This window comes from Bacillus sp. FSL L8-0199 (assembly GCF_038005705.1).
GTDB classification, from domain to species: domain Bacteria; phylum Bacillota; class Bacilli; order Bacillales; family Bacillaceae_G; genus Bacillus_A; species Bacillus_A cereus.
The window spans coordinates 1-54,040 of record NZ_JBBOTS010000005.1 but is presented as its reverse complement, the minus strand read 5'-3'; the positions used below and the strand labels follow the sequence as shown (position 1 = coordinate 54,040).

Sequence of the window (54,040 nt, the reverse complement as noted above, 5' to 3'; positions counted from 1 at the left end):
AATATATTTTACTTGGAAACGCACCTTGGTTAACAAGTTCAGGAAAAAAGAAGAAAAATAATAATCGTACAATGTATATGAATCTTTGGAAGACCAAAAGATTATATATGTTGCTTAGAAGAGAAATAAAATTACGTAATTTAGGTGATCACTTATGAGTCGAAGACAAGAAGAAAGTATTTTAAATGCAATTGTTCAGAGTGCAGCCGCTGCAAGTGGTGAGCCTGTAGAAAAAATACAAGATATATCTTCCCAAATGATTGCATACATCAACGCAGGAGCTCCATATGGCATGTCTCCTGAAGGATGTGCACGTTGGTATATAGAACAAGGCGGAAAACTTTAAAATGCAGGAGGATTTAAAATGAGCGAAATCAGAGTAACTATTAATAAAGGTGGTACTTTTACTGAAGTAAAGGATGATATTTTCGTAATATCTCATACCAATTCAAAGTCTGATAAGATTAATACTTTAATTGAGGGTAAGGCTTCAAAATCTGAACTTGAAGAAATTTTGATTGCATCTCAAATTGGTATCTTTTCTACTTTATTAAAACATCCTGAATGTAGTATTGATGATGTAAAGAAGATTCAGGAGAAAACTAATAGAGTAGTACTAGAAGAACTATTTAGAAAACATGAAGGAGATTCGAGTGGGGAAGATGGTGCAGTTAAAGAATAAACCTAAGGCTGCTCTTAGTCAGGTAGAATACTTAGAAAGTAAATATGCTGAAATCAATGAGCAGATTAGTGGGCTAGAAGAACAACAAAAAGAAACAGAACATGATCTGCATGAATTGTATTTCCAAAAAGGAAAGATTTTTGCAGATTTAGAATTAATGAAACGTGTTCCAGAGTATGAAGATTAATCCCCTCCGGGGACTGTTTATGAATATAAAATACATATATTAAAGGAGATTTACATAATGACAACTACTACAGCTAACGCAACTTTTTTCCGTGTTTTAATTAATCCTCAAGGAAATGAAGGCATATTCATTATTGAGTCAGAAATTCTTGGTTACAAAGATAATACTGTATATGCAAGGCTTTTATTTGATGTTTTAGAAGGTGAAGCAAAACAATATAAATTTAAACCAGAACATTCCAATATGCATGAGACACCTCAAGAAGCATTTAAATTTATCCTACATAATCACTTTGATAAATTGGTTAACAGTACAGTATGGTTATTTGCAAAATACTTTGGTGGCGGCGTAGGTGTAGACTTCAAAGAAATGATAGCTATGCTTAAAAATACACCAGAACTAAAACATTTTGATTTAGAAAAAAGGCTTCGTGAAATGCAATCTAAATCTACTGCATCACAAAAAAGCACACAACAAAAGCCTCAGCAAAAGACACGACAAAAGCCACAGCAATATAAGACATATACTGCTGCTGAATTATTAGATGATAGTGTTTTACCATTCGGAAAAATGGCATTTTGTGTTTCTGGACCACTAAAAGACTCTCATGTAACAAAAAGCAAACATGGTCATCTTGTGCAATGTAATAAATACTTGCGTCAGACGGATCCGTTACGCTTTGGAGCTAATGTACTTAATTCAGAATTCATTGTGTTAGCAGATAAGAAAGAATGGAAGGCAGTTTCAGTAGAAGATGCAATCACAGCTTTAAACGCAGGCTTACAAATTAAAATTAACTATATGAATACAGAGCGATGCATCCAGAAAAGTGATACACAAGAAAAAGTTAAATTCTCTACAAAAGGTTCTCAAGAAATGCTGGTTAGCACAAGAGAAGTTATGATCTCATTAGATGAAATTATAGCAGCTAATTTTTATGTTTTAAGTGAATAGGCAGGAGATTTTTACTCTTGCCTTTTTTATTTGTACGATTCCACTCCGTGGAAAGTAGGTGATATATAAGGAGGAACATTTTATGACAACAGCCACTATTGATTTAACAGCCATGCAAATGGATGCAGTAAATACTATTACTACATGGTACAAGAATAGCTCTGAACAATGCTTTTTTCTAGCAGGATATGCAGGTACTGGTAAGACTACATTAGTTGAATATGTTATTAGAAAGCTTGGTATTAAGCTAAATAAAGTTACTTTTGCTTGTTACACTGGGAAAGCTGCACTTGTATTAACACAAAAAGCAAAGGGAAAATATAAGGCTCACACTATACATAGAACAATTTATCACTTAGATGTTAATTCTAAAGGAAAAACTGAATTCATTTTAAAGAAAAAAGAAGAACTTCAACATATTAAGCTTATTGTTATTGATGAAGCATCTATGGTTGATGGAGAAATCATGAGAGATTTAAAATCTTTCGGAATAAAAATTTTATTTATTGGTGACCAAGGACAATTACCACCAGTATCTCAAAAAGGGAATGAAGAGTTCCTACAAATGTTTAATAATCCTGATTTTTCTTTAACTGAAATCCATCGTCAAGCAGAGGGTAACCCAATTATTCATTTATCAATGCTTGCCCGTAAAAGACAAAAGATTGATTATGGATGGTATGGTCAAAATAACGAAGTGCTTGTTATAAATCGTTATGACTGGAATCGTTTGAGAGAAAAATGTTATACCACTGCTGACCAAATTATATGTGGTTACAATAAAACTCGACATGCTCTAAACCAAGATATCCGTAGATTTATTGGCTTCAATGAAGATTTACCACAAGTAGGCGATAAGTTAATTTGTGTGAAAAACAACTGGAATAAGAATATTCAAGATGTTAGTTTGGTTAACGGCATGACAGGATATGTGAAAAGCATAAAACCATCTATAAAAGATAATCTATATCTTACTCGTGATAGCATTAATATTGAATTTAGACCTGATTTTACTAACCAAGCTTTTGATGATTTAAACTTAGTTAATGCTCACTTCCTAGGAGAAAAATATGAGTTAGCTCCACACGAATATAACGTATATGATTCATTTGACTTTGGTTATGCAATTACTTGTCATAAGAGCCAAGGTTCTCAATGGGAGAAGGTTGTAGTTATTAATGAAGTCTTAAATCATGAAGAGCATCATAGATGGCTTTATACTGCAATTACTCGCTCTAGTGATAGATTAGTACTGGTTATATAAAAGAGAAAAGAGGCGAAAGTTATGATGACTTCTGTTCAGCAACTTGTAAAAGAAATTAATCAAAAATTTTCAGATGACAGTAAGCGAATTAAAGAATATAAAAGGAGTATTCAGGAGCTTTTTTTATCATTTCCAATGAAGAATTTTAGAGATGAGACTGTATATGTGCTTCCATCTCTAAGAACACCCTATCTTGCTGATTATGGAGATAAACGTAGACACATTTGTTTCTATAAAGGGAAAGGCATTACAGAAAGAGAGCGATATGATGAATTAATAGAAACGCTTTATTATGAAAACAAAATAGAAGATTTCATTCATTTTGTATCTTCACATGTTATGCCTATGTACTTGCAGGGATCTTTTGAAGCAATAGCAAATGAAAATAAGTATTTTTATTATTAATATAGAGGTTTTGTAATATGGAAATGATCTCTTTTTATTTAAGTAGCTCAAGATATGCTCAATACATGTATGTAAGAAAACTATGGAATCAACACAAAATTAAAGTCACCCCTGATATTGCAGAATTCATAGAGAATACATGTGGTTTTTCAAGACATACTTTAAAAAAACTATCTACACAACTATCTACCGGTGAAGAAGAAATGTCACAAGACTTAGAAGGAGTTTGTGCTTTAGGCTTAGTATGGATTATTTATCTTATTGACTCTCAAAACTTCAACAAGATAAGTGCTATTTTTAAACAGATTGACCACTCTATTTCGGCGTATTCTTCTTGACTTTTTAATTATATTGTAATGCCTTGCAGACCTTATTTTAGTATGCTAAACTTAGGGAAAAGGTACAGGGGATCGTAAAGGAGTAATAGCATAATGAAGAATTTAGCAAAAAAACCGAGTATTTACTTGGCTTTAACTACTTTATCTTCTCTAGCTCTCGCAATCCATTTCTATTCTTTTAAATCAGATTCTGATAAAGTGAATCAATCTTATGAGGAACTGCATCAGAAGTATCTTGAAGTACTATTTAAGAATGAAGATTTGCGTGAATCTAATCAAACTCTTACCGAGTCTTTAGAGGAATCACAGCGAAATGTCGAAGAGATGAAGAAGTATCTTCAAGAATTGCAACGAAAATGAAATCCCTGATTTAAATTATTGTATAACTATAAACATGAGTATTTTAAATAAAAGGAGATGAGTTTCATGGCAGCACCTTGCTCTGATGAATTTAACTTTAATGAACAAGTATTAGGAAGTGCTGGTTTTTCTAGTAATAAAGAAACAGTTTTTAAAGAAACAAATAGTCCATTCTCAGTTGAAAGTGAAGTGCAAACTTCATTTTTACTTAGTAATGCTCTTCTTAATATTTTATTGCGTAAGAATATTATTTCTCAAAACGAAGTAACAGAACTTGTTTCCGAGCTATTTGAGGTTTATCAGCAAAAGAAAGGATTGAGGTAACAGTGGATATCCAAGCGTTAAAGAAATGCATTACGCACTTCTCTGGACAAATACATTTATCTGGAGTACATAAAGATGAAGTAAAGGTTGGCGGCAGAATTACTGATGTCTTTCATCCTCTAGAATTCATACCAGGAGGAGCATCTTTAGTCATTATCGATGACTTTGTAGGGACACTTCGTGTTTCAGTTCCAGAAGAGGTAACACAAGCACATCTGAATGACTTAATAGTTGGCAATTATGTATCTTTTGAAGGATTTGTTAACACTGTTTCAAGGTCTTCTGGAATAGAAGTATCTGTTGTTGCATATGCAGCCAACAATCTTCTAGAGGAATGCACTAAATGAGAAATGTATTAGTTTTCCCTGATGGGACTGAACAAGACTTTATGTATCCTCATAATAGAGATGTTCTGGTAGGAGAAAAGCTACAAGTACAAATGAAAGATGATGCACTTCACATTTTAGAAGTGTGGAATATTCAACATACAGATAAAGTTATTTACTATCACTTGAAATACTAAATCTTATCCACTCCGTGGAATGTTTTTGAATAAAATATAATTTATTATACTGGAGGAATTTAAAATGCAAAACGGATATAACAATTTCAATCAACAACCAAATAATTTTCAACCTCAAGGTGGCGGATTCCAACCACAACAAGGTAACTTCCAAGGGCAACCACAAGGAAATTTCCAAGGGCAACAGCAAGGTAATAATGGACATAAAAATAATGGCGCAGATAATCATGTTAAAATTCAAATTGTTGGTCGTTTAGTAAAAGACCCTGAATCTAAGCCTGTAAACAACTCAAAAGTAGCAAGTTCTAAAATTGTAGTAAATCACCGTGGTAGCGATAAGGCAGACTTTTGGTTTATTGAAGTTTGGGGAAATGAAAACTCTGATGGATATTACAAATTCTTATTAAACCATTGCCCTAAAGGACGTAAGGTATTTATTGAAGGTGTACCAGAATTACGTCAAACGAAAAATAACGATGGATCATACACTTACTACCCAACAATTAAAGTTACATCTCTTATTGGTTTAGATGGTGGTAGTTCAGATAATTCACAAGGTGGGCAACAGCAACAACAACAGCCTACAGGTCAATTCCAACAGCAACAACAAGGTGGTGGGTTCCAACAACAACCTCAACAGGGTGGATTCCAACAGCAACAAGGCGGATTCCAAGGTCAACAACAAAACTTTGGTGCGCCACAAGGTGGACAACAGCCACAACAAGGCGGATTCCCACCGAATATGCCTAATAATAATCAAGGATTCCAACCACAACAAGGCGCTCCAGTTAGTGTAGGCGCTCCGGTTGGTGTTGGTGCTCCAGCTGGTGCTCCAGGTGCTGGTGGATTTCCTCCAATCCCACAATAATGAATTAGGGGATAATTCCCCTTTTTCGTTATTTTATGATACTTCACATTTATTAATTGGTTGGAGTGATATGATTTGAAAATTCAAGACGAAAAAATCCAAGCAGAATTAGTGAAATCTAGGCATAGTATGTTATCCACTATTTTTGTTTCATTCTTTATATTCGCTACTATTTCTTCTATGGTAGGCGGTTGCACGTACTATAACGTCGAAACCTTAAAGCATCCAGTTAACCATGAAGTAAACCACAATGAATCTTATAAGCGTGGTGATAAATAATGTCCCGCAAAAGACTAAATCCAACAAATTCATTAGGGCAATTTATATATGGTATCTATGATTATCATCATGATCGTGGCATGCCTCAAAAGACAGCAAAGGCTCGTATGATTGATAATACTTTAGAAGCCTGTGTAAGTGTCATAAGAAAAGAGGAAGAAATTCCTGATCAAATGATAGTTCTTATGGCTCAATGGCTGTCCCGCACTCTAAATGACAGGGGTGTTCACATCACAAGAGGAGTAACAAATAAACAAACTGAAGACAAGGACGCCTTTAAGGCATTAACAGATTTAAAAGATTTAAAAACTTCATTAGATACATTTATTGAGAACTACAAAGGTTGGAGTGATCTACATGGCGAAAACAAAAACGAAGGATAAAGAAGAAGCATTACCCAAGTCCGAAAAACCAATGAGCAACCAAGCATTTATGTCTATGATGAACAAGAAGCTTGGTGATGAAATGTTATATGCATTTGATGGGGAATCAAGCATAAAAGTGCAACCTGTTAGCACAGGCGTACCGAGCTTAGATTACGCATTAGGAATTGGTGGCTTACCTTGGGGACGTATGATTGAAATGTATGGACCTGAATCTTCTGGTAAAACAACAATCGCATTAAAAACAATTGCAGAGTTTCAAAAGGGCGCTAAAATTATTCCACATGTGTTTTATGGAAAAAAAGTTATCTTTATTGATGCAGAGCATTCACTTGATCCATTCCATGCACACGCACTTGGTGTAGATATTTCTGCTGAAACAGGTATGATTATTATTCAACCAAACAATGGTGAGGAAGCATATGACTCAATGGTAAGTTTGATTCTTTCCGGTCAAGTTGGAATGATTGTAGGTGACTCGTTGCCATCGTTCATTCCAAAAGCTGTTATTAACGGTTCAGCTGAAGATAATCATATGATGATTGCAGCTCGCTTAAATTCACAAATGATACCTGTCATTACGCAACACGCTCAAAAACACAATGTACTGGTCATTATGATTAACCAAATTCGTGAAAAACCAACAATGTATGGTAATCCAGAAACAACACCTGGTGGCCGTACGCTGAAATTCTATGCATCTGTTCGTTTAGAAATTAGACGCAAAATAATTGAGAAAAACGGTTCGCAACTTGGTCAAACAATGACTGTTAAGGTCATTAAGAATAAAGTATCTCGTCCATATACAAAAGCAGTGTTTGACTACTACTGGGATACAGGTATTGATGTTGTAAAAGACATTATGAATGTAGCAATGGATATGGATATCATCAAACGCACTGGAGCCTGGTACTACTATGGTGAAGATTTTAAAAATCCACTTGTAGATGGAGCGGGTAGTCCGCTGAAATGGAATGGTAAGGAAACTGTAGAAGCAGTCTTGAAACAGTCACCAGCATTATTTGATTATACAAATGACATTGTACAAGGTCGTATTCCGAAGGATGCTCAGTTTATTGAGGAAGAGCATGACGAAAATGAAGTATTAGAAGAAGAAGAGGCATTTGAAGAAATAGGGCCATTAGTGAACGTGTAAGTATTGGTTAGAGGAGGAATAATATCATGAATACAATTGGAGTTGAATCACCCTTTGATACTGCTGATGTGTTTTCGGAATCAAAAACAAAATTAGAACCGGGTTATTATAATGAAATTTTGATGCCGGAACATATCTATAAGAAAATTACTCCATTTGATATCAAGACAAGTGTTCATAATTGTTTTGCATGTGATAACTGTAAGTTTGCAAAGCCACTTGAATTAAGCAACTTTGATGCAAGTATTATGATTATAGGTCAGGTGCCAAGTGACGTTGACATAAGAACTCCAGAAGGGAAAACTTTAATTGATACGCTAGCTTGGTCTGGCTATAACTTAAATGATATCTATTTGACTTCATTAGTTAAATGTGAAGATTCTACTCAACCAGAACAATGTCAACATCATCTAGTTAGTGAGCTTTTATGTGTTCAACCTAAGATGGTCATTGCATTAGGCTATGATGTAGGCAAATATTTTGACCCTACTATTAATCAGGCAGGTTATCAATCTGTCTTAATGGGTCGCTATAATATGATTACAACTTATAGAACATTATATACTATGAAAGATCAAAACTTATTTCAAGAACTTTGCGGACATATTTTACGAGCAAAACAGCAAATGGAGATCACGGTATAAAGGAGTTCGTAATATGGAAGCAACTAAAACTGAGTACACAATGAAACAGGCAGCGAAGATGTTAGGGGTACATCGGGATACAATCATGTATTGGGAAGAAAATAAATTAATTCCTATGGCACGGAGAGATCCAAGGAATAATTACCGCAAGTATTATGTTGAAGAAATTATAGAGATAGCCAAGGTTAGGGGAATAGGTGTTGTAGACACTGAAGTAATTGAGAGAGAAAAAGCTGATAAACGCAAACAGAGACAGATGCAATTATAGATTCTTATATTATACATTTTCTTATCAAAACTTCATTGACATATTTAGACAAGTATCGCTATACTAACTAAAGATATTGAAATATGTAGCAAAATATAGAGATATTTGGAGCATTTAACAATACCTTGCATCATTCCTCAAAAAACTAACCGCTGATAGGAGTAAAATTAGCGATATTATGTTATATTAATTATTGTTATGGACTTTATATGTAGTACATTACATATTAAAAGGATATACGAGAGGGAAAAAGGAGATGTTTTGAAGAATGATGAATCATGATGAGGTATTATCAATGCTAACCGAAAATGAAAAGAAGATTTTTAATTATATCAAAGAAACAGCTAGTGAGCAGGGTGGTTCAGTAAAAGCATCTATGAGCAAGATGGGTGAAGCAACAGGACTTAGTGAGGCTACTGCGCACAGGGCGGTTAAGAAATTGCGTAAGCTAGGTATTATCGGTATTGTTCCGTCCTTAGAAAAAGCTGAATCTAATGAAATTGTATACTATGGTTCTTCTGTTGATGAGTCACAACAAATTATGGATATCATGAAGCAAGCCGGCCAATTAACCTCTGGATTAAATAGGCTGGAATCCGTATTGAAAACAAAAGAAGAATCTCTTGAAAAAATTCAAAGAGAAAAAGCTGAACTAGAACAGCAGGTTCATGCATTACGACAAGAGTTAGCTACTGTTCGTGCGCAGCAATCTGGAATAGATTCAAACAAAATCATTTCGAGTCAGTCATTAGGTGATGGAACAACCGCTTATATAGTTAAAGACTAAGAAGGGGTTGTGAGTGTTTAATGAGCGCCAACATGAGAAATCAAACTGATACTATCGTGGAAAAAGTTTTTGATTTTTTTCAAAGTGACCAACCATCTAATGTAGAAGGAAATGAAATCATTGAAGTATTATCTCAGCAGATCTCAGCTAATCCTGAATCTGCTGGGGATATTATGGATGAGCTTGCAATGAAGTTCGCTAATAAGCTTGAACAAATATGTAATCAATATGAATAAACATGGTCCATATCTTCACAGATTAGAATATAGAAAGTGAGTTTGTTTAAATATGGGTATGTTAGAACGCTTATTGTACGAAGATTTATTAACTTGGGAAAATACAATTAGAGAGTATGAGGAAGCGAATGTGCTACTCAAAGTGCCAAATGAAAACTCTCCAACTACCTTGCATTCTTTTAATATAAACGTAAATGAACTGTATACAAAAGTTATACATGATTTCGCAAGGGCTCGTCGAAATAAGGATGCAATTCAAAGATTAATAAAAACGGTATTAGAAGATTACTATAAGGGATCTAATGAACAAGCCAGAAAAGCAGCAGGCATTCAGTTGGCAAGAGCGTTTCCAGCACCTGAAAACTTTCCTGTACAAACTGTAAACTTATTTGATTTAGAAGATGCATTTAATGGCATTTTTTATTCTCTTGAAGCGACTGTGAAATCTCTGCAAGCTAAAGCTGATGCGAAGATTACCAGTAATTCATTATTAAATATTGAAAAGAACTTGGTATGTTGATTAGATAGTTTAACTGGAGGTATCGTATCATGAAGGATAGTAACAATTCTCTCTCTTAAATATAAAAAATAAAACATCTTATTCATCATTTTATCTATCATTCATGAACGAGTAATAAAGTTAGCCTTTGAACGTGCAAACTATATATGGCAAATTGAATTTCGCATACAGTTTTCGATAGAATACTACATCATTTAGGTATTATGAATGGCATTACATTTAAACTTTAGATGATGGTGATAAGCTTCATAATTTAAAAACACCGTTACAGCAACATAGGGTAATCAATTTATTATAATTCAATCAAATATATCCTGAAAATAAATCGCTTTTAGGAAGCTATGAAGAAGTAAGGAGTTAGATTATGAGTATAGAGTGCATATATGAAGAAGAATGTTCCAATGTAGGGAAGTCTTGCTTCAAGTGTTTTAATTATCAAATGTTTCAGCCAATCAAAGAAAGAAAAGGGCTGAAACCAAAATCGGATAATAAGAAAGAAATAAAAGAAGGTATGGTTTTTGAGCAGCGTGGTACGAAAAAATATAACCATGCTGTAAAAGAAGCTAAGGATATTGCACGTCGTCAAATTGCTTCAGGAGCTCTTCATTTTGCATTAGGCGATATGATTACAGAAGAAGAATTGACCGCAGCATTAGCTGAATTTAAAGAACGTGGCTCTACTGATTCTAGAGGTGCTAAGCAAATTACAATAAAAAAAGAATGGCTGACTAAGTTAAAAGAGGAAGCTAGGCAAATGGGAAGAGAGTATTATTTTCTTCCCTTTACTTTTAAAGGTAGTACTGATGATTATGTAGCAATGGAATATGACACTTTATTGCGTTATATACAAACCATTCAAATGTTATTGGAGCAAAACCGTTTATTAACACAACGGATAAATGATAATTAAATAGGTGATGCGCAATGGAAACAAAAAGCAGACAACCAAGAAATCATAAAAAATTATGGACTCATGAAGAAGAGCAAGACTTATTAGATATGTATGGTATTTATTCGTTTTTATATTTAACTCGCTATTTTGGTAGAACCACTCTTGCAATTAAGGAGAAATTCAATGCCTTAACTGGAGTTCGGGATACGTCAACAACAGAGGGCTCAATCACAATAGCACAATTATCTGAAGCGATAGGTGTAACAGACCGTACGATTTTAAATTGGATAAAGCATTTAAAATTGCCAGCTACACAGATACATAAACAACGAAGTGATACTAGAAGACGAATTTATTATATTAATCCAGAGCTTTTTTGGGATTGGGCAAAGTTGCATAAGGATAGAATTCCGTTTTTTAAACTAAAAAGAGATTTACTTCATCCTGAGCCAAAATGGTTAGAAAATGAAATGCGCTCATTTAAACAAAACAATATTTCTATTAAAACTAATACTTCATGGAGCGAAGAGGAAGATGAACTCGCATGGTATTTATGGAAAAATGGTGTTAATTATCGTAAGATAGCTCAAAAACTAGGCCGCCCTGAAAAAGGTACTCAAAGAAGATTAACGATTATCAAAAAAAGGAAAGAGGGTATTAATCATGACAAAAATTTATGAAGCATTTGAAGAAGAAGCTAAAAGTTTAAATATAAGTGAATTAATGGGTGATATGAACAGCATGCTTGATTCTTATAATCAGGAGAAAGGGTATACTCCCACTGTCCATGATGAATTACGAGTACGCAATTTAATGCTTGCATATAAATATACAGAAAAAGAAATGGATCGATTAACATTATTAAAAGCAGCCGTTATGGCTGATTGGGATAAGCGCATTCAAGCAAAGAAAAAAGACATGGAAGGCATTAAAGGACTGGTTGATAATTATATCCGTAATGTCAATCAAGGTAAAAAGCTATCTCTTGATGTAGGAACTGTAACAATGAAAAAGCAAGGGCATAAAGTTAAGTTAAAAGGTGATGCTGAAGCGCAAGCACGTGAGTTCTTAAATCACCATAAATTACTTGAATCTTACTTAAAGCCGGCGCCATTAGACGTTACACTGTTACAAAATGCCTATATGCATCAATTTAATCAGCAGGTAGAACAAGAAGCAGCCAAACGTATTGAGAAAGAAAAAGAAGAAAAAGGAAAAGTCACTAAGAAACGTGAAAAAGAAATTGCTCTTGCGGTAGAAGAAGAAATGAAGCCAGGATTCATTGAAAGTCTTCCTGATTTCTTTGATTATATTCCAGAAGAACAAAAGTTATCTATTACTATGAAGTAAAGAGGGGATTCTATTGCTACCTATTACAAAAGTTCTTGAACTATCTACACATCATATTTCTGAAGTTTCAGCATGCCTTTTAAATACTTCTATGATTTCAGGTATAATTGTATACCATAAAGAAAAGTATGGATGGTTTATTTATGTATCATCTGAGGAAGAGGAAAACGAGCAAATTCCAGATGATTTGAATGAAATTCTGAAATTTGCTCGCTCTAATGATTGCTCATGGATTATGCTTGATCGTGACTACGACACAATCAACGAACTTCCTATATTTGAATGGTAAGGTGGTAATACTATGTCGTGGAATTTACAGCCAGCATATGAAAAGTTAGATGAGAAAGCTTTATTATGTTTACTTACAGATTGTTTAAATCGTGCAAAAGACGGAACAGCTGGAAATGCTTATGCTTACAATCAATTAGAACGTGCCGAGCAAATTGTTCGAACATTAGGTTCTAAGATGACAGAGAATACAGCTACAGCTATTTAATATACGTTTTCTTTACTATATTCGACGGATTTTAATCTTTCTTTAAAATCCGTCGTTTTTTATTGTCTTTCCCAAGGTTTTTAGATATAATCTTATTATGAAATGCATTACAATATGCATAGAAGGAGCATTAATATGATAATCAAAGATGTAAACACACTATCAACTCTTAGTTTGCTTATGGAATTTGAAGAAGTAGTTCAAGAAATAGCTAAAGGAAATGATGATTCAGCTTTAGTTTCTTATCAACATGAATTATTCAGTGAGATTGAAATGCGTATGAGTGAAGGGTATGATCATAACTGTGATCCCGATGAAGATGATGACTTGGAAGAAGATTTAGAGGAGGATGAAGATGATGAATAATATCCTCCGATTTATCGGTGTTAATAGAGATACGAGGACAGCCGGACCAGGAAAGCGTTTAGAGTTTTTTACAAAAGGCTGCATTCGTGGTGTCATCGCTCCATGTCAGGGTTGTTTTAATGAATCCACATGGACATTTGAAGGGCATTACAGAGAAATGACAGTAGCTGAAGTTGTAGATGTGTGCCATGAAACTGCTTGGAATCGTCAAGTAACCTTCTGTGGAGGTGAGCCGATACTTCAAGCTAAATCTATCGCACAAGTTGCAAAGCGCTTAAAGGAACTAGATCATACATTCCACTTCGTTATGTATACTGCATATAAGCTAGATACACTTATGAAGTATGGGTTGAAATTCACATGGTTGCCTAAACATGGAGAAGGCATGAAACAAGCTCTGATTAAATATTGTAGTGGGTATATGCCATGGCCTAATAAAATTGAGTTCACTATATTAACTCCAGAAGATGTTAAAGAACTTATGAAATACGTAGATCTTATTGTAGATGGTGATTATCAATATGATAAACGTCTTACAAAAGCTACATATATGCATGAAGGCTGGTTTATTGGTTCTGCCAATCAACGAGTGATTAATTGTAGAAAGACATTAGAAGAAGATAATTTATCCTATTGGCCTGCTGATGAATATAACGAGTATATGCACTCTGTTGTTGTCCCATGTAAATGTTGTGGTCATCATACTAGGAGAGGTTTCTGTTCTGATTTGTGCCAAAAACGTTTTTCTGCTCGTGAAGAAGAACTGAAATTATTAGGAGGCGCATAAATGAAATCAAATATCTTTAAATTCCTACTTGGATTTATCTTACTGTTTCTAGGAATAGCTACACCTGTTTTATTTGGTGAAAAAACTGTGCCTGATTGGTATGTCCTTGGTGTATTAATTTCTTGCATGGGAGCGATATACTTAACGGAAAGGGAGTAAAGAATATGTATTTCCCATCTAGCTCTTGGGGGAAGTTTTCTGATATTTATGTTACATATGATGACGTTGATGGAAATGAGAAAAGAATCTATCCTATGGAGATATTTAATTTATCTACATCTCATTCACAAAAAAATAAATTAAAAGAAGTATTGGAGGTTTTACGAATGCCCGTTTATAATCCTGAAACAAAAGAAAACGATTATGTTGATTTAAAACTTGTTGATAAGATTCTAATTGATTCTGAATACATACAAGACATGAAAACAAACAAAAAAGAAAAGATTGACATTACATTAAAAGCGAATGAAGAAAAGAAATTAGTTCAAGTAGTTCTCTCTAATAAAGAAGTTAAATTTGAGCATACTCATGAAATTGAGTTACAAACATTTGAAGAAATGCTATTTCATGCGATAAATAACGAGTCTACACAAAAGCTTGAGAATACAGAAGATTTTAAGGCTATCATTTATAATGGCATTTCATCATTTATTGATGCTAACACTTTAAAGAAAAAGCATTTTGCTTATTTGAATGAAAAATATGTCTTAGATAATGGCATTGGAATTATTCATGATACAAAAACAAATCAAGATATAGGAACATTTGAATCAATTAAATATGTGTATTCTTCTAAGAAACGAACTGTTGACTTTAAGGGCATTATTTTATTTGGCAGATTATTAGAAGACCTAGCAGAGAATGATCGCTATGAATTTTCTTTTTACTCATTAGAGCATAAACTTTTATATTCATTCATGATTAATGATTTATCTGTTCCTAATTTTAAAAGCAATAAAACTTCGTCTATTGATGAATTTATCTTCATGATTGATGAATTTATCTTTGTGTCTGAACAATTTAACACAGACCATAAGTTTTATAAGCTGATTCAAGAAGCTCAAGGTAAGAAAACATTACTGGAAGGCTTAACTGAAGATAGTCCATTATATGAAGTAAATATGGATCAATTTAGGCAGTCTCGACTATCAATTTTAGAATTGAGCAAGCAAAAACAAAAGCAAGAAAAGATTGTAAATCAGTTTGCTGATATTGATTTAGGCTTTTAATTAATTGCCCCTCCGGGGCATGTTTTAGAATAAATAACGAACCACCCACTTAGGAGGAAATAATATGATTACAGAAGCGAAGAAGATGACAGGTATTGATGAAATTGGAACATTAATGAATTCAAGAAGAAAATGTATTCTAGTACATACTTTTGAAGAAGAGCGATTCCAAGAAGATTTAAAAGCTATAGTTGAAGCAAAATCTTATGAGGGATTTTCTTGGACTATCACATCTGGATTAATCGATATGATTACATTAGAACAAACAGAAAAGCTTCATGATCCGGTAAAGATTTTAGACTACATTGATAAATATGAAAAGCAAGCAATCTTTGTTATTAAAGATTTTCATGATATTTGGTCTAATTTCCAAGTAAAACGAAAGCTAAGAGATATATTAGAAAAACCTAGTGACACATACAAAGCAATTATCTTAGTTTCACCACAAATAAATATCCCAATGGAATTAGAAAAGCTAATTACTGTTGTTACATATGAGTTACCTGACCGTGAGCAAGTTATTACTCAATTAGAAGGCATGGAAGTATATTTACGTGACAATGGATTAAAAGTTCCAGAAGGTCGTGAGCGTGTTTCTATTATTAATGCATTGATTGGCATGACACAAGCTGAAATTATCAACGTATTAAAGAAATCTGTTGCTAAGAATAGACAAATCATGCTTGATGAAATTGTTGCAGAAAAAGAACAAGTTATTAAGAAAACTGGTTTATTGGAATACGTTACAAAACTAGGCAATATGGACAATGTTGGTGGATTAGATATCTTAAAAGATTGGTTTAATGATGCTCATTATGCCTTTGATCATGAAGCAAGACAATATGGCATTGATCCAGTGCGTGGAACAGTTGTCGCTGGTTTCCCTGGTACAGGTAAATCACTTGTATCTAAGTCTGTTGCTCATATGTGGAATTTACCTTTATTAAAGATGAATATGAGTGACATTATGGATTCAAAAGTTGGACAGTCTGAAAAGAATATTGACCGTGCATTAAAATTAGCTGAAAGTGTATCACCTTGTGTATTGTGGATTGATGAGTTTGAAAAAGCATTATCAGGTATGGCTTCTTCTGATCGTTCGGACGGTGGTACTACTTCTCGTGTAATTCAATCTTTATTAACTTGGTTATCAGATAAGTTAGCACCAGTGTTTGTAATTGCAACAGCTAATGATATTACGAAGCTTCCTGCTGAATTAACTCGTGCAGGTCGATTTGATGACATCTTCTTTGTTTCACTTCCTGCACAACGTGAGCGTCAAGATATCTATAAAATTCATTTAGCAAAACGAGGATATTCTATCTGCTCTGAATCAACAGGTTCAGATTGTTTTACTGAAAGTCAAATTGAAGAGTTAGCCAAGATTTCAGAAGACTTTACTGGTGCAGAAATTGAACAGGTTGTTGCTGAAGCAGGAAGACGAGCTTATGCAGACTTTAAGAAAAACAATCGTGATGTTCATCATATTACAACTGAGGATATGAAAGAACAAATCGAAAGGATTGTTCCTCTATCTAAACGCAATCCAGAGTTATTATCTGATTTACGTGAATGGGCTAAGCATTCAGCTAAGTGTGCTTCTAGTGAAGAACATAAACATATTCACGGTGAAGATAAAAAAGGCTCTAATAAGCAACCTGCTCTATTTAGTATTAACGATCTTGAACTTAATAGTAAGTGAGGTGTCTAAATGTATGATAAGCAGCTAGTCAGGGAAAAAGTTTTAAAAATGTTAAATGAATACTCTCCAAGTGAAAAGCAATTCACTAGACAAGAAAACTTTCATAGAGCCGTATCATTTGCTTTAGATGAAGTTACCGAAATGGAACAAGCTTTTGATAAATTTGTTCAATCAGTAGGACATTTGGAACTTTTTAAGGAGGTGGTACATCAACCATTAACTAAAGAAAGCACTAGAATCTTTACAAATCTAAGGTATCTGATTGAAAGGAATTACACGAAAGAAGAAACACAAAAGATGCCTGAAAACGTATTTAATCAAGTACAGTCATCACAGCAACGTCGTGTAGAACTACTACAAAAAGTTGCTAAAAAATATCTAGCTAAATAATAAGAGGAGGAAGTAATAATTATGTCACACTTTGCAGTTTATACTTGTAACGTTTCAAATATGGAGTTTGTTAAGAAAGGTCTTGCAGAAATGGGACTAGGTTTCAAAGAAAATACTCAAATCACTGATTGGTATGGTCAGAATCGCCAAGCAGAACTTGCTGTTGTAAAAGATGGAACTGTTTTACCACTTGGTTGGGTTCGTGAAAACGGTGAACTTGGACTTCAAGCTGACTGGTATAAAGTGCCTTACTCTGAAAAGCAATTCACAGATCAAATTTCTCAGCTTCATTCCAAATATCAAGTCTTAGAAGTTTGTGAAGAAAATCGCTGGAATGTAGATGCAGAAGATATTACGATGAACGCTAATGGTGAAATTGAAATTATTGCAACACAATTCGCTTAATCAATGCTCTTTTAATTATCATTTATACTAACTTAGGAGCAGGATTCTGTCCTGCTCTATAAAAGGAGATGTTATTTATATGACTGACTTTTTAATTGTCACATGCCAATCGTTTACTGATCCATCTGGAGTATTAGCAAGACCAGACGGAGAACCTGGGGGAGAAGGATGGATTTCATTACCTTCTAAAGAAGTTGTTTTAGGAATTTATTCAGCAACTGAAGAAGAGGATGCTATTCAAAAAGCTGCCTATGAATATGGAGTCTCTACAGAAGTTCTTGCTTCTTATCAGCTTGCAAAATTATAAAATGAAAGCGAGGAATTAAGATGGATTCATTAACTACAACAGAAAACAAATCAGAAAGAGTATTACTTGGCACAGTAGGTGTTGATACTGGCCAGCTATTTATCTCTGATCCTTCATATATCGAACATAGTTGGACACATTCTTTTGAAGGTGAGCTTTTAGGTATTAAATTTTGGGGACAAGCCGAAGAGAAAGTCAAAGATTATTTAGAGCAAAATGGATATTCTGTAATCAAAAATGGTGGTTCGTACTTTGTAACTGCTACAAATTCACGATTTGTTGTGTTAAATACAACGATTAAATCATATGCGGACGAAATTAATGAAATGATCTTAACTGCTCCTGAAACTACTTCAACTTATGATGCTATTTGTCGTAAAACATTGGGCGCTAAAGGATACGGCAAGATAGATAGTCCTTGGGGTGTTGCATTTACATCTGGATTAGGTGATGGAGCTTATAACGTTTATGGAACTATTCAAGATGTTAAAGGATGGGGAGAGCGTATTACCAAAGTAGAAATCGAATTAATTTCTGATGAACTTATTGCAAAGTTAGAAGCGGCGGGTGAAGAACATGCCTAATACTCAAACGATATTATTTGAATTAAGAGGTGTTCCAGTTGTAACAGCAACCTCACTTCGTATTCCTCAAGAAGAACGTAATTCTGATCTATCTTATTATGATATACGTCATGCAGATTGCGGTTGGTGTGAGCCTGCAACTATAGAACCTTTTGTCATGGTTAATCATTATGGAACAATCGCTACGACACGTCCATTAGAATTAAATGATGGAACTGAATCAAATCCATATTTAGTACTAACTGATGAAGAGGGAAATCTAATTTCACAATATGCATAAGGAGTGGTAATCAGCATGGCAATTGTAAAAATTGTATCGACAGAGGATATGACTATTTTAGAAAAATATCTTAAAGATCAAGACAGTGTCATATTAATTCCTGAAGAAATTGCTAAAGAAAATAATGTAATGCATTTAAATGATACAACAAATGCTTATTATTCTTATCAAGCAGAACCTAATCTTTTTATAGATATTGTTGATAATAAAGAGCATGGGTTCATGGATTACTTAAATTTAAAAGAAAAAGGAGAAGTTGAATAATGGAACAAACTAAAGTGCAATTCACTGTTAAACCAGGTGGAGCTATTAATATGGAAGTAGTAAATGGAGTGGGTCAGTCATGTGTTGATGTAACTCAAGAATTAGAGTTATCGCTATCAAAAGCTGGTTCTAGAAAATCAGATGAAGGAAAGAAACCAGAGTATTATGATGGTGGCGCAAATATTTCTGCATTCAATGATTTAACAGGAATGTAATACATATCATCACTGGATGGCGATACAGTCGCCCATCCTAATGAATAAGAAATGTTTACTTAGAATAATGTAGATTATTTCTTATTGATTAGGGTGTTCTGTTTTAGACTTTTTGTTACACCCCTTAAAAGAGCCAAGAAAGTCGAGTTTATATTTATTTGACTCCATAGGTGCGTATGAGTGTGAGTAAGGTTGCGGAGCTGCAGATCCAATGCTGAGATACGGCTTAATAGGCATACTAGGAAAAATAAATGCGGTGCTCCCAATCCACTGTTAATGGGATATTGGGTAGTCTTGAAGGACGATAACCAGGACAGCTGACAGTCCTAAAAAGCCAAGAGAAGAGAACTAAATGTTGGGTTCTCCAATTTACAGCCAAGCGGTGGGTGAGGGCATGTATAAGGGTAGTGGAGATGTGATACGCCTCCCTGACAGAAAAAGTGCGCAGAATCTAAGGTCTTTCATCCTTTATTCCCCAAAACAAAAATAAAGGGTACTCCCAAATAAGCAGAGGGGTTAGTCATGTTCCTCCAAAACAACATGAAATTATATTTTGTTCGCTCCCCTCTGTTTATTCGGGAGTTTTATAAATCAGATTGTCTCCTATAACTAATAATGCTGATTGAAGTAGGTGAAATCCCTACGCCCCCTTCAAAACTTAAAAATATTGGCAAAGATGTCTTGCGAGGATATATTTCTTCGCTCGTCATCACGTGAAATTGGGTATAAAATATGCAAACGAGAGAGGAGAGCACACCCCTTAACCACCTTTTCGCCCAGTTTCAGGTGATGGCGATACACATCATCGCTTATTTAAACAAACGTTTGATTAATTAGGAGGACCCTTGATGCAAAGCAAACTAGCTCAACTAAAAGATGTCGTTGCAGAAGCAAAACAAAAACAAGCTAAATTTATTTATACAATTGGAAAGCATCCTGAACTTCCAGAGAATGAAATAATTATTAGCCCTATTGCAAATGCAGATCAAAAACTTAAAGATTTTGAAGAAATATTTGATGAATCTTTGCGTTTAAAAATCAATCCAGATATTCAAATTATTGATTTTGGATATTCTCATGACATCTCTAATGATGTTATTCAATAGATGGGGAGTGAATCATATTGACAACAAAAGATGAAAAAGAAATCAAAGCAGGTGTAGAGCATGAAGCTGCCAATCCCAAAACTAGGACTCGCAAGCAAAATAGCACTAAAGCAACTAAGCAAAAACCCGCAACTAGCGAAAAAACTGACAAACTGGAAAGCTCCGAAGAAAAAGTAGTATTAATGATGCCACTTATTAGTGATGAGCCTGATATTTCTAAATACGTCACTAATGTAGAAGGAGATGTATATGCTATCTCTGGCTTACCAGAAGAGTTTATCGCTACTTTATTTGCATGGGTATCCCGTTCACCTAAGTCCTTTAAAGAACATCTGAAAACCGCATTAAAAGAACTTAACTATGAATCATCTGCTGGTCACTTCGGGGCTCTTACAGAAAAAGCAAAAGCCTTTCATGAGAAATGGACTGTTGGATATGGTCATAGTTCTGTAGCAGAACATGCTGTAGCTCACGTTGGCATAGAAAAGGCATCTCGATTAGCTTCTGCTGAATTAGAATTATCTAATCCATTTTTAAGTATTACAGAGTATTCGCAGCGTTACCAGAAACCTAAACGAAATGAATGGTATAATCCATTCCCTGAATATGTGAGTCATAACGGTCCAACTAGGGATATGAAGCCTAGTACATGGCATCGTGAGTTTGAGAAGTTTATGCATGATTCATTTGATGCATTTGAACAACTTGTTGATGGGATATACACTGCTTTAAAGAAAGAATTTGTTAATACAAAAGAATATAAAGAGTTACAAGCAAAAGGAGATACAAAAGCGATTGATCGTGAATTATCCAAGTTAGAAAAATTAGCTTTTGAAGATGGACGATATGCATTACCTTTAGCTATGTACACTCAATTAGGAATGACTGCAAATGGTCGTGCTTGGCGTGATTCGATTGCACAAATCGGAATATCTGACCATAAAGAAGTTCATGACCTTGGAGACAACTTAAAAACAGAAATCACTAAAGTGCTGCCTGTTTTATTGAAGTATGCAACACCTTCTCAATACCAGCAAAATTATAAAAAGAGAATGCAATCTCATTTTCATGATTCGGATTATAATACTTCAGGTCGCTCTAGCGTAAAATTACATACTGTAGATCATGAAGATACAGCAATAAATGAAATTATTACACATCTACTTATTGAGAACGAAAGTTTAACATATGTAGCAGCAAATAACATAGTTAAAGTAATGGATAAAGAAAAGAAATTAGAAATGATTCAGGATATGCTGTTTGAAATGCAACACTTTGATACTCCACCAGAATCATTCAAACAAATTCAATATAAAGCTTCTTTCTTAATTTCAGAAGCGAATTGGCATCAATTACTTCGACATAACCGAAAAACAGATTTTACATTTGCTAAGCCAACAATTAAATTTGGTATCAAGATTCCTCCAAGAGTTAAGAAATTTGGCCTTGAATATATCTTGAAAGACATTGCTAACAAATCAGAGGAACTGTATAATAAAATGATAAATGCATTACATAAATCGGAAGCTGAATATGTTGTACTGAATGCACATAAGCGTCCAATTGCAGCTAGTTTCAATTTATGGGAAGCATATCACTTAATTAATCTTCGCACATCTGATGAAGCCCAATGGGATATCAGAGAAACATTTGAAGAATTATATGAATTCTTATGTGCAGTACACCCAACTTTGATTAGTAAAGCAAAACGTCGATTATCATAAACTAGTTATGAATCACCTCTCTTGAAGGGAGGTGAATTATATGGCAAACGTAGCAGGAATGGAAAAAGTGTTTAATGAGTTATTAAAGAAGTATGAAGGTGCAGCTCGTATTCGTGAATGGAATAATGCAGCTCGTGGTGTTCAATTAACGCAAAATATGAACGCTTTAAATACTGAACTCAAATCATTTAAAAAACGATTTGAAACAGCTAAAGCTGAAGCGTAATACACTTCTTGATTAAGAAAGCAGGCATAATATAATGTCTGCTTTCTTTTATTTTGTAAAAATTAAGTGGAAGGAGAGTATTTATGAAAGTTACCTTATCAGTAGGTCATGTAAAACCTTACATTATTAAAAAAATAAATCATTTAAAAGAACTTGTTGAAATGCTCAATGAAGAATTAGAACAAGCTGATGAAACTTATAAGAAAAAATTAAGCAAATATGAGCAAAAGCATCCTTTAATCCGATTTTTCACTTCCAGACCTGAACATCCTGATAAAGGCTTTATATCTGTTTATACAATAGTAAAAGTACGTAAGGAGAAAATTGAAGAGAAAATCGATGATATTTCATGCCTATTATCTTCTTTAGATCATGCAACAAAAATAGAGCTAGATGAAAAGGATATTGCTTATTATGGGATTGTTTAAAAGAAAAAAACTAATAGAGACACCATCCAGCGAAAGAATCTGTGAATGTGGATATCCAATCGCAATGCCACCAAGAACAATGTATGAAGGTTTTGGTTATAAGAGAATTATTCGAGAGCACACTGATACATGCGTTAAGTGTGGCAAAATCAATAAAATTAATGGCTAGGAGTACAAAACAATATGACACAAGAAGTACAAGTAACACAGCAAGCACCAATCGAAATATTTCCTTTTGCAGAAGCACCTGATAGATATAAATCACTTGGTTTTATGAAAGGAAATGAACAATATATTATCGTCGGACAAGGCGGCTATTCTAAACAAGTGGAACAAATAGCAGAAGACACAAGCGGTGTGTATCAAATGATTAAATTTAATGATGAAAGTCAAAATGAATTGAAATCTATTGCTATTACATATTACGAGTAAGAAAGGATGTTTTGGAGGACATGACAACAGCAGTAGCAGAACAAACTAATTTAAATGCATTTGAAATGGCGAATATGTTAAATGAATTAAATGAACAACAACGTGAGGCGGCAAAAACCATTTATGGCCCTGTTTTAATTTTAGCTGGAGCTGGAAGTGGGAAGACAAAAACACTAACAGTACGCATTGCGAATATGCTCAGTCAAGGAGTGAATCCTGGCAACATTTTCTGTGCTACATTTACAAATAAAGCAGCTAAAGAGATGCAAGCACGTCTACAGAAAGTAGTTGGAGAAGAGCCTATGAAACACATTTGGATGGGAACGTTCCATAGCTTATGTGTAAGAATTCTCCGTAAGCATGGTCATTTATTAGGTTATGATCAAGATGAGAATAGTAAACGCTGCAAGTTTATCATTTATGATACTGGAGATTGCTTGCAAGTTATTGAACGTGTCTATAAACAAATGAATATTCAAGATACATATAAACCTGGCTTTGCACTGCATTACATTGACCAAGCGAAGAATAACTTATGGGATCCAGAATACTGCTTATATCATGTTGCAGAGACTACGGACCAACAGGTTATGGCTCAAGTATATGAAAAGTATCAATTTCATATGAAGCAAATGAATGCAATGGATTTCAATGACCTTATCATGAACACTGTGGTTATTCTTAGAGATTTTGAAGAAGCTCGCAACTATTGGCAAAGTAAATTTCATTTTGTAATGTCTGACGAATATCAAGATGCTAACTATGCTCAATTTCAGTTGTTACTACTGTTAGCAGCGCCACATTATAACTTATTTACTGTTGGAGATGATGCACAATCCATTTACGGATTCCGTGGTTCTGATATCAGTATTATCTTGAACTTCGAAAATCAATTCCCTCATGCAGCCATTATTAAATTAGAAAAGAATTATCGCTCTGTTGGTAATGTTGTTCATGCTGGTAATGAAATTATTAAATTTAATAAGCATCAAAAAGAAAAAACTTTAATCACAGATAAGCAAGATGGTGAACCTATTCGCATTGTCGGATCGGCTACTGAATATCAGGAGTCAGCTTATATTGCTGCGGTTATTAAGAAAAAGGTTTTAGCGGGAGAGTGTAAATGGGAAGATTGCGCTATTTTATATAGAGGTAATGCCCAATCCCGCATAATTGAAGACTTCTTTAGAAATCAATTTATTCCATATACAATTTTAGGAGGTACGAGTTTCTATGACAGGGAAGAAATCAAAGATATTGTGGCTTATTTACGGGTTATCGCTAATCGCAAAGATGACACAGCTATGCTTAGGATTATTAATAAGCCTACTAGAGGTATTGGAAAAACAACTCAAGACAAAGTAGAAGAATACGCAAATGAACATAACGTAAGTATTCATCGTGCACTTAAAAACGCTGGAGATATTCCAACGATGAACAAACGATCAGCAGGGAAAGTAAGAGATTTCTTCGACTTATTAGATCACTTTGAAAAGAAAGCTGAATCTGGCTTGCTATTAACTACGTATGTGAAATACATTCTTGAGCAATCTGGCTTATGGAGACATTATGAAGCCGATAAAAAAGCTGAAGAAAAAGTAGATAATCTAAAAGAATTCCTTATTTTAATTGATAAGTATCAAACGGAAAATCCTGAAAAAACATTAGAAGATTTCTTGCAAGAGATTTCATTGGTTACTGATACAGGTAAAAAGAATGAGATTGATTCCGTTAAACTTATGACAATGCATGCTTCAAAAGGACTAGAATTCCCTATTGTATTCTTAGTAGGATGGAATGAAGGCGTATTTCCTTCTTGGAGAAGTCAGAATGAAAAAGATTTAGAAGAAGAACGCAGATTAGCTTATGTAGGAATCACTCGTGCAGAAAAAGAGTTACACATTACATTTGCTGAACAACGATCACAACAGGATGGAAAAACTAGAATACATAAACCTTCACGGTTCCTTGAGGAAATACCGCAAGAAATTGTTGAAAGTCACATGCTTACTCTATAATTTCTTGTTTTCCAAAGAGTTTCTTGCATTCTTTTACATATACAGATTATTATGAGTGTAAGGAACTTTTTTCTTAAAGGAGATGTTTTATATGGCAAGGCCGTTGCAAAATAAAGTGAATCGTGATGATGTTTATAAAGAAGTCGCTAAAGAGATAGAGTTGTCTCCTAATGGAGAGGCTGAAATATCTTCTTCTAATTTAGCTGATAAGTTTGGTGTACAAGGTCCAACTATGGATTATCATTTAAATGTTTTAGTTAAGAATGGTGCACTTATTCTTTTAGATAAAAGAGGAAAGTATAATAAAAAAATATTTAAATTGCCTTCAGATGCTACTGTGATTGAAAGTAAGGATGATACTAAAGCAGATGTTCATATTCCATTTCAATCTAAAGAATCTCAAGAAAAATTTAATAATTTCATAGAACAGTACAAAAAGGAAACTAAGTCTAAAAATAATGAAGCAGCTGAATCTAAAGAAGAACCGAAAGATGCAGTGCAAGAAAATAAAACAATTGAACAACAAGAAGATGAATTGATTGCTAATAATCCTGGAGAGTATCTAACTAGTGTCTTTACACCGGTTCAAACTGAAGAAGTAGAAGAACCGAAAAAAGTAAAAGAACCTGAAGAAGTTGAAGAAATTGAGGTTTCTGAAGTTAAAGAATCCACTCCAGCACATACAGTAGATGCAGCTAACTTTGAAATAAAAGAATTAACACTAGATCAAAAAATAGAGAAATTTTTAGATAAAACAAATCAAATTCATAACGCTGAAGAGCTATTAAGTCATCAAGATAAAGAAATCTTATCTGTAATGAATGAAACTATTCAACAGAATATGGTTTATTTAAAAGATTTATCTGAACAGCTAACTACAGTTAATAATAAGCAACTTATTCAACACTTAATCGATGATCGTAATAGGTTGAATAGCGAAGTTGAAAAGCTTCAAAAAGAACTAGAAGAAGCTAGGAAACAATCTCAACAGACTGTAGAAAAATATGAAATAGATCCAAATAGAGTACGTTTTATGCAACAAATGATTTTTGATACATTAGATAATTATGTGAATCAACAAAACCATGCATTAGCACTAGGAAGGATTCCTTTCAGAAACAAAATATCTAAAGAAGTTAATGATTTAGTTAAATACACTTTACGCTTAGAAAAATAATTATTAAAGAGCTTTGAGTAAACTTCTCAGGCTCTTTAATAGCTTTTAATGTTCTAAATAATCTTTCTCCCTCCGGGAGCTGTATATAGAAATATATTGTAAAACTAAGGAGGATATGCAAAATGACAAGATATCCAGATGACTTCAAAGAATATCTAAAAGAAACTGCACCGATGCACGAAGTCATCAATTCAATCGTTGGTAATGTGCAACAGTCTGGAGTAAACTATGTTACATACTGTCCTTTTCATAAAGATGATAAACCAAGCTTAATGATTAAACCTGACACAAACACATGGTCATGTTTAGGTTGCGGAGCTGGAAGTAGATATCATAGCACAGCAACTGCTTCTGATGTTTATGGTTTTTTAAAAGGGTATTATAATCATAATATGACACAAAGTATAGAATGGTTGGCCAAGTTTTTAAATGTATCTCTACCAGTTCTAGATTCAAAACAGCAGTATAAGATTAATCAGCATCAATGGTGGCATTCTAAATGCTTAGATACTCAAAATAGATTTACTCAAAATCTTTTAAAAAATATTGATGCTTATAAATATTTACGTAATCGTGGGATTGATGATATGGATATTCAAGTTTGGCAAATTGGTTTTGGAGATGCGGAAGAGGTTGAATTTGTGAATACAAAGGCTAAAATAACTTTTGCAATTCACGATTATCAAGGTAATATCGTTTCATTTACAGGTCGAGTTCCATTTGGTTCAGATGTATTAGCTGAATTGAATAAAAAACAAAAAGCAGAAGAGAAACGCATTACACCTAAATATGACCATCGTTATCCACTTACAGAAAAATTTGTAGAGAAGTCTTATATTCAAAATCATCCGTTTCCTGAATTTGATCGCAATGCATACTTATATGGTATTGCTCATGCCAAGTCTTATATTAATCAATGGAAGTCTGCTACTTTAGTTGAAGGTTTTACTGATGTAATTCAAATGCATAAGTATGGCATTAGAAACACTGTAGCGTCTCTAGGAACGTCTTTAAGTGACCAGCAAGTATTAATGCTTAAACGTGCTGGAGCGAAGCGTGTGCTCCTTATGAGAGATGGTGATGAAGCTGGATTTAAAGCAATGGAAAGAGATGCATTAGTTTGTATGAAACATGGGTTAATAGTTGAAGTTTGTCCGCTTCCTGAAGGGCATGACCCTGATACATTATGTCAGTCATATCCTGTATTAGATGATTCTTTATCTAAGTTTATACAAAAGAAAACACGAACACTTACACAATGGAGAGTTGAAAGAATCTATAGAGAAAACCAGGAAGAGATGTTATATCATTATTCTCGTATTGGCGAAATTCAAGATCATAGAATCGATAAAGTGATTTCTCTTTTAGTAGATGAACAGGATCCGGTGCAACAAGACATATTAATTAGGCAGTATGCTGATTTATTTACTGTATCTTATGAATCGTTGCGACTAAAAATAAATATGTATCAATCAAAAGGAGCTGTCTCTTAATGACAACACATAATTTACCTATCTCTTCAACTAAAGAGATACACTCAAAAGAAAGTATTAACAGTCTAGTTTATATTGCTAATGAATTTATTAGTTTTTTAGAATTATTTAAAGATGAAGATTCTATTAATAAGCGCAATGAAGTGGAATCTTTACTTAATTCAATTAAGTTAAATTTAGTTCAACACGATTACATGTATATGGCTGTTTATATTTATGGAGCAAGTATTGATATTGTTAATCATGGTGCAAATTTTGAAGAAGCTAAAGAGCAAGTTATCCAAAACGCTTCAAAAGATTTTGATCCAGAAGAGGATGATGTTTTGTTATTTAAGATTTCTTCCAATAATTCAATTGAGCCTACTTGCGTGTTTAAATATGAAGAATACTTGTCTCAAGAAAACGAAAAGGTGGAATAAATATGGCTTACAATAATAATAAAGGTGGAAACTATAATAATTTTGATTTAAATAACTATGAAACTGTAAAGTCTCGTAAAACTCGTTTACGTAATGACCATCCCGATTCAATTATCTATCCGTTACCTTTATCTGATATTAATTATGCTAATAACTATGTATTAATAGGAGCGCTAATTTGGAAAGATAAAAAGACATTTGATTCTCTGCAAATTGAGACAATAGAGAAGATGACACAATTAGCTGCTACGACAACACCACAAAATGCAGGTATGGTCATGGCTTCAATTGGGATTGCTGCAAAAGCAGATGGCGTAGGATATTCACTTTCTATTGCTGGTGGAAAAGGCGCTGATAAAAATGCTTGGGTAGAAAATGCTGAAGAATCTGCAATTGGACGTGCATTAGATAATATGGGATATCACTCTGGATCAGCATCACAAGAAGAGATGAAGAAAGTTCAGCATATGCAAGAAGTTCAACAAGAGAGAGTACAGCTTGAAAACCAAGTTAATGCACTGTATACGCAATTAATGGCACAAGGTCATAATGTAAATTACATTAATAATATTGTCCAACAATCTGTAGGTCAGTTTACTCACCTTAATAACTTATCTATTGATCAGTTAAATACTTTAGTAACTTCTTTAAATTCTATATCAGGTGGATCTGTTCCGATGGGGCAGCCGGCACCTGTCCCAACACCGAATATGGGGACTGGGCGATAAAAAATATATATAAATAGATTCATAAAAAGTATTTCTTATGAAAATTGCCTTCTATCATATTTTTATGTATAATAAACCTACGGAAAGATTGATAGGAGGTTATTTTATGAGTAGCGCAAAAGATAGAATGAGAAATATACATAGACAGAAAAATACAGTTAACACGGTACCACCGGTTAAGATTGATAAGGCACCGACAAAAATTGTTCAACAACAGGTTCAACAACAAGTGCAGGAAGAAATTGCTGCAACAACAACTGAAGAAACTTTAATGAATGATGCCTTAGATATGAAAAAACAAATGAGTGATGCCTTAGAGGACTATGAAGCACAAGTTGTTTTTAGACCTAAAAAACATATAGTAGTAGAAGGAAGAAAAATCCCTAAAAAAGTGGCTTTATTTGCTCGTGAAGAAGGAATTGTAAATGGTTCTTATGGAAGCAAAAGATTACAAACAAGCTTTGATTGTGCGAATAAGGAAGTACATCAATGGGCAAAAAGCTTTACTACTGAAAATCAATTTAATGGTGGTTGCTCTATTACAAAGTCGGATCTGATAGAAATATGCTTAGATACATTTTTCTATGACTTAGGAATTGAGCCAGTTGGCTATGAATCTTATGCAGAATTCCGAGAAGATATCTGGAGAAAAATGAAGGAATTTAAAGGCAAATAGAAGAATCTGCAAAATACTTGCAGATTTTTTTATTTGCCTTTAATAATCATGCTATAATTGTAGTGCATTACACAGGAGGGTGAATTTTATTATGGAACTTGTTACTTTATATAATGCTAATAGACATCCAGTTGATTTAAATAATATAGATACTCAAACTTTTCACAAGCTAAAGAGGAATGGCTGGTATACAGATTCTAGGACGAATCTAAAGTTTACTATGCTTAATAAACGTATCAAACACGATAATAAATGGTATCGAGTGCTAGTTCGCTTTGGCACACAAGGGAAGGATCATTTGTATAGAAATACATTCCAATTGAGCTCACCTTGTCCTTTTCTAATTACTGAATGTATTCCTATGGATGAAAAACATGAGAAATGGAAAGACGTTAAAACATATCACGGTCCTAAAATGGGGTCAGTATCTGGATATCTACAAAACGGGCTTCCTTATGAAGTTATTAATGAAGTAAATGAAGATTTAGTAGAATATATTGTTTATGCTTAATAGAAGGAGAGAGAAGAGATGGATACCCTTAAAATCAATGAACCTTTATCTGAATATACAACAAGAATATTAAGAAGTTATTTAAAGTTTCCTGAAGGAGCAAGCTTCACTGCGATGGATTGGAAAGCATTTAATGGACAATTTCTGCATCAATTAACATCTGCAGTTAGAGATAATCGAAAATTATATGGTGTATCTTCTGACTATTATGGTTGCGATACAATGAAGAATGAATATGGCTTTGAAAGGGCAATTTGCTCAGATTATAAAAGCGAAGCAAAAATCACAAATGATGTTTTCTCACTTATGGTGGTAAATCCAAATATAGATCGTAGATTAGTTAATGAGATTTTTGAACAAGTTGATCCTTATAATATGCCAGATTTTGAAGCTGATGCTCGAGCTTATGTTAGAAGACAAGAAGAAGAAAAAAACAGGCTTCAGAATCAATTAAAGAACCAAATAGATTTCGGTAAGTTAGATGAACACAATAGAAATGCTGAGTCTGCAAATAGTGAATCTGAACAAGAAAAAGAAGCAAAAATAGAACTTAAAATTCGTAAAGAACTAGAGAACCGCATTAAGACTTGGAGAATGGCTATGAAGCAACAACAAAAAGCTATGGCCAATATGAGATATGATACGTTTCTTTTACAACGTGCAACTACATATTTACGTCCAGGTGGTATTTTAGTATTCATTACACCAAAAGAATTCATAGACGATACAATCACTTTTAAATTAGTAAATCAGTATGAGGATATTAGAATTATAAGACTAGATGATGAAGAATATCCTGATTATAGAAAGTGCATTGTGCTTGCTAAAAAGAGAAGAAAAGCTACACGAGAACAATATGAATTAGGTAGATTATTATCTCGAACGAAAGAAAAGCCATTTAGAACATTTGGACATGTTCGTGAGGTAACTGCTACCGATGAAGATAGAAGATTACAACAGGAACTCTTAGCGCAAGTGGATGCCATGTACAGCGTATTAGATTTTCAAAGCACTCCATTGTATGAGGTTCCTATAAGTGAAGCAGAGGAAATCAATTCATTCCGTGTTGGACCTGTAACAGCAAAAGAAGCATTAGAGGCTATTAATAAATCGAAGGTTCTTTCTACTTATCAAGAGACTTATTCTCAGACGACAAATATGAAGAATCCAGTTGCCCCAACACCACTTCATAAAGGACACATCATGTTACTTTTAACTAGTGGTTTACTAAATGGCTACATTGGCAAAGGAGTAAATCAGCATTTAGTTAAAGGAAGTGCAATCAAAGATATTCATGAGTTTTCAGAAGTTGAAGAAGACGGTACATCAAAAATTGTAGAACGTGAATTTTATAATATTGGAGTTAAATTGCTTGATAGTAACGGTGAATTTCGAAAGATAATGTAAGGAGGTAGCATGTAATGTCAGACTTTAAAAGTAATGAAATCTATGCATTAGAAATGTATCATAGAAACACAAATTCAAATATTGCTTATTGCGATTTATTAGTCGTGGATAATCATAATACAATTCATTTAGCTAATATTATTGGGCAAGACTCAAAAGTAAAACAGGTAGCTTGGTTAATGCAAGAGGGGAAGGTTGGTCAAATCCGCCGTGCTGAAGGACCTCACTATGAACAAGGACATCAAAAACATTCTGTATATTCTATTGCTGACAGAAAAGCTTGCTATGATGAGTATTCTGGTAAATCCGATGATTTAACACATACATTATTAATCTCAAAGAATGCAAAACTTGATTTGAAGGTTCGTAAAGAATGGTTCAAAGACGAAGAGAAGCGCATTGCGGATGGCAACGAGCCAAGAAAAATGCCAGCAGAATTAGCTGAGTTAATCTTAGCTTGGGATGGAGATTATAAAGCACAAATCTTTGAAGTTCTTAATGATAGATACAATACGCCAATGCTTGAAGAATGGGCTGATTATATTATTAATGCTTTAGAAGAAAATGGTGGATATGAGGCGTTATCTGTAAAATGTTATGGATCAGATTACGATTTAAAAGCTGGCTTATTACGTGTTACTGAACAAGAATTAGAATCTATCATTACAGATGGTATTCAAAGTTATGAATTAGAGTTTGCAGTTGAAGAAGATGATACAGTAGAACCGATATTAGATAAATGCCAAACTACTGATGATTACTTAACACACTTTGCTGCTGAATTAGGTCAGCGTATCCAAGAGAATGTAAAGGTATGCTTTGATCCAGCTGAACAGAAGCATCATCCTGCTTTTTATGATGTGAACTTGCAAGCAAATGAACAAGGGATAACAGGTTTATATCCACCTCAAGCCAATACTATTATGGGGATTGTTAATACTCTTTCAACAGAAGCCTTTTGCTTTTTAATTGGGGAAATGGGTACAGGTAAAACAGTGCAAGGAGCGATTATTCCTTATATTACTGAAGCTGCCATTCAAAATGTAGAACATAATCCTAAGCCGCAGCGTGTCATTGTTTTATCTCCAAGTATTATGGTTGAAAAATGGGCAAGGGAAATTAGGGAACGTATTCCTAATTGTAAAACTCATATGATTAATCATTGGACTGATGTGAAGAAGATAGAAGATGCGAATGTATTCATTGATAGCAAAGGAAAGCGCAAATTTAAAAAGCCTGAGCAGTGGGAGTATTACATCATTAGTTCTGAGCTTTCTAAGTTTACATTTCCGCTGGAGCCAATTAAAGATTGGAGAACAAAGAAAGATGACATGACACTTTATCATGTGGATGAAGTAGATCCTGAGCAAACAAAATTCATTTCTCGCACAGTCTTTCATGAAGATGGTACAACTGAGAGAGTAAAAGAACGTGTTGTGAAACCTGAATATAAAGTTAGATTTGAAAAAACATACATTCAAAACCCAGAGTCTGGCGATACAAGGCAAGTTTTAACATGCGGGGATACAGGTTTTTATTGCCCAAAATGTGGTGGTATTTTAAAAGGACGTGGCGATAAAGTAGCAGGTGAAAACTTCTTTGGTCGATTTAACAAAAGCTCTGAAAGATTCGTTAAAAACATGACAAAAGAGAATCTTGTTTGTCGTAATGATGTAGATACAAGCACATTGCCAAAATCAGAAGTGAAAGAGTGGGTTTTAGATACATTAACACAACGATATGTACCAGCGGAACCAACACAGGAATGTGGGTATGTGTTATGGCAACCAGAAAAGTTACCAGTAGATTCTGGATATAGAAAAGTATCACCTATTTGGTACATTAACAAAAGATTACCTCGTGGCTTCTTTAAATATTTAGTTGCCGATGAAGTTCATGAATATAAATCTGGTGATAGCGCAATTGGACAAGCATTCGGTCAATTGATTAATCATACAGAGAAACAAATTCTACTTACTGGTACATTAATGGGTGGTATGTCTCGTGATGTCTTCTATTTATTAGCAAGACTTAATCCAAAACAATTGTTGAAAGAAAGTATCACTTATTATGACGAAACAGTCTTTAATAAACGATATGGTATTTCTGAATTTAACACGAGAAGTATTGAAGGTAGATTGAAGAAAAATACACTGCAAAAGCCTGGTATTTCTCCTCATTTATTCCCAATTCATTTAATGGCCAATTGTGCATTTTTAGAACTAAATGATATGGGTTATGCATTACCTCCATATGAAGAAATTCCTGTGGTTGTAGATATGTCAGAAGAGCATGCGTTAGCTTATAATTCACTTGCTAAAGATATGCTTACTGCAATTAGAAGTGAAGACGATTTAAAAGGCATGGCTAGTGTCTCTACATTTATGAATGCTATGTATCAGTACGCTGATGCTCCATTCAATGTTCCTGAAATTTCAACATATAACTCAGAAGGTAAGCAGTTCGTATTAGGCGAACCACGTAATTTTGATACAAATGAATTCATGCCAGCTAAGTTACAACAACTTATCAATACCGTTGATGAAGAAGTATATGTGCATGGCAGAAAGAATCTTGTTTATGTGAAATATACAGGAACAGAAGCTTGGAATCAGATGGATACTTACTTATATGATGAATTTAAAAAGCGTGGCTTTAAAGTAGGTATTTTACGTAATGGCAGAAGCTATGATGGTATTAAAATGCCGAAGAACTCTCGCTCTCGTGAAGCTTGGCTACATGACATGATGGAAAAACATGATTGGGATGTATTAATTACAAACCCTCGTCTAGTAAAAGTAGGTTTGGATTTGCTCGCATTCCCTAACATTCATTTCTTCCAATTAGATTATAGTACTTATGACTATATGCAAGCATCTCGAAGATCATGGAGATTAAAACAAACGAAAAACGTAAAAGTATTTACGTATGTTTATCGTGGGACAATTCAAGAAAAAGCATTAAATCTGATTGCTCGTAAGATTGATGCTGCTCTCGCTATGCAAGGTAAGTTTTCAGAAGAAGGCTTACGTGCAATGGCTGATAGCGGTGATGGTATGAATGCATTAGCAAAACAATTAATGCAAGATGATGTATTAGAAGAGCTTGATACTGTTCATGATATATTTGCTCGTAAGAATCAATCTTTCGAAGAGATGCAGTCTGTTGAATTCCAGGATTACGATGGCTATGTAATGAATCCAATTGAAGGTGGAATGGAGACAGTACGTAAAATTGCGCAGGGGCTTATTACTCATGTTGAAGAAGAAGAGAAAGCTGGCCGAGCAACAAGCGAAGATGTTCGACGTACAAAAGAAACAGTCTCTGACTATCTTGATATGTTTGATAATGTTCTAAAACAGGTTGATAACATTCGAGAATACAATAAAGGTGTTAGTAAAAATAAACAAGTTATTGAAGGACAACAAGCATTAGACCTCTTTGCTTTATAAGAGTTCTAATGCATTTATTGGAGGTAATGAAACATGAGAGAGACTATTATTTTTCATGATTTTATTTTCGTTGATTGTGGGCGTCAAAAGCCATATGAGCAAGGAAATAGATGTATTGATTGGAAGGCTGTATTTCAATTTATAGAGGAAAATAAGAATGAAATTGAATCTGTTTCAGCCGGATTAGCTGAAGAATGGTATTCTACTTCAGCTACAATTTACACAAAAGAAGATAGTTATGTAGATCCACATGAAATGGAAGCACATCTATCAAGTGATTGGGCTACACCTTCTATACATGTAGTTTATACAAATAAGATGACACAAAGCTTTGAAGTATGGGAGCTTGGGGAAGAGATCGCTAATCCCTACAATCCTCCAATTTATCAACTATTATATTAAAAGGGGCGTTTATAATGATGAAAAAAATTACACCAGACACACTAGAAGCTATTATTGAACATACTGAGGCAATGCATAAACAAACTGAAGTATTACTAAATGTATCTTTAGAATTAGATCAAGTTTATGCAGAAAACAAACATAAGGATGAATTAATTTCTCAACTTAGCGACGACATCGAAAAAGCTACAGACCAAATAAAAGATTTAAAAACAAAATTAGCTGAAGAACAAGACGATAATAACGAAAAAGAAGAAGATATACAAAATCTGAAATCAAATATCGAAAATCTTCTTCATGACATAAAAGAGCGTGATGAAACTATTGCTAAGCTAACTGGCAAGAATGACGATATTCTAGAACTAGATAAATTTGCTCATAATAATAAATTTACTGTTATTAAATCTAGTGATTTAGTTGAATTTTTATCTACTAATGAACAAAAAGTGTTAGCTGGAATGTTAGATACAATTGCAGAAGGACGTGAAGCTTCTGGAAGGCAGGCACATAATCAGTATCTTGTAATTAATGTAGATGAATCATACGCTCATCAAGTTGCACATATTATGAAATCTTATAGTCACTATGATTGCGATTAATTAAAACTATAAAATAACAAATAAAGAGAATAAGGAGAATCATACAATGACAGATTTACAATTTTTAAATTTACCTAAACCAAAACCAATATCAAATAAGCCTGATTGCAATAGGATGGTAGCGGAAAAACTAGGGACTACTACTCGTGGTTGTAACTGTCAAAGTATGATATTGATCCTTATTCAGAATGGTGAAATTAAAACGTGGGAGAATATTACTGCTACACCTTGCCATTTAATAGAAATGAAGATAGGTAAAACTGAAGATGAATATACTTCTTACATTAAAGATGGTGAGGGCATATATGCTCCTGAAAGAAAAGGGACATCCTATACTTTTGATATAAATGGTGATTTTAAAGAATTCGGGGAACCAGCTCGCTATATTGAGACAATTAAACTTGGTGATAAATATTTTACAAAGCAAGTTTGTGATGCATTCGATGAAGTCACTTGGGAATTTTTCGAAGACTATAATTGTCCTGATGAATTAAAAGAATTACCTACTGGCATTTATCGTTTGCTAATTGAACATGCGTGTTTTAATTCTTGGTCACCTGATTGTGGTTATGAAGGGGATGGAGATGTAGATTATAAACTTTATACTGATATTCCTCTTCATTATTATTGGAAATATAAAGAAGAGTTAGTTGCTGAAGCTGAGTCTGAAGCAGAAGAATTAGCAGCAAGATATATTTATTTACAAGAGATCAATAATCTAAATTACTAGGAGATGGATCAGATGGACCAAAAATATAAATTATTTAACAAGGCAACAAATGCACTAATCATGGAAAACAATGAAGAAACAATACGTGAAAAAGTAGAAGAAATGCTAGAAGATAAAGTTGGTCTTATTATTATGCTCGAACAAACTACTGAAGAGGATAATGTAAATCCATTACTTATTTACTTACATAGTGATAATTACGACCATCTAAGTGATGAAGAACTCGAAGGTTTAGCAAATAATTCTATTGATTTGGAAGGTACAATGCTAGAACAACATGAAGGAATTTGTCAGTATCTTGACATCTATGTGGTGGCAGCGTAATGGTTATGAAGCAAATATCTGATTGTATAGATCGTGCGTTAAAAGGATTACCTCCATTAGAGAGTAAAAAGTGGAAAGCTTATTTACAGTGGAACGAAGAACATAGGACTCATTATATCTGTCTCTATCACTATCAACATCTCGTTTTAATTTATGATACTGTGAAGAAAAGTATTTTACATCAGTGGTGGGAAAAACCAGCTGATAAAAGAGGTCTGGATAGTGCGAAAGAGTATATAGAAGAAAAAGAGAGAATTTGCTTAAAAGAGAAGAAGCCTCTTATTCAAATAGGGAATAAGTAGATTATTCTTGAGTTATTCAAACAAAACCTGTTATTATTGTAATGTATTACACCCCCCCTCCGGGGGATGTTTTTGTATAACTAAGGAGGAATTCATATGACAACAGCTACTCAAGATGAAGTCAATATCAATCAAATTGATGAACAAATTGAACAAGAACTAAAAACAACACTGACTTTGGCAATACAAACAGATTCATTAAAAGCAGCCGTAGGAAAAGTTGAAAAAGCAATTTCTAAAAGAACTACAATTGAGATTTTTACATATATTTACATTGATATTCAGCCTGATTTATTAACATTCCGTGGAGTGAATGGAGACTATATTGAAGAAGCTACTATTAAACAAAATGAAGATCAATCTAACTTTAAAATTACAGCTGGAAATGGTGGTTCAGTTTGCTTCCCTGGAGCAAAATTTGTGGATATCGTTAAAAAGCTACAACATAAGGATACTGCAATTAAAATTGAAGAATATAAAGCAGTTATTAAGTCTGGGCGACCTAAGTTTAGTATTAATGGCGTAAGTGGTGATGAGTTCCCAGCTATGCCTGATATTGATCCGGCTACATCTGTATCTATTTCGTTACATAGTGATATTTTAAGCACCATGTATAATAAAACGATGTATGCTGCTTCTGCTAGTGAGACACGTCCAATTTTAACTGGTGTAGAACATAAAATTCTTGATAATAATTTCAAATGCGTAGCGACAGACTCTCATCGTTTAGCTCAATATGTTCATGAGATGGATGAAGAAAATTTACCTGATTTTAATGCAGTTGTTCCAGCTTCAGTTTTAAAGGAAGTGAAGAAACACTTAGATGCTTATTCTGGTGAAGTGCTTTTACATTTATCGGATTCACAATTAATCTATGAATTTTTTGATGTGCGTCTTTCAACACGTCTACTCGATGGCAACTACCCAGCAACAGAGCGCCTTATTTTTAAAGAAGCCAATATTGGTGTAACTTTTATTGCTGGTCCATTAAAAGAAATGCTTACAAGAGCTACAGTAATGAATGAAGATAAACCTATTCGCATTAAAATTAAGCCTGAATTAAATCAATGTCGTATTTCTACTCTTGAAAATCAAATTGGTGCATTTCAAGAAGATATTACAACACTAAAAGGAGAAGGCCCTGATATAGAATTATGCGTAAACGTACGATATCTTCAAGATGCATTATCTAAGTACGGCGCTGATGATTATGTTCATTTTGAATTTCTTGAAGCATTAAGACCGTTTAAATTACGATTATTAGATGGTAATCCAGATTGCCTTGAAATCGTTTTACCAGTTCGTACATTTGATAGCACTAATACAACAGATGAAGTTGTTATCGAAAACTTCCAAGATGCTATGGCTGTACAAGAATTTAATCCGTTTGAGGATGATTTTAATAATATTGAGTAATACATTTCATTAAAATAATATGTAATACACCAAAGGAGATGTTTATTATGTCATTAATGATGAAAGAACCTACATATAGAAACAAGTCTGTGGTATGTAGTTGCGGAAATAAGATAGAAACCTATTTTGAAGATGCTATTTCTGATGCCCTGCATGAATCTAATTCATTTGAAGATGAACTTAAAGAAAGTGAAACTGTCGTTTGTAATCGTTGTGGTACAAAGCATGAATTAACTCTAAAAGTAGAAAAAACGATTATTGTTACGTATGCATCTGTAACACCTATTGGAATGGCATACATGGACATAAATAATGAAATCTACGCAGCAGACAAGCTAGGAGATTTATTAACTGGCGATGAAGCGCCTTTACTTGATGGCCGCTATGTAAACATGCCATATGAATATCACATTAAAGACGGAAAGATTGAGCATATTTACAATGTACTAATTGATGAAAACCAATTAAATCTATTCGAGGAGGCAAATCTATGAGTATGGAACATATATCAAAATCAATTTTTATTACAAATACGTTCGCACAAGCACACCCAGAAGAACATATTCGTCTATGGGCACAATTTGAAAAAGAGGTACCTTATTCAAAGAGATCTGGAACATATGGTGCAGACAATTTAGCTTATGTCAGCTGGTTAAAAAAGCAACAAAATCCTGTTGTGAAGCAATTCTTAACAACAAATATCACGCAATCCTCGTTTTGATGAATACCTTTAAACATACTTTCACCCATTTATCTCATGGATACATTTTATTATAGAAATCTATGAGATAAATGCCATAAGTAAACATCGTACAATGATATATTACTATATGTTTCTCTTAACATATGATTGTATGAAAATAATTATTAGCAGGGGGCTTATTTAACATGAAAGAATTATCACTACAGGAACAACTTATAATGGATCAATCTATTCTTATTGCAGCTTCTAAATATGCAATGAAGATATCAGGATTTAAGGAGCAACTTGAACAAATTAAGCCTGAATTAAATGAAGATATGAAATTAGAGAAACGTTATGATATTGAGAGCCAATGGTTCGTTCAAAAGGAGATTATTATGTTAGCTCGTTCTGTAACTCATGATGATGAACTAGCAACATATGAAACGCTTAATGATGATATGCTCTCTTTTAAAGATGAAGTAAATAATAACTTAGATAAACCTTACTATTTCTATTACAAAGATGGAATGATGTATCTTGCTCGTTTAGTAGAAGAGGAATCTAATAATAAAGAAAAAGAATTAGTGGAGGTGTGATAGTAATGGAAATCACAGAACATTATCCATTTCAAGAAGATGTTTATAAGCAACTACAAGATATTGCAGCGAATGGGGAATATATGGCTATTGGCATGCCTTCTAGATTTGGTACTATCATAAGCTTAGAACCAGTTAATCTAAAAGGAGAAAAATACATTGAGACAATCATTCAAGTGAACGATTAGAAGGACGGTGGAATTTTGCACATTTCAGAAGCTATTAAAACAATCACCGATAATAAGAAATGCTACGCTACAAATGGAACAGTAAGCATTTTCTGCAACAGCTTTGGGGCTATCCAAACAAGAGAAAGAATATCACAATTAAAACTATCACCTCATGTAATGAAGAGTGATTGGAAAATTATTAATGAACCCTGGTATAAAGAAGAGCAACGAAAACATCCTGAAAACGAAGGAGATTCTACCAATGATTAGAGAATATTTTTGTCCACATTGTGGTTTGTTTTTTTGGCATGAATTATATACAGAGGTTGATGGCATACCATATCGAAATCATGTTACTTGTCTAAATGCAGAGTGTGAACTACATAAAAGTCCTGAACTGGGAATGATATTTGCGGTTGATTCAATGGGATTTTTCTATTATGCAGAGGAACATAAAGAGCGAATTAATCAAATAAAATGGTCATCTTCTAAATTCTCTCCACCTGCAGCAATAGAAGTTTATAAAAAACAAGGAATGACAATTAAAGAACAAAAAGGAGACGAGTAGATAATGGGATTACCAACATTTCAAATGGAACAAGATTCTCAGGGTGGACTTACCCTAACATATACTACAAGTTCTGGTAGATCATCCTCTACATATTTTAATGCACCGCCTAGCAGTATTGATCATGTTTGTATTGATTACATGAAAGGACGTTTTAATAATATAAAAACATGGAGTCAGGTTGATTTTATTAAGCAGCAATATAAAAAAGAATATACTCGCATTCAAGCAGAAAATGTTCTTAATAGAGTAAAAGAATTCATGATAACAAATAAAATAACTTGTGAAGAAACAATTCATCAAAGTGATAGAGTTATTGAAAATGCTTATGGATTTATTGAAGATTTATATAATCTAGTAGAGGATTCACTTCCTTCTGAAGAATAAATTGACGAGGTGAATAATAGATGGAAGGTTATAAAATAACAACTCTTGATGCAATGGGATATAGCTATGGGGATAAATACTTTTTAGATTACAAGAAGGCTGAAAGTGAATTTTATGAGCGATTAGGTGCAATCATACAAGATCGAGAAGAACTAGCACAACCAGAGGATATTGATGGTCAGTCTCCATGGAAAATACAAAATGAAGTAGATAAGGAACAAATCATTAAAAGAGCTTATTGTCTATTATGGGAAGAAACATGTGGATTTGACGGATGCGAATCTTATATTACCAGCGAGGAAATTATATTTAAAAAGATAGAAATAAACTAATGGAAATCCTTATTTAATAGAAAGAGGTATGAGAAATGGTTAAATTAACACCTTTTATGTATGCTCGACATTATGATCCAGATAAACCTTATCTAGTGTATTCCGTTAATTGCGATAAGCCAGAGACAACTAGTGGATATATGCAAGGGTACTGGGAGTGTACTCATTGCGGAGAAGGTAGTCAATTCAGGTTTTATGACGATACCTATTGGCCTAAATACGAAGCGAAGTGTCCGAAATGCAACAAAGAGTTTATTGCAATTGATGATACTGACTATGATGACTAATTTATAAGAAAAGGATTATTTGGCCGTAAAGGTAGGTGATGAAAGATGATGGGATTTAATCCATTTCATGAATGGTGGAAGAGAGACGGTTATGTTTCATGGGCAGCATACTTGATAGGAATGCCTATTATAACAATAGTGATTGTAATAGCATGGATAGTTATTGTAGTTGGTGGACCAATTTTAGGGTTAATTGACTGGGTAAAAAATAAAATAGTTATTTTGTATAAAAGTGGAGGGAGCAAAATGAACAATCCTGAAGGTTTATCATTTGGTCAGATGTTAGATGAAATAAAAGAAGGTGATAAAGCAGAGTGCTTGGATTTTAGATATGATTCAATATGTTGTATTGACAATGAAGTATTGGTTTGGGAACTAAGTGAAGAAGTAGTTCGGTTAAACGGTGATTTCTTTAGAATGAAGTGGAAAATTTTAAAAGGTGCATCAGAATTATAAAAAGAAACTGGAGGAAGAAGGATGAATTGCAAAGACTGCGGAAAGCCAAACGAAGCAATGGTGATTATCAGTAATTGTCATACATGGACTTGTGGTGAGTGTTCTGAAAAACAGGAAAAAGCAAAAAAATTTAAATATGAATTTGTTGTTCGTGATTTCGACTTAAGAAGTGCAAGTGTTTTCTTAGATTTTGACGAGCCTTTAACAGAATCTAAAATTGATAAGATTATTGATTCATATATTGGTGTCAATGGAATAGCGGTATGTGGCTTTGTGGGGTTAGTAGAAAACTAAATTGAATCATGATTACGGGAGATTAGAGGTGAAATGAACTTGCAACTGTTAAATCTAATTTTAAAATTTCCTTTTAGATTGATATGTAAAAAGAAAGGTCATATTCTTCAAAATAGTAATGGTTATTTTGGAATCTTCGCACCTAAGTACACCTGGCACTGTACAAGATGTGGAATTAGGAGTAAGGGAGATTATGATAGTTTAAAGAAAAAAGGAATGCTGTATAAACCAAAAGATTAAATAAAATTATCATATAAAAAATGAGGTACTGATATGACAACTACAGAATGGATCTTATGCGGAATCATCGTGTATCTGTTAATTGGATTTATAATATGGATTTGGTCAGTATGTACAGATCGTTGGGGAGGATTTCTCTTATATCCAGTGTTTGCTTTATTAATAATAGTTGGTTGGCTGCCATTAACAATAAGAAATGTAATTGAATTAATTTCAGAAAAATACAAGAAGCAGAAGGGAAGAGTTTGATGGAAAAAGATATTAAAAAATTAATAGATTTAATATGTTCTAATGCTACCGATGACGAAATCATTGGTGAAGTTATTGCATTCTTGCAACGAGATGATGTTGAATATGGGTATAAAGTTGACTTATTAGCTAAATTAGCAAGTACAGCAGATCACAATTACTTTGTAGATGCACAAAATAAATTAGATGCACTTAATTTTAGTTGAGGGTCCATCAAATGAAAAAGACTTCTAAAATTCAAAGGTTTATATGTAAGAACTTTAAAGGTCACATTTGGAAATTTTCATATGCGACATATCAAGATGGAGAACTTGTAAAAAGACAATGGCATTGTACTAGATGTGGATATGGAAAGGTGAATTACTTTTCATGAAAACTTCTGTAGGCAATATCAAATTAAATCCTAAAATAAAATGTTTTCTTATTGGACATGATTGGAGATTTTGTTTTGAGATAGGTAAACGAAAATGTTTAAGATGTGGTGTACATAAATACTAGTCATTTGAAAAAATGGGGTGCTAAAATGAAAGGTTCAACTAAGTATCAGTTATTAAAAGATGACTTTGATCATGCTACAAATCAATTAAAGTTATATCGTAAGGAAATTGATGATTTAAGAATCTCTTTAAAAAAGTCGGAGGCTCATAACAAAAATTTAGAGAATGAAAATGAAAAGCTTTTATCAGAATTAGCTAAATGCAGAGAGCTGCTATTACCATTAATGGATGGACATAAAGATCAAGATGATTTATTTCTACTAACAGTAAGTAACCCTCATGAGATTTCTTCTTTATGCAAACGTGTAGTAGAAGTATTTTTTAAAAAGGAGTAAACAGTACAGCAAATGGGGATTGACGGTCAATTATCAATATTTGATATAGATGCTACAAAAGAGCAGCTCTACAACGTCTTAAGGATGAACAAATGCAAGTATATTATCCAAAATTACTATTTATATAAAGACTATCATGGCTTAGTTAAATACTTTTATATTCGAACAGCAGACAATATTATTATTGATCTATGCTTATCTGATTTCTCTGAGGTATTTGCAGTATATGAGGGATTTACAGATAAACAAATTAAACAGATATACCGTGGAAGATTATAGCTCAATGGTTTATAAAGAAAAAGGTGAAGATATCTTATGTGTATTATTCATAAATGGATGACAATAAAAGATACTGTCAAGCATCATTATAAGGAATGTGAAAAATGCGGTAAAAGAAAGATTAGTACAGTTATTAATTATGGATACCAGCCAAAAGACTTATCCTGGTTAACTAAAAATAATAAATAGATAAGGATGACTATTAATGATTATTGGTAAAAAAGAAACGCTCGAAACTATTGAAGTGTTCCATAATACAAGAGAAGAAATGCTTGAGAATCGAAAACAATTAGTTTCTGAAGGCTGGTCAGATAATATTAGGCAGACTGTTCTTGGTGCAACTTTAGTAGAAATGCATATAGCTGACCAAGAAGAATTTAAACGAAAATACCCTACAGTCACTATTTATGAGCATGGCTCAAGCTACTATACAAATATGCCTTATGTTTTTTGTACTAAGCATGAAAGAAAAGTAGATGCAAAGAATGAAATTCAAAAATAGGAGAGATAACTATCTATGGCTAATTATCAATTTGTAGTTATTTGGTTAAATGAAATGGGCGAGGAGCAAAAAAGATATGCAACTTGTGAAGAAGATCGCAACACAATTATGCAAGGCCTAGCTGATGACGGCTATTCACCAGTTTGGCGCCCAGTTGAATAAATTAAGCAAAAAGACCTTCAAAAACAACTGAAGGTCTTTTTTTCATGAAAGGTGGATGAAGATGAAATCAAAAGAAAAGAGTGCTTATTATGGAATTGAAGATTATTCGAAGGAACAGTTATTTGTTGTACAGCAGCATCTATTTCAATTTGCGGAAGCTATTGGTGGTTTACCAAAAAATCATTTAGAGGTGTTTCATAAAAGAGGATGGTTACTGCCATTCTTATATGCTTATGATGATTTACTTTGGGGAAGATGGAACTATTGGTTTGAAATATTAGAAAAGGAAACTATTGAAGGATCCGGTCCAATTCCTCAAATAGAATGGGTAATGCCAGGGAATTCAGGATTTGAATTCACTAAAAAGATGCTTATGAAATGCGTAGATCATTATGATTCTAGAATTGACTCATTTGCTCATTGGCTTCACTGGGGATTAGCATTAACAGATGAGCCGTTAAACATATCAGAAAAACTAAATCAGCATTACTATGAAAATTTCGATATGTTTTTAATGCAAAAATATCCTTCCGATTATATGTCCCATGTTTTATGTGAGCAAACAGGCAAAGGTTATAAAGATGGATTAGGATATTTTCCAACACCATACCAAGTATCTATCATGATGACACAAATAGCATATACAGATGCAGATAATCCTATAATGGCAGAAAAGTATAAAAAGCAAACTATTAATGATCCTTGTGTTGGATGTGGATCTACATTTTTACCCGCATCCAATTATTCATTAAGAGGTGCCGCTTGTGATGTTAGTAAAATTGCTATCGATTTAGTAAAAATACAAAGCAGGATATACGCACCATGGTTTTCTATGCACCCAGAACATATAAAAGGATTTGATAAGGAAGACATATTTGAATTACGTCCTTCTGAAGAAAAGAAGAGTATGGAAGGTCAATTACAATTAGTGTTCTAATATAGAAGGAGGATTCCATATGAGCCATACGCAAGAAACAATAAAACAATTAGAAGCAGCAGCTCTTAAAGGGTTATTTTTAAAAAAGCCAATTACTGATTTCCTCACAACAGGAAATACACACATTATAATTCCAGGGTATACAATCGGCATTATGCTGGCATTAGAAATAGAACATCCTCTTGAGGGCGATACTTTTCAAATAAAAGCACAGCATCTAAAAACAAAAGAAATAACTACTATTACTGTCCCATGTTCAGTTAACATATATGAGGTTATTGAAGATAATCAAAGAATTGTTCATTTAAAGGACATTGCTAAAGGAGATATTATTAGCCGCTGTCTGGACGGCTCTAATTATGTAAAAATTACATACCTAAAGAACTATAATGATAATCGTAAAATTGAATATAAAATTAGTAACTTAGAAACGGGAGATACAAGGTATTATGCTTTTATGGAACCAGAAGAACCGGTGTGGTTATTCAATCCATCAATAGCTATGAACACTTCCAGCCAAAAGTTAGCCATTATCACTGAATACATACAACAAATCAACCTAAGTGAATTATCAGATCACAATAGAAGTGTAATGACCAATATCAAGAGTATCATTTCTTAATTAAGCGAGTTTCTTCCTATTATATAGGAAACTATTTATAGACAAAAAAAGACCCTCTGCAATAGAGGGCCTCTTTTTAGGAAAATCATATATATTCATATGACATATGTTCTGTACTTTCATTATAATAGCTTTTTACAATTTATGCAATCATTAATGTGAGTGAAATAACGTTGAATTATTTCATTAAAGAGGGAGGAGGATAAAATCTCAATCTATAATCTAATTTTTTATTTCATCTCAAAAAGCAAGAATACTTTTTGTTTTGAGATATGAGGTTTTCATAAGAAATACTTTTTATAATAATAGAAAATAGTATATTAGCATTCTTCCATCTTTATGTAAAAATACATAGAATTTCAATTTCATATAAATTTATATTTATACTTAATATCTCATAAATATAAGTAATGTAGTCTTTTTGAGATGGGATTTTCTTACATTTCACAACTGCCGATAAGATTTCTTATGTAAACTAATTAAAAGTAAGTAGGTAAATAAAGCAAAACCCTCCTGATCGGCAGGAAGGCTTGTTTTGCTTTATGCACACTTTATAAGTGAATTTGATTTTATGAACTGAAGTGAATGTCGCATGTTATACCCCTACAACATGAAACTAATCAGAGCGTCCTCTGATGTATCGATACCTCTTTATTATAATAAAAATGCATAAAGATATCAATTAGAATTTAATAACTAAATTCTTATAATTATCAGAAAGAGGAAGCTTCTTTTTAGCTACTATTGTTCTTCTATTTCCAATCTTGCGAAAGATACATTTGTAGTTGATGGTTCACTTGCCGCTTCAATTTTAACTTCCTTAGAATTAGAAATAATATTTAATAGTTTTTCTATGTCCTTCTTTTCACCTTGAATCTTTAAATCTACTTTTGACATACCATATTCCCCCTGTATCCTTAATTTGTAAATCCCCTCTTTTATCTTATTATATCCTCTAAGATCGTGCAATTTATCTGTTTTACTAAATCATACAAAACATTAAATTTATGTAAATCCCCCTTTTTTTATGCTATACTTTTATTGAGTCTATTAATCGTCATTTTTCGGCAGCCCTCAAAAAACATATAACGAGGGCTTTTTTTAATTTAACTGAATTTTCTGTATTTTATTGAGAAATGGTATAAGATGGATTTAGTTTTATCTAATTTCTGTTATGATATTTATTAAGATATATCATATATATATGGGATGAGGAGGATACTATGAACGTTTCAGTTAAGGGGAACGAGAAGATTACACAACTTTTAAATGAATGGTATATAGAAATCCGTGCAAGAAGAATTGGTCAAGCGCATAGACTAAAAGAAGAGATTGATAAAAAGATTAATAACATAGAAGAAGATCAGAATCTACTATTATATTACTCCCTTCTAGACTTCCGCTACCAATACATTGTAGATAACTTAGGTGTCTCTGCAAATAGCTTTGATAAGGTTGAAGCATTTGAGATTCCAACAAACAACTTTTTAACTTACTACTATCATTTCTTTAAAGCCATTCATGCTTCTGGTATTGGTAACTATACAATTGCAAAAGAACATTTCGATAAAGCTGAATCTCTTCTCGAATTGGTTCCAGATGAGATTGAAAAAGCTGAGTTTTACTACAAGCTTGGGGCTTTTCATTATGATATTTATGAATCGCTTAACTCTGTTAAATATGTAACAAAAGCAAAAGAGATTTTTGAAAAGAATGAGAATTATGAGCGAAATGTTGGATTCTGTGAGAACCTTTTAGGAATGGCATGTACCAATTTAAGAGAATGGATATTAGCAGAAGAGCATCTCGTGAAAGCAATGGATATTTTTCAAAAACTTAATGAAGAGAAGTTTATTCTTATGGTTCGTCATAACTTAGGTCTTCTGTACGCTGGACAAAATATGTCTGAGTTGGCTATCAGATATTTATCTGAGGTGTCTGAGAAAAAACCAAACCATTTCAAAGCGATATTCATTGAAGCGAAGGAACGTTATAAGCTAGGAGAGCATGACACAGCAGCAACGTTAATTGCAAGAGGACATCAACTATGTATTGAATTAGGCAACAAAGAGTATTGTCATCATTTTGAGATTTTAAATGCTCTTAATGGAAATGCTCTTGTTGAAGAATTTGAGGGAATTGTTCTAGCAGGAGTTTCATATTTTGAAAAAGAAGAGCTATATGAATACATTCAAGAGTACCAGGAGCAATTAGCAATTCGTTTTTATCAAGAGAACAACGATTCTAAAGCGAGCAAATACTTCTATTCAAGTTCTCAAGCAAGAAAAAAATCTTTTGATAAGGGGGCATTAAAATGAAGAAAGCAATATCAAGTTTAATTGGGATTATTACAGTTTTGACTTTGACGTTGGGTGTTCAATCACCTGAGGTGGAACAGAAAGCTCCTGATATCGTTCAATACGCACATGGAGATCATGGTGGTTGATATCCTATTTTAATGTACACTGAATAATTACTAATTCAAAGGGAAGAGTCATTTCTTCCCTTTTTATATTGTTTGAACTTGTATATGCTATCATTTCTTCTTAGTGAAAAATATTCCTATGCATAGATTTTAATAATTCGTTATAGTGATCACATTCTTTTTCAGTAAGATCACTCATTGTTAATTCCTTCACAGAGCCATCTATGTAAATACCTACCGGTATGTAGTTTTTGTTTTTTTCTTTGATTCCAATTGCAATTCTAATCATGTAATCCTCCTGTTTGAACTTGAACATAGTAAATTTGAATACTCCATTTTTCGAATATTCATTTCCTTAACAAAGTAAAACTCATAAACTCTAGGCGCACACCCTTATGAATTTTACCTCATCATCTACTTGTACTTAACTCATTATCGTTACTCATTGTCTGAAATAATTTCTGCATCATATGTAGTTAAAATTGTTTCAATTCTTTCTAAGCTGCTTTCTAAAATTTGTCCTACCATGATTAGTTGTTGAGTGGTTTGAGATAAAGTAGACATGTAAAAAATTCCCCTTTCGAAAATCGAACTGATGTTCTTATCTGCATTTATTATAATTGAATATCCTTATTTAGTCAATTCAATTACCAAATTCATTATAACAGTATGAAGAATTATCCAACAATATATAATATTATACAAATATAGTAATTTTTTACTTTCGATAAGTGAATATGATTACATAATTAACTAATTAAGAGCTACATTTACATGCAAAAAAGAGCCAATTTTGGCTCTTTTTATCGTTCTTTTCTTCTAATTCTTTTAAGCATTGATGCTATTAAAACTCCTACAATAGCAATAATCACAATAGACATTATTGCACCTGTAAAACTGAAATTAGAAAGCAAGCTTATTCACCTACCTTCATTTTATGTCTTAGTACGTAGAAATAGTGAAAGTTCCGTAATTATTCGTTACTTTTGCTTGCGCATATTTACTAGTATATGCAACAACTGCTGAATAACCACCACTTATATCTGAGTATAAATAGTTTTGGTTCGTATTAGAATCACTTAATGTGTTGCTATACACTCGTCCAACCCCACCTTGTCCTACAGCACCGTATGCATTAATTGTAACAGAGTTTACTATCTTTTTTGCACTACCACTATTTACCTTAGTTGAGAAATATGCTCCGTATGTGTGATTAACAACATTAATTTCATCCCATACGTAACCATTCATAGTCGCAGAGATACCAGATCCCCCGCCACTTTTATTAAAGTATTGAGAATTCCTAGCAAGAGTAGCTGCCTCTGTTTCTCCAAACACAGGTGATTTTGCGTATGTTCTTACAAAATCAGCATCTTCTTTTGAGAATTCAACATTGTAAGGATATTTCTTATTAATCTCTTCAAACTTGTCGATAATTTGATCTTTTGTTAGCACGGGAGCTTTAGCTTGTGTTGTATCTGCACTGGCACTTGGCGATATTACACCAAATGAAACAACTCCTAAAGCTAGAGCAAGTGAAGATACTCCTAGTTTTCTTAATACATTTTTCATAATCTCTCCATCTCCTTTTAAAGTAATAATAGGTTCTATTACATAATACAATTTACTGATAGTATTTGGAATATTTTGTAGATAAGTGGAATATTATGATGATTTGGGAATCCTTGGTGGTATCTGTTTTTGTGTAAGATAATTTCTTAGGTAACTATTACTCTCTTATATTTATTAATAATAAAAAGATATGATTAAGTTCTTTTTAATTCGGTATCAAATTTTGATGGGGGGTGCACCAGATTTTGATGGGCGATTTTTCACATATCAAAATTTGATAGGCGATTTTTTGGGGATAAATCTATTTTGCTGTTGATAAACAATAAAAACTTGTATTAATTTTAGGGTATCAAAATTTGATAGGCGAGGGTGTCAAATTTTGATAGGCGAGTTGTAAAAAAATGGATTGTCGGGTATCAAATTCTGATAGGCGGCGTATCAAATCTTGATGGGCGAGGGTATCAGAATTTGATGGGCGGAGAATACTAGGGTCATCCATTAAATGTAAGCAAGACAAATATTCTGACAAAAGTTGTTTTCTGACAACATAAGTTGTATAATGAGTGTGTAGAGATTAACTATCTCACATCAATGGTTTTAACTACTTAAATTAGTGCATAATAATAAAAGACGAGATGCTGGTAACATCCCGTCCGATATGTAACTGCTGCCGCTAGGTGGTAGGTTGCAAAAATTTTATTTTCTTTTTGAACCACCTTTATTACGTTTGGCTGACGTGGAGGTGGTTCTTTTACGTTTATTACTGCCTTTTACAAGCTTATTTGCATAAGCAGTTGCAAAAGTTGTTATGAATACTGTTACGAATAACTTCGTAGCATCCTGCAATAATTGTTGTAAAAAATCCATATCGGTTACACCTCCTTTCCCTCTTGAAATCAGAGAAAGAAAGGATACAACCTCCCACCACACGCCTTCAGTTACTAATTCTATTATACCACATTAAAATACAAGAGGTATGAAAAATCAGATTATTCTTGGATGCTATTTATTGACTCCATTGGTCGATGATTAAATTGCAATCCGTATCCTGCTTCATGTAAATGATCTTGTACTAGGGCATAAAACTCTTTACCGTATTCATTACGTTCATGTAGCGCATACACTTGGATTACAAATTTATTCTTTCCAATTGTTTTAGGTGTTGTTTCATATATCTCTCCACTTTCAATAAATGCTAGATATCTATTTATCTTTTCTTGTAAAAGTAATGCGTGTTCATGTTCTTCTTCCCAATCCAATGCATCAAAAATAGTTAAATATACTATATCTTCGTTTTCATTATCTAGAGAAATTAAATCTACTTGATCTACGTCATGTAGTGCCATATAAAAACCTCCTAGTCATTTTTTCGTATCACTGTAACTTTAGTTGGTGGGATCTCTTCAAGATATTCAAAAGGTGGCTTACTTCTGCTTCTAACAATTGCGCCACTCTCTTCAATTTCAGGGAATGCTTTTTTCTGATTTTTTGTAAGAGGTGCAGTTGGTGAAGATTTTAATTCAATCAAATCTATTTTACCATCTATACCTTTCCCTGCTATATCTAAACGTGTTCGAACCCCTGATTTTGTCATAATCGTAACTTGATTATTTAATTCCGATTGTACTTTTTCTTTCCGTATAATTGCTTCCATTTCTTTTTCAAAGACATCTCCAGCCTTTGAGTTTTTTGCTAGTGTTTCTCGCCTCTTTTCTAGTTGTGCTGCGGCATCTAAAGCATTTGCAACTTTTTTTCCTGATTTCAGTATTTTAACGCCTTTTCCGATAGGTGTAATACCAGCTACTACCATTACTCCAGCTAAACTACGCTCCCACCATGAAAGTTTTTTACCTGTATCAGGATCGACCCCCTCAAAGACACGTCTTACATCATATTCTCCGGTTAACTCTCCTGCTAAATCTCTAGTTAGTTTTCCCATATTAGTTTCTTCATTTTGAGCTGAAGAATTGCTGGTGTTCACATCGCTATTTTCAACCAAATTGCCTCCATAGAGTTGATCTGCATTTCGAAATTTATCAGCAGCATGTGTGAGTTGATCTGCAATATTATCTAATATTTGGAGAACAGAAAACATTTTTGGTTTACTATCATTAAACATTTGATAAAAACGATCACTTGTTGCACCACTCCATTGAGAAGCGATATATTCAGTTTGATTGCATAAATCTTTATGTATGTATTCTAGGCTGTTTCTGGTATTTTGTACTGTTTTAGCTGCCTGTTCTAATCGTTCAGGCGTAACCTTTATTTGAGTCATACCATCCCTTCTTTTCCTAGTATTTACAATCAAATTATATCATAGAAATATTCTATGTATTTCTAAAATTTAAAAGGGATGGGTTTGAGTAATAAAAAAAAGAAGAGTGAAATCTCACTCTTCTCCTGGCTGTACTTCTTCTACTTCCATGTAATCAAAAACAAGTGTATGGATATCCTCATCAAAATGCGTACATTCTTGTAAGGATTCAATAATTAAATCTTTGTAATGTGATGCTAACCAGTCTGCAGTAAACTTAGTTCGACTGTATATACAGAAATGGCTTCCATTTTGAAGGAATATACTTCCTTTAAACCACGTTTCAAATGATGGCTTAGAAACATTTTTTGTATGTTGAATAGTGTCTAATACCTTCATCCAAATATCAATATCTTTTTCAGAACGTGATTTTCTAATTTCTCTTGTCTTTAGGAATTCAGTCTTCTGAATATGCATTGGAGATACAGGTTTCTTTCTTAGCTCTCCACTCTCTGTTAGATCATCATAGATTTGAGAGTAATCCGTCTCTTCATTGAACTCAGGAATCTCTTCAAAGTTTTCTACTAATCTATTCATGAATTTTTCATGGTGCTCTTTTAGGTTCTCAGGCAACTTATTAATCAGGTCTTGTGATAAGAAAGGAACTTTCTTTCTTACTTTATAAAGTGGACTTTCATCCATTCTGTTGTTTTTCTGACTTTGCACTAAAAATTTATAAACAAACCCATAGTCTTCAAGTATTTTCAAATACTTCTTAACTGTATTTGCGCTTTTCCCCATTTTTTGTGCCAATAATGGCAAGTCAGGGAAGCACCAGTTTTTATCACCATAGCAATGACGTAGTAAGTGTCCGTATAATGCTAATCCTTCTGCTTGTATGTAATGCCCCCAAAAATCATACACATATTCATGAATCATTACAATATGACCATGCATATATGGTAATGGTTGGCCAAGGCGATCTAAGTTGAATTTACGAACATCGTCCTCTGTAAAATATACCCGATCCAATATCGGTGTAAAGTATGTTTGCGGTTGACCTTTTACAACCCTTACCTTCTCTTCTACTCTACCAGTGTCTATATTTCGGTAGTAAAGCAGATTTCCGGTTCGACCTTTCAAGTTGAGCTTTTGCTCTTGAAAATCACTCAC

87 protein-coding genes (1 of these 87 cut by a window edge) are annotated in these 54,040 nt (G+C 33.4%); 79 read left to right on the top strand and 8 right to left on the bottom strand.

The annotated features are described in order from the left end of the window. From NST86_RS33480 to NST86_RS33100, 77 genes are all read left to right on the top strand, one after another. Window positions 1-158 carry the end of a hypothetical protein gene (locus tag NST86_RS33480; protein WP_340935529.1) on the top strand. The gene continues 235 nt to the left of window position 1, outside the view, so 158 of the gene's 393 nt are visible here — the last part of the coding sequence; its start codon lies off the left edge, out of view; its stop codon occupies window positions 156-158. Further along, entirely contained in the window at window positions 155-346 is a 192-nt protein-coding gene (locus NST86_RS33475) for a hypothetical protein (RefSeq protein ID WP_340935527.1), read from the top strand. The genes NST86_RS33480 and NST86_RS33475 overlap by 4 nt, the downstream gene beginning before the upstream one ends. Window positions 347-364: 18 nt before the next feature. Further along, window positions 365-682: a hypothetical protein gene (locus tag NST86_RS33470; protein ID WP_340935525.1), complete on the top strand. Its 318-nt coding sequence runs from the start codon at window positions 365-367 to the stop codon at window positions 680-682. Continuing rightward, the gene (locus tag NST86_RS33465) at window positions 663-869 is read left to right on the top strand and encodes a hypothetical protein (protein WP_255258906.1); all 207 of its coding nucleotides are present in this window, start codon (window positions 663-665) and stop codon (window positions 867-869) included. The genes NST86_RS33470 and NST86_RS33465 overlap by 20 nt, the downstream gene beginning before the upstream one ends. Window positions 870-926: 57 nt before the next feature. Then, window positions 927-1,823 carry a hypothetical protein gene (locus NST86_RS33460; RefSeq protein WP_340935524.1) on the top strand — a complete coding sequence of 299 codons (897 nt, stop codon included), beginning with the start codon at window positions 927-929 and terminating at the stop codon, window positions 1,821-1,823. Window positions 1,824-1,905: 82 nt separating this feature from the next. After that, on the top strand, window positions 1,906-3,087 hold the full coding sequence (locus NST86_RS33455; RefSeq protein ID WP_340935521.1) for an ATP-dependent DNA helicase: 1,182 nt from the start codon (window positions 1,906-1,908) through the stop codon (window positions 3,085-3,087). 21 nt (window positions 3,088-3,108) lie between these two features. Beyond that, the gene (locus NST86_RS33450) at window positions 3,109-3,492 is read left to right on the top strand and encodes a hypothetical protein (RefSeq protein WP_340935520.1); all 384 of its coding nucleotides are present in this window, start codon (window positions 3,109-3,111) and stop codon (window positions 3,490-3,492) included. A gap of 17 nt (window positions 3,493-3,509) precedes the next feature. Next, window positions 3,510-3,830 carry a hypothetical protein gene (locus NST86_RS33445; RefSeq protein ID WP_340935518.1) on the top strand — a complete coding sequence of 107 codons (321 nt, stop codon included), beginning with the start codon at window positions 3,510-3,512 and terminating at the stop codon, window positions 3,828-3,830. Between the two features lie 93 nt (window positions 3,831-3,923). Continuing rightward, on the top strand, window positions 3,924-4,190 hold the full coding sequence (locus tag NST86_RS33440) for a hypothetical protein (protein ID WP_098205363.1): 267 nt from the start codon (window positions 3,924-3,926) through the stop codon (window positions 4,188-4,190). 66 nt (window positions 4,191-4,256) lie between these two features. Further along, window positions 4,257-4,514, top strand: a complete 258-nt coding sequence (locus NST86_RS33435) for a hypothetical protein (RefSeq protein WP_098205362.1) — start codon at window positions 4,257-4,259, stop codon at window positions 4,512-4,514. 2 nt (window positions 4,515-4,516) lie between these two features. After that, a complete protein-coding gene (locus tag NST86_RS33430) occupies window positions 4,517-4,861 on the top strand; it encodes an OB-fold nucleic acid binding domain-containing protein (RefSeq protein WP_098687438.1) in 345 nt (114 codons plus the stop codon). Next, a complete protein-coding gene (locus NST86_RS33425) occupies window positions 4,858-5,037 on the top strand; it encodes a hypothetical protein (RefSeq protein ID WP_098205360.1) in 180 nt (59 codons plus the stop codon). The genes NST86_RS33430 and NST86_RS33425 overlap by 4 nt, the downstream gene beginning before the upstream one ends. Before the next feature lie 64 nt (window positions 5,038-5,101). Beyond that, complete coding sequence (locus NST86_RS33420; protein ID WP_340935514.1) at window positions 5,102-5,905, top strand: single-stranded DNA-binding protein; 804 nt, start codon at window positions 5,102-5,104, stop codon at window positions 5,903-5,905. Window positions 5,906-5,980: 75 nt separating this feature from the next. Continuing rightward, window positions 5,981-6,184 (top strand): hypothetical protein, encoded by a 204-nt coding sequence (locus NST86_RS33415; protein WP_016084676.1) that lies wholly within the window; start codon window positions 5,981-5,983, stop codon window positions 6,182-6,184. Further along, window positions 6,184-6,567 carry a hypothetical protein gene (locus tag NST86_RS33410; protein WP_340935513.1) on the top strand — a complete coding sequence of 128 codons (384 nt, stop codon included), beginning with the start codon at window positions 6,184-6,186 and terminating at the stop codon, window positions 6,565-6,567. The genes NST86_RS33415 and NST86_RS33410 overlap by 1 nt, the downstream gene beginning before the upstream one ends. Continuing rightward, window positions 6,542-7,723, top strand: coding sequence for a DNA recombination/repair protein RecA (locus NST86_RS33405; protein ID WP_340935511.1), 1,182 nt, complete (start codon window positions 6,542-6,544; stop codon window positions 7,721-7,723). The genes NST86_RS33410 and NST86_RS33405 overlap by 26 nt, the downstream gene beginning before the upstream one ends. 26 nt (window positions 7,724-7,749) lie before the next feature. Continuing rightward, window positions 7,750-8,367 (top strand): uracil-DNA glycosylase family protein, encoded by a 618-nt coding sequence (locus NST86_RS33400; protein ID WP_340935509.1) that lies wholly within the window; start codon window positions 7,750-7,752, stop codon window positions 8,365-8,367. Window positions 8,368-8,380: 13 nt separating this feature from the next. Beyond that, the gene (locus tag NST86_RS33395; protein WP_340935507.1) at window positions 8,381-8,635 is read left to right on the top strand and encodes a MerR family transcriptional regulator; all 255 of its coding nucleotides are present in this window, start codon (window positions 8,381-8,383) and stop codon (window positions 8,633-8,635) included. 295 nt (window positions 8,636-8,930) lie between these two features. Beyond that, entirely contained in the window at window positions 8,931-9,422 is a 492-nt protein-coding gene (locus tag NST86_RS33390) for a helix-turn-helix transcriptional regulator (RefSeq protein WP_255258901.1), read from the top strand. 20 nt (window positions 9,423-9,442) lie between these two features. After that, window positions 9,443-9,658 (top strand): hypothetical protein, encoded by a 216-nt coding sequence (locus tag NST86_RS33385; protein WP_340935505.1) that lies wholly within the window; start codon window positions 9,443-9,445, stop codon window positions 9,656-9,658. A gap of 52 nt (window positions 9,659-9,710) precedes the next feature. Continuing rightward, window positions 9,711-10,178 carry a hypothetical protein gene (locus NST86_RS33380; RefSeq protein WP_072191887.1) on the top strand — a complete coding sequence of 156 codons (468 nt, stop codon included), beginning with the start codon at window positions 9,711-9,713 and terminating at the stop codon, window positions 10,176-10,178. Window positions 10,179-10,542: 364 nt separating this feature from the next. Then, complete coding sequence (locus NST86_RS33375) at window positions 10,543-11,088, top strand: hypothetical protein (protein WP_340935504.1); 546 nt, start codon at window positions 10,543-10,545, stop codon at window positions 11,086-11,088. A 14-nt stretch (window positions 11,089-11,102) separates the two neighbouring features. Next, entirely contained in the window at window positions 11,103-11,750 is a 648-nt protein-coding gene (locus NST86_RS33370; protein WP_340935503.1) for a MerR family transcriptional regulator, read from the top strand. Beyond that, on the top strand, window positions 11,734-12,420 hold the full coding sequence (locus NST86_RS33365) for a hypothetical protein (protein ID WP_340935501.1): 687 nt from the start codon (window positions 11,734-11,736) through the stop codon (window positions 12,418-12,420). The genes NST86_RS33370 and NST86_RS33365 overlap by 17 nt, the downstream gene beginning before the upstream one ends. 13 nt (window positions 12,421-12,433) lie before the next feature. Beyond that, complete coding sequence (locus NST86_RS33360) at window positions 12,434-12,709, top strand: DUF5983 family protein (RefSeq protein ID WP_340935500.1); 276 nt, start codon at window positions 12,434-12,436, stop codon at window positions 12,707-12,709. A gap of 12 nt (window positions 12,710-12,721) precedes the next feature. Beyond that, entirely contained in the window at window positions 12,722-12,916 is a 195-nt protein-coding gene (locus NST86_RS33355) for a hypothetical protein (RefSeq protein ID WP_072191891.1), read from the top strand. Between the two features lie 135 nt (window positions 12,917-13,051). Beyond that, on the top strand, window positions 13,052-13,282 hold the full coding sequence (locus tag NST86_RS33350; RefSeq protein WP_340935499.1) for a hypothetical protein: 231 nt from the start codon (window positions 13,052-13,054) through the stop codon (window positions 13,280-13,282). Continuing rightward, complete coding sequence (locus NST86_RS33345; RefSeq protein WP_340935498.1) at window positions 13,272-14,069, top strand: 4Fe-4S cluster-binding domain-containing protein; 798 nt, start codon at window positions 13,272-13,274, stop codon at window positions 14,067-14,069. Before NST86_RS33350 ends, NST86_RS33345 begins: the two co-directional genes overlap by 11 nt. Next, window positions 14,070-14,228, top strand: coding sequence for a hypothetical protein (locus tag NST86_RS33340; RefSeq protein ID WP_180236220.1), 159 nt, complete (start codon window positions 14,070-14,072; stop codon window positions 14,226-14,228). Between the two features lie 5 nt (window positions 14,229-14,233). Further along, window positions 14,234-15,298 carry a hypothetical protein gene (locus NST86_RS33335; protein WP_340935494.1) on the top strand — a complete coding sequence of 355 codons (1,065 nt, stop codon included), beginning with the start codon at window positions 14,234-14,236 and terminating at the stop codon, window positions 15,296-15,298. 64 nt (window positions 15,299-15,362) lie between these two features. Further along, entirely contained in the window at window positions 15,363-17,000 is a 1,638-nt protein-coding gene (locus NST86_RS33330) for an AAA family ATPase (RefSeq protein WP_340935492.1), read from the top strand. A gap of 9 nt (window positions 17,001-17,009) precedes the next feature. Next, a complete protein-coding gene (locus NST86_RS33325; RefSeq protein ID WP_340935490.1) occupies window positions 17,010-17,390 on the top strand; it encodes a hypothetical protein in 381 nt (126 codons plus the stop codon). 21 nt (window positions 17,391-17,411) lie between these two features. Continuing rightward, on the top strand, window positions 17,412-17,795 hold the full coding sequence (locus tag NST86_RS33320; RefSeq protein ID WP_072191897.1) for a DUF1257 domain-containing protein: 384 nt from the start codon (window positions 17,412-17,414) through the stop codon (window positions 17,793-17,795). A 79-nt stretch (window positions 17,796-17,874) separates the two neighbouring features. Further along, window positions 17,875-18,102, top strand: coding sequence for a hypothetical protein (locus tag NST86_RS33315; RefSeq protein WP_098687455.1), 228 nt, complete (start codon window positions 17,875-17,877; stop codon window positions 18,100-18,102). Window positions 18,103-18,122: 20 nt separating this feature from the next. Further along, the gene (locus NST86_RS33310; RefSeq protein ID WP_340935488.1) at window positions 18,123-18,686 is read left to right on the top strand and encodes a hypothetical protein; all 564 of its coding nucleotides are present in this window, start codon (window positions 18,123-18,125) and stop codon (window positions 18,684-18,686) included. Next, the gene (locus NST86_RS33305) at window positions 18,679-18,966 is read left to right on the top strand and encodes an LPD28 domain-containing protein (protein ID WP_340935486.1); all 288 of its coding nucleotides are present in this window, start codon (window positions 18,679-18,681) and stop codon (window positions 18,964-18,966) included. Before NST86_RS33310 ends, NST86_RS33305 begins: the two co-directional genes overlap by 8 nt. 15 nt (window positions 18,967-18,981) lie before the next feature. Beyond that, window positions 18,982-19,230, top strand: coding sequence for a hypothetical protein (locus NST86_RS33300; protein WP_340935485.1), 249 nt, complete (start codon window positions 18,982-18,984; stop codon window positions 19,228-19,230). Then, on the top strand, window positions 19,230-19,445 hold the full coding sequence (locus tag NST86_RS33295) for a DUF2997 domain-containing protein (RefSeq protein WP_072191901.1): 216 nt from the start codon (window positions 19,230-19,232) through the stop codon (window positions 19,443-19,445). Before NST86_RS33300 ends, NST86_RS33295 begins: the two co-directional genes overlap by 1 nt. A gap of 848 nt (window positions 19,446-20,293) precedes the next feature. Continuing rightward, the gene (locus NST86_RS33290) at window positions 20,294-20,551 is read left to right on the top strand and encodes a hypothetical protein (protein ID WP_340935483.1); all 258 of its coding nucleotides are present in this window, start codon (window positions 20,294-20,296) and stop codon (window positions 20,549-20,551) included. Window positions 20,552-20,568: 17 nt separating this feature from the next. Then, window positions 20,569-22,275 carry an FAD-dependent thymidylate synthase gene (locus tag NST86_RS33285; RefSeq protein ID WP_340935482.1) on the top strand — a complete coding sequence of 569 codons (1,707 nt, stop codon included), beginning with the start codon at window positions 20,569-20,571 and terminating at the stop codon, window positions 22,273-22,275. A 40-nt stretch (window positions 22,276-22,315) separates the two neighbouring features. After that, on the top strand, window positions 22,316-22,501 hold the full coding sequence (locus NST86_RS33280) for a hypothetical protein (protein WP_098205336.1): 186 nt from the start codon (window positions 22,316-22,318) through the stop codon (window positions 22,499-22,501). A gap of 83 nt (window positions 22,502-22,584) precedes the next feature. Beyond that, on the top strand, window positions 22,585-22,929 hold the full coding sequence (locus NST86_RS33275) for a hypothetical protein (RefSeq protein ID WP_340935480.1): 345 nt from the start codon (window positions 22,585-22,587) through the stop codon (window positions 22,927-22,929). Window positions 22,930-23,112: 183 nt separating this feature from the next. Continuing rightward, on the top strand, window positions 23,113-23,361 hold the full coding sequence (locus NST86_RS33270; protein WP_098685592.1) for a hypothetical protein: 249 nt from the start codon (window positions 23,113-23,115) through the stop codon (window positions 23,359-23,361). Window positions 23,362-23,381: 20 nt separating this feature from the next. Beyond that, on the top strand, window positions 23,382-25,379 hold the full coding sequence (locus tag NST86_RS33265; RefSeq protein ID WP_098205332.1) for an ATP-dependent helicase: 1,998 nt from the start codon (window positions 23,382-23,384) through the stop codon (window positions 25,377-25,379). A 91-nt stretch (window positions 25,380-25,470) separates the two neighbouring features. Then, a complete protein-coding gene (locus tag NST86_RS33260; RefSeq protein WP_340935479.1) occupies window positions 25,471-26,556 on the top strand; it encodes an ArsR family transcriptional regulator in 1,086 nt (361 codons plus the stop codon). Window positions 26,557-26,678: 122 nt separating this feature from the next. After that, a complete protein-coding gene (locus NST86_RS33255) occupies window positions 26,679-28,049 on the top strand; it encodes a toprim domain-containing protein (RefSeq protein ID WP_098205330.1) in 1,371 nt (456 codons plus the stop codon). Beyond that, the gene (locus tag NST86_RS33250) at window positions 28,049-28,468 is read left to right on the top strand and encodes a hypothetical protein (RefSeq protein ID WP_340935477.1); all 420 of its coding nucleotides are present in this window, start codon (window positions 28,049-28,051) and stop codon (window positions 28,466-28,468) included. Before NST86_RS33255 ends, NST86_RS33250 begins: the two co-directional genes overlap by 1 nt. A gap of 2 nt (window positions 28,469-28,470) precedes the next feature. Continuing rightward, window positions 28,471-29,196 carry a hypothetical protein gene (locus tag NST86_RS33245; protein WP_340935476.1) on the top strand — a complete coding sequence of 242 codons (726 nt, stop codon included), beginning with the start codon at window positions 28,471-28,473 and terminating at the stop codon, window positions 29,194-29,196. Between the two features lie 106 nt (window positions 29,197-29,302). Beyond that, window positions 29,303-29,872, top strand: coding sequence for a hypothetical protein (locus tag NST86_RS33240; protein ID WP_340935475.1), 570 nt, complete (start codon window positions 29,303-29,305; stop codon window positions 29,870-29,872). Between the two features lie 91 nt (window positions 29,873-29,963). Next, a complete protein-coding gene (locus NST86_RS33235) occupies window positions 29,964-30,383 on the top strand; it encodes a hypothetical protein (RefSeq protein ID WP_098685586.1) in 420 nt (139 codons plus the stop codon). A gap of 18 nt (window positions 30,384-30,401) precedes the next feature. Continuing rightward, complete coding sequence (locus tag NST86_RS33230; protein WP_340935473.1) at window positions 30,402-31,790, top strand: hypothetical protein; 1,389 nt, start codon at window positions 30,402-30,404, stop codon at window positions 31,788-31,790. Between the two features lie 14 nt (window positions 31,791-31,804). Then, window positions 31,805-35,242 carry an SNF2-related protein gene (locus NST86_RS33225; protein WP_340935471.1) on the top strand — a complete coding sequence of 1,146 codons (3,438 nt, stop codon included), beginning with the start codon at window positions 31,805-31,807 and terminating at the stop codon, window positions 35,240-35,242. Between the two features lie 33 nt (window positions 35,243-35,275). Next, on the top strand, window positions 35,276-35,644 hold the full coding sequence (locus tag NST86_RS33220; protein ID WP_340935470.1) for a hypothetical protein: 369 nt from the start codon (window positions 35,276-35,278) through the stop codon (window positions 35,642-35,644). 14 nt (window positions 35,645-35,658) lie between these two features. After that, the gene (locus tag NST86_RS33215; protein ID WP_340935469.1) at window positions 35,659-36,243 is read left to right on the top strand and encodes a hypothetical protein; all 585 of its coding nucleotides are present in this window, start codon (window positions 35,659-35,661) and stop codon (window positions 36,241-36,243) included. A gap of 46 nt (window positions 36,244-36,289) precedes the next feature. After that, entirely contained in the window at window positions 36,290-36,973 is a 684-nt protein-coding gene (locus NST86_RS33210; RefSeq protein WP_340935467.1) for a hypothetical protein, read from the top strand. A gap of 12 nt (window positions 36,974-36,985) precedes the next feature. After that, on the top strand, window positions 36,986-37,297 hold the full coding sequence (locus NST86_RS33205) for a hypothetical protein (protein WP_098205320.1): 312 nt from the start codon (window positions 36,986-36,988) through the stop codon (window positions 37,295-37,297). Next, complete coding sequence (locus NST86_RS33200; protein WP_340935465.1) at window positions 37,297-37,599, top strand: hypothetical protein; 303 nt, start codon at window positions 37,297-37,299, stop codon at window positions 37,597-37,599. The genes NST86_RS33205 and NST86_RS33200 overlap by 1 nt, the downstream gene beginning before the upstream one ends. Window positions 37,600-37,695: 96 nt before the next feature. Next, window positions 37,696-39,015, top strand: a complete 1,320-nt coding sequence (dnaN, locus tag NST86_RS33195) for a DNA polymerase III subunit beta (RefSeq protein ID WP_340935464.1) — start codon at window positions 37,696-37,698, stop codon at window positions 39,013-39,015. Between the two features lie 47 nt (window positions 39,016-39,062). Next, complete coding sequence (locus NST86_RS33190; protein ID WP_340935463.1) at window positions 39,063-39,509, top strand: hypothetical protein; 447 nt, start codon at window positions 39,063-39,065, stop codon at window positions 39,507-39,509. Then, window positions 39,506-39,736, top strand: a complete 231-nt coding sequence (locus tag NST86_RS33185; protein ID WP_098205316.1) for a hypothetical protein — start codon at window positions 39,506-39,508, stop codon at window positions 39,734-39,736. Before NST86_RS33190 ends, NST86_RS33185 begins: the two co-directional genes overlap by 4 nt. A gap of 167 nt (window positions 39,737-39,903) precedes the next feature. After that, window positions 39,904-40,296: a hypothetical protein gene (locus NST86_RS33180; protein ID WP_098205315.1), complete on the top strand. Its 393-nt coding sequence runs from the start codon at window positions 39,904-39,906 to the stop codon at window positions 40,294-40,296. 5 nt (window positions 40,297-40,301) lie between these two features. Further along, window positions 40,302-40,484 carry a hypothetical protein gene (locus tag NST86_RS33175; protein ID WP_309567901.1) on the top strand — a complete coding sequence of 61 codons (183 nt, stop codon included), beginning with the start codon at window positions 40,302-40,304 and terminating at the stop codon, window positions 40,482-40,484. A 15-nt stretch (window positions 40,485-40,499) separates the two neighbouring features. After that, the gene (locus tag NST86_RS33170; protein WP_016084724.1) at window positions 40,500-40,736 is read left to right on the top strand and encodes a hypothetical protein; all 237 of its coding nucleotides are present in this window, start codon (window positions 40,500-40,502) and stop codon (window positions 40,734-40,736) included. Continuing rightward, window positions 40,729-41,034, top strand: a complete 306-nt coding sequence (locus tag NST86_RS33165; protein ID WP_340935460.1) for a hypothetical protein — start codon at window positions 40,729-40,731, stop codon at window positions 41,032-41,034. Before NST86_RS33170 ends, NST86_RS33165 begins: the two co-directional genes overlap by 8 nt. Before the next feature lie 3 nt (window positions 41,035-41,037). Then, window positions 41,038-41,421: a hypothetical protein gene (locus NST86_RS33160; RefSeq protein ID WP_340935459.1), complete on the top strand. Its 384-nt coding sequence runs from the start codon at window positions 41,038-41,040 to the stop codon at window positions 41,419-41,421. Window positions 41,422-41,441: 20 nt separating this feature from the next. Further along, entirely contained in the window at window positions 41,442-41,753 is a 312-nt protein-coding gene (locus NST86_RS33155) for a hypothetical protein (RefSeq protein ID WP_340935457.1), read from the top strand. A 35-nt stretch (window positions 41,754-41,788) separates the two neighbouring features. Continuing rightward, window positions 41,789-42,040 (top strand): hypothetical protein, encoded by a 252-nt coding sequence (locus NST86_RS33150; RefSeq protein ID WP_340935456.1) that lies wholly within the window; start codon window positions 41,789-41,791, stop codon window positions 42,038-42,040. 45 nt (window positions 42,041-42,085) lie between these two features. Then, a complete protein-coding gene (locus NST86_RS33145; RefSeq protein WP_340935455.1) occupies window positions 42,086-42,496 on the top strand; it encodes a hypothetical protein in 411 nt (136 codons plus the stop codon). Between the two features lie 21 nt (window positions 42,497-42,517). Then, window positions 42,518-42,790 (top strand): hypothetical protein, encoded by a 273-nt coding sequence (locus tag NST86_RS33140; RefSeq protein ID WP_340935453.1) that lies wholly within the window; start codon window positions 42,518-42,520, stop codon window positions 42,788-42,790. A gap of 273 nt (window positions 42,791-43,063) precedes the next feature. Next, complete coding sequence (locus tag NST86_RS33135) at window positions 43,064-43,279, top strand: hypothetical protein (protein ID WP_340935451.1); 216 nt, start codon at window positions 43,064-43,066, stop codon at window positions 43,277-43,279. After that, on the top strand, window positions 43,276-43,485 hold the full coding sequence (locus NST86_RS33130; protein WP_340935450.1) for a hypothetical protein: 210 nt from the start codon (window positions 43,276-43,278) through the stop codon (window positions 43,483-43,485). Before NST86_RS33135 ends, NST86_RS33130 begins: the two co-directional genes overlap by 4 nt. Before the next feature lie 317 nt (window positions 43,486-43,802). After that, window positions 43,803-44,111 carry a hypothetical protein gene (locus tag NST86_RS33125; RefSeq protein ID WP_340935449.1) on the top strand — a complete coding sequence of 103 codons (309 nt, stop codon included), beginning with the start codon at window positions 43,803-43,805 and terminating at the stop codon, window positions 44,109-44,111. 12 nt (window positions 44,112-44,123) lie between these two features. After that, window positions 44,124-44,390: a hypothetical protein gene (locus NST86_RS33120; protein WP_340935448.1), complete on the top strand. Its 267-nt coding sequence runs from the start codon at window positions 44,124-44,126 to the stop codon at window positions 44,388-44,390. A gap of 205 nt (window positions 44,391-44,595) precedes the next feature. Then, complete coding sequence (locus NST86_RS33115; protein WP_340935447.1) at window positions 44,596-44,892, top strand: hypothetical protein; 297 nt, start codon at window positions 44,596-44,598, stop codon at window positions 44,890-44,892. Between the two features lie 15 nt (window positions 44,893-44,907). Further along, window positions 44,908-45,054: a hypothetical protein gene (locus tag NST86_RS33110; protein WP_176520973.1), complete on the top strand. Its 147-nt coding sequence runs from the start codon at window positions 44,908-44,910 to the stop codon at window positions 45,052-45,054. Between the two features lie 61 nt (window positions 45,055-45,115). After that, window positions 45,116-45,991 (top strand): hypothetical protein, encoded by an 876-nt coding sequence (locus NST86_RS33105; RefSeq protein WP_340935446.1) that lies wholly within the window; start codon window positions 45,116-45,118, stop codon window positions 45,989-45,991. Between the two features lie 19 nt (window positions 45,992-46,010). Next, window positions 46,011-46,613 carry a hypothetical protein gene (locus NST86_RS33100; RefSeq protein WP_340935444.1) on the top strand — a complete coding sequence of 201 codons (603 nt, stop codon included), beginning with the start codon at window positions 46,011-46,013 and terminating at the stop codon, window positions 46,611-46,613. A gap of 741 nt (window positions 46,614-47,354) precedes the next feature. Here the strand turns inward: NST86_RS33100 and NST86_RS33095 are convergent. After that, the gene (locus NST86_RS33095) at window positions 47,355-47,510 is read right to left on the bottom strand and encodes a hypothetical protein (RefSeq protein WP_176546211.1); all 156 of its coding nucleotides are present in this window, start codon (window positions 47,508-47,510) and stop codon (window positions 47,355-47,357) included. A 326-nt stretch (window positions 47,511-47,836) separates the two neighbouring features. Here NST86_RS33095 and NST86_RS33090 point away from each other — a divergent pair, with 326 nt between their 5' ends. Together NST86_RS33090 and NST86_RS33085 are read left to right on the top strand one after the other, a co-directional pair. Further along, complete coding sequence (locus NST86_RS33090) at window positions 47,837-48,931, top strand: Rap family tetratricopeptide repeat protein (RefSeq protein ID WP_340935442.1); 1,095 nt, start codon at window positions 47,837-47,839, stop codon at window positions 48,929-48,931. After that, entirely contained in the window at window positions 48,928-49,059 is a 132-nt protein-coding gene (locus NST86_RS33085; protein ID WP_340935440.1) for a Phr family secreted Rap phosphatase inhibitor, read from the top strand. Before NST86_RS33090 ends, NST86_RS33085 begins: the two co-directional genes overlap by 4 nt. A 100-nt stretch (window positions 49,060-49,159) precedes the next feature. Here NST86_RS33085 and NST86_RS33080 read toward each other — a convergent pair whose 3' ends face one another. The 7 genes from NST86_RS33080 to NST86_RS33050 all read right to left on the bottom strand — a co-directional run. Continuing rightward, the gene (locus NST86_RS33080) at window positions 49,160-49,327 is read right to left on the bottom strand and encodes a hypothetical protein (protein WP_176520965.1); all 168 of its coding nucleotides are present in this window, start codon (window positions 49,325-49,327) and stop codon (window positions 49,160-49,162) included. A 149-nt stretch (window positions 49,328-49,476) separates the two neighbouring features. Further along, window positions 49,477-49,602, bottom strand: a complete 126-nt coding sequence (locus NST86_RS33075; RefSeq protein WP_257207374.1) for a hypothetical protein — start codon at window positions 49,600-49,602, stop codon at window positions 49,477-49,479. Window positions 49,603-49,980: 378 nt separating this feature from the next. Further along, a complete protein-coding gene (locus tag NST86_RS33070) occupies window positions 49,981-50,610 on the bottom strand; it encodes a hypothetical protein (RefSeq protein WP_340935436.1) in 630 nt (209 codons plus the stop codon). Between the two features lie 696 nt (window positions 50,611-51,306). Beyond that, entirely contained in the window at window positions 51,307-51,477 is a 171-nt protein-coding gene (locus NST86_RS33065; RefSeq protein WP_016084748.1) for a hypothetical protein, read from the bottom strand. 122 nt (window positions 51,478-51,599) lie between these two features. Continuing rightward, window positions 51,600-51,956, bottom strand: coding sequence for a DUF6572 domain-containing protein (locus NST86_RS33060; protein WP_199669856.1), 357 nt, complete (start codon window positions 51,954-51,956; stop codon window positions 51,600-51,602). A gap of 11 nt (window positions 51,957-51,967) precedes the next feature. Next, entirely contained in the window at window positions 51,968-52,888 is a 921-nt protein-coding gene (locus NST86_RS33055) for a WXG100 family type VII secretion target (RefSeq protein ID WP_199669857.1), read from the bottom strand. A 114-nt stretch (window positions 52,889-53,002) separates the two neighbouring features. Next, window positions 53,003-54,040 (bottom strand): helix-turn-helix domain-containing protein (locus tag NST86_RS33050; protein WP_340935433.1); only part of this gene is annotated, 1,038 nt, incomplete at its 5' end.

Bases quoted from the DNA above. Each gene is read 5' to 3' on its own strand.
- NST86_RS33475 (WP_340935527.1), top strand. From the start codon at position 155: ATGAGTCGAAGACAAGAAGAAAGTATTTTAAATGCAATTGTTCAGAGT.
- NST86_RS33470 (WP_340935525.1), top strand. From the start codon at position 365: ATGAGCGAAATCAGAGTAACTATTAATAAAGGTGGTACTTTTACTGAA.
- NST86_RS33465 (WP_255258906.1), top strand. From the start codon at position 663: ATGGTGCAGTTAAAGAATAAACCTAAGGCTGCTCTTAGTCAGGTAGAA.
- NST86_RS33460 (WP_340935524.1), top strand. From the start codon at position 927: ATGACAACTACTACAGCTAACGCAACTTTTTTCCGTGTTTTAATTAAT.
- NST86_RS33455 (WP_340935521.1), top strand. From the start codon at position 1,906: ATGACAACAGCCACTATTGATTTAACAGCCATGCAAATGGATGCAGTA.
- NST86_RS33450 (WP_340935520.1), top strand. From the start codon at position 3,109: ATGATGACTTCTGTTCAGCAACTTGTAAAAGAAATTAATCAAAAATTT.
- NST86_RS33445 (WP_340935518.1), top strand. From the start codon at position 3,510: ATGGAAATGATCTCTTTTTATTTAAGTAGCTCAAGATATGCTCAATAC.
- NST86_RS33440 (WP_098205363.1), top strand. From the start codon at position 3,924: ATGAAGAATTTAGCAAAAAAACCGAGTATTTACTTGGCTTTAACTACT.
- NST86_RS33435 (WP_098205362.1), top strand. From the start codon at position 4,257: ATGGCAGCACCTTGCTCTGATGAATTTAACTTTAATGAACAAGTATTA.
- NST86_RS33425 (WP_098205360.1), top strand. From the start codon at position 4,858: ATGAGAAATGTATTAGTTTTCCCTGATGGGACTGAACAAGACTTTATG.
- NST86_RS33420 (WP_340935514.1), top strand. From the start codon at position 5,102: ATGCAAAACGGATATAACAATTTCAATCAACAACCAAATAATTTTCAA.
- NST86_RS33410 (WP_340935513.1), top strand. From the start codon at position 6,184: ATGTCCCGCAAAAGACTAAATCCAACAAATTCATTAGGGCAATTTATA.
- NST86_RS33405 (WP_340935511.1), top strand. From the start codon at position 6,542: ATGGCGAAAACAAAAACGAAGGATAAAGAAGAAGCATTACCCAAGTCC.
- NST86_RS33400 (WP_340935509.1), top strand. From the start codon at position 7,750: ATGAATACAATTGGAGTTGAATCACCCTTTGATACTGCTGATGTGTTT.
- NST86_RS33395 (WP_340935507.1), top strand. From the start codon at position 8,381: ATGGAAGCAACTAAAACTGAGTACACAATGAAACAGGCAGCGAAGATG.
- NST86_RS33390 (WP_255258901.1), top strand. From the start codon at position 8,931: ATGCTAACCGAAAATGAAAAGAAGATTTTTAATTATATCAAAGAAACA.
- NST86_RS33385 (WP_340935505.1), top strand. From the start codon at position 9,443: ATGAGCGCCAACATGAGAAATCAAACTGATACTATCGTGGAAAAAGTT.
- NST86_RS33380 (WP_072191887.1), top strand. From the start codon at position 9,711: ATGGGTATGTTAGAACGCTTATTGTACGAAGATTTATTAACTTGGGAA.
- NST86_RS33375 (WP_340935504.1), top strand. From the start codon at position 10,543: ATGAGTATAGAGTGCATATATGAAGAAGAATGTTCCAATGTAGGGAAG.
- NST86_RS33370 (WP_340935503.1), top strand. From the start codon at position 11,103: ATGGAAACAAAAAGCAGACAACCAAGAAATCATAAAAAATTATGGACT.
- NST86_RS33365 (WP_340935501.1), top strand. From the start codon at position 11,734: ATGACAAAAATTTATGAAGCATTTGAAGAAGAAGCTAAAAGTTTAAAT.
- NST86_RS33355 (WP_072191891.1), top strand. From the start codon at position 12,722: ATGTCGTGGAATTTACAGCCAGCATATGAAAAGTTAGATGAGAAAGCT.
- NST86_RS33350 (WP_340935499.1), top strand. From the start codon at position 13,052: ATGATAATCAAAGATGTAAACACACTATCAACTCTTAGTTTGCTTATG.
- NST86_RS33345 (WP_340935498.1), top strand. From the start codon at position 13,272: ATGATGAATAATATCCTCCGATTTATCGGTGTTAATAGAGATACGAGG.
- NST86_RS33340 (WP_180236220.1), top strand. From the start codon at position 14,070: ATGAAATCAAATATCTTTAAATTCCTACTTGGATTTATCTTACTGTTT.
- NST86_RS33335 (WP_340935494.1), top strand. From the start codon at position 14,234: ATGTATTTCCCATCTAGCTCTTGGGGGAAGTTTTCTGATATTTATGTT.
- NST86_RS33330 (WP_340935492.1), top strand. From the start codon at position 15,363: ATGATTACAGAAGCGAAGAAGATGACAGGTATTGATGAAATTGGAACA.
- NST86_RS33325 (WP_340935490.1), top strand. From the start codon at position 17,010: ATGTATGATAAGCAGCTAGTCAGGGAAAAAGTTTTAAAAATGTTAAAT.
- NST86_RS33320 (WP_072191897.1), top strand. From the start codon at position 17,412: ATGTCACACTTTGCAGTTTATACTTGTAACGTTTCAAATATGGAGTTT.
- NST86_RS33315 (WP_098687455.1), top strand. From the start codon at position 17,875: ATGACTGACTTTTTAATTGTCACATGCCAATCGTTTACTGATCCATCT.
- NST86_RS33310 (WP_340935488.1), top strand. From the start codon at position 18,123: ATGGATTCATTAACTACAACAGAAAACAAATCAGAAAGAGTATTACTT.
- NST86_RS33305 (WP_340935486.1), top strand. From the start codon at position 18,679: ATGCCTAATACTCAAACGATATTATTTGAATTAAGAGGTGTTCCAGTT.
- NST86_RS33300 (WP_340935485.1), top strand. From the start codon at position 18,982: ATGGCAATTGTAAAAATTGTATCGACAGAGGATATGACTATTTTAGAA.
- NST86_RS33295 (WP_072191901.1), top strand. From the start codon at position 19,230: ATGGAACAAACTAAAGTGCAATTCACTGTTAAACCAGGTGGAGCTATT.
- NST86_RS33290 (WP_340935483.1), top strand. From the start codon at position 20,294: ATGCAAAGCAAACTAGCTCAACTAAAAGATGTCGTTGCAGAAGCAAAA.
- NST86_RS33280 (WP_098205336.1), top strand. From the start codon at position 22,316: ATGGCAAACGTAGCAGGAATGGAAAAAGTGTTTAATGAGTTATTAAAG.
- NST86_RS33275 (WP_340935480.1), top strand. From the start codon at position 22,585: ATGAAAGTTACCTTATCAGTAGGTCATGTAAAACCTTACATTATTAAA.
- NST86_RS33270 (WP_098685592.1), top strand. From the start codon at position 23,113: ATGACACAAGAAGTACAAGTAACACAGCAAGCACCAATCGAAATATTT.
- NST86_RS33265 (WP_098205332.1), top strand. From the start codon at position 23,382: ATGACAACAGCAGTAGCAGAACAAACTAATTTAAATGCATTTGAAATG.
- NST86_RS33260 (WP_340935479.1), top strand. From the start codon at position 25,471: ATGGCAAGGCCGTTGCAAAATAAAGTGAATCGTGATGATGTTTATAAA.
- NST86_RS33255 (WP_098205330.1), top strand. From the start codon at position 26,679: ATGACAAGATATCCAGATGACTTCAAAGAATATCTAAAAGAAACTGCA.
- NST86_RS33250 (WP_340935477.1), top strand. From the start codon at position 28,049: ATGACAACACATAATTTACCTATCTCTTCAACTAAAGAGATACACTCA.
- NST86_RS33245 (WP_340935476.1), top strand. From the start codon at position 28,471: ATGGCTTACAATAATAATAAAGGTGGAAACTATAATAATTTTGATTTA.
- NST86_RS33240 (WP_340935475.1), top strand. From the start codon at position 29,303: ATGAGTAGCGCAAAAGATAGAATGAGAAATATACATAGACAGAAAAAT.
- NST86_RS33235 (WP_098685586.1), top strand. From the start codon at position 29,964: ATGGAACTTGTTACTTTATATAATGCTAATAGACATCCAGTTGATTTA.
- NST86_RS33230 (WP_340935473.1), top strand. From the start codon at position 30,402: ATGGATACCCTTAAAATCAATGAACCTTTATCTGAATATACAACAAGA.
- NST86_RS33225 (WP_340935471.1), top strand. From the start codon at position 31,805: ATGTCAGACTTTAAAAGTAATGAAATCTATGCATTAGAAATGTATCAT.
- NST86_RS33220 (WP_340935470.1), top strand. From the start codon at position 35,276: ATGAGAGAGACTATTATTTTTCATGATTTTATTTTCGTTGATTGTGGG.
- NST86_RS33215 (WP_340935469.1), top strand. From the start codon at position 35,659: ATGATGAAAAAAATTACACCAGACACACTAGAAGCTATTATTGAACAT.
- NST86_RS33210 (WP_340935467.1), top strand. From the start codon at position 36,290: ATGACAGATTTACAATTTTTAAATTTACCTAAACCAAAACCAATATCA.
- NST86_RS33205 (WP_098205320.1), top strand. From the start codon at position 36,986: ATGGACCAAAAATATAAATTATTTAACAAGGCAACAAATGCACTAATC.
- NST86_RS33200 (WP_340935465.1), top strand. From the start codon at position 37,297: ATGGTTATGAAGCAAATATCTGATTGTATAGATCGTGCGTTAAAAGGA.
- dnaN (WP_340935464.1), top strand. From the start codon at position 37,696: ATGACAACAGCTACTCAAGATGAAGTCAATATCAATCAAATTGATGAA.
- NST86_RS33190 (WP_340935463.1), top strand. From the start codon at position 39,063: ATGTCATTAATGATGAAAGAACCTACATATAGAAACAAGTCTGTGGTA.
- NST86_RS33185 (WP_098205316.1), top strand. From the start codon at position 39,506: ATGAGTATGGAACATATATCAAAATCAATTTTTATTACAAATACGTTC.
- NST86_RS33180 (WP_098205315.1), top strand. From the start codon at position 39,904: ATGAAAGAATTATCACTACAGGAACAACTTATAATGGATCAATCTATT.
- NST86_RS33175 (WP_309567901.1), top strand. From the start codon at position 40,302: ATGGAAATCACAGAACATTATCCATTTCAAGAAGATGTTTATAAGCAA.
- NST86_RS33165 (WP_340935460.1), top strand. From the start codon at position 40,729: ATGATTAGAGAATATTTTTGTCCACATTGTGGTTTGTTTTTTTGGCAT.
- NST86_RS33160 (WP_340935459.1), top strand. From the start codon at position 41,038: ATGGGATTACCAACATTTCAAATGGAACAAGATTCTCAGGGTGGACTT.
- NST86_RS33155 (WP_340935457.1), top strand. From the start codon at position 41,442: ATGGAAGGTTATAAAATAACAACTCTTGATGCAATGGGATATAGCTAT.
- NST86_RS33150 (WP_340935456.1), top strand. From the start codon at position 41,789: ATGGTTAAATTAACACCTTTTATGTATGCTCGACATTATGATCCAGAT.
- NST86_RS33145 (WP_340935455.1), top strand. From the start codon at position 42,086: ATGATGGGATTTAATCCATTTCATGAATGGTGGAAGAGAGACGGTTAT.
- NST86_RS33140 (WP_340935453.1), top strand. From the start codon at position 42,518: ATGAATTGCAAAGACTGCGGAAAGCCAAACGAAGCAATGGTGATTATC.
- NST86_RS33135 (WP_340935451.1), top strand. From the start codon at position 43,064: ATGACAACTACAGAATGGATCTTATGCGGAATCATCGTGTATCTGTTA.
- NST86_RS33125 (WP_340935449.1), top strand. From the start codon at position 43,803: ATGAAAGGTTCAACTAAGTATCAGTTATTAAAAGATGACTTTGATCAT.
- NST86_RS33120 (WP_340935448.1), top strand. From the start codon at position 44,124: ATGGGGATTGACGGTCAATTATCAATATTTGATATAGATGCTACAAAA.
- NST86_RS33115 (WP_340935447.1), top strand. From the start codon at position 44,596: ATGATTATTGGTAAAAAAGAAACGCTCGAAACTATTGAAGTGTTCCAT.
- NST86_RS33110 (WP_176520973.1), top strand. From the start codon at position 44,908: ATGGCTAATTATCAATTTGTAGTTATTTGGTTAAATGAAATGGGCGAG.
- NST86_RS33105 (WP_340935446.1), top strand. From the start codon at position 45,116: ATGAAATCAAAAGAAAAGAGTGCTTATTATGGAATTGAAGATTATTCG.
- NST86_RS33100 (WP_340935444.1), top strand. From the start codon at position 46,011: ATGAGCCATACGCAAGAAACAATAAAACAATTAGAAGCAGCAGCTCTT.
- NST86_RS33095 (WP_176546211.1), bottom strand. From the start codon at position 47,510: ATGTCAAAAGTAGATTTAAAGATTCAAGGTGAAAAGAAGGACATAGAA.
- NST86_RS33090 (WP_340935442.1), top strand. From the start codon at position 47,837: ATGAACGTTTCAGTTAAGGGGAACGAGAAGATTACACAACTTTTAAAT.
- NST86_RS33085 (WP_340935440.1), top strand. From the start codon at position 48,928: ATGAAGAAAGCAATATCAAGTTTAATTGGGATTATTACAGTTTTGACT.
- NST86_RS33080 (WP_176520965.1), bottom strand. From the start codon at position 49,327: ATGATTAGAATTGCAATTGGAATCAAAGAAAAAAACAAAAACTACATA.
- NST86_RS33075 (WP_257207374.1), bottom strand. From the start codon at position 49,602: ATGTCTACTTTATCTCAAACCACTCAACAACTAATCATGGTAGGACAA.
- NST86_RS33070 (WP_340935436.1), bottom strand. From the start codon at position 50,610: ATGAAAAATGTATTAAGAAAACTAGGAGTATCTTCACTTGCTCTAGCT.
- NST86_RS33065 (WP_016084748.1), bottom strand. From the start codon at position 51,477: ATGGATTTTTTACAACAATTATTGCAGGATGCTACGAAGTTATTCGTA.
- NST86_RS33060 (WP_199669856.1), bottom strand. From the start codon at position 51,956: ATGGCACTACATGACGTAGATCAAGTAGATTTAATTTCTCTAGATAAT.
- NST86_RS33055 (WP_199669857.1), bottom strand. From the start codon at position 52,888: ATGACTCAAATAAAGGTTACGCCTGAACGATTAGAACAGGCAGCTAAA.